Origin of the sequence: Paracoccus sp. SSJ, assembly GCF_030234105.1 — a bacterium.
GTDB lineage: Bacteria > Pseudomonadota > Alphaproteobacteria > Rhodobacterales > Rhodobacteraceae > Paracoccus > Paracoccus denitrificans.
This window is the reverse complement of sequence record NZ_JASSPE010000017.1, coordinates 1-50,753: the sequence shown is the minus strand read 5'-3', so window position 1 is coordinate 50,753 and position 50,753 is coordinate 1. Positions and strand designations below refer to the sequence as shown.

Here is a 50,753-nt window from a genome sequence, read left to right as displayed (position 1 = left end):
GGTCCAGGCTTCCTCAATCGGATAGCTGGCTGCGGTCGACCCGAGCGCCGCATAATCGCGTTTCGACGCCTCTGCTAGGCTGACCAGACCAACGGAGGTAGCAATCAGGAGATCGCCACCCGCGCGGACGAAGCCTTTTGCCCCCATCGGTTCACCGATGCGATACTGCCCGGCCTTGTTCCAGTCAGCGGCCGCACCCGGATCGATGCCCTGATACGCCAGAACTTCGCCTTCGGTCGAAACGAACACGCATTGATCAGACAGGCCGCCAGAGCCGCCGCTGGTCAGGGACCATGACTGGCCCCAGACCAAGGAACCCCCACGGGTGAACACGCCACCCAGAGGCATTTCCTCCAACTCTCCGACAACCACGTCAACCGGCAGATACCACGCCGAAAGGCTGTCCTTCTGAACGAACCAGAGGCGGCTGGCATAGAGCCAGACATAGGACAGGTCGGAAGCCGAAAGCGTTACGCCGCTGGGGAACGTGATTCCCGATCCAAAATCGGAAGCGGACATGAAGTCGGTGCCGTCATAGATCCACGGCTCGTCAACCCCGTTCACCCCGATCAGGAATGTCCCGCCGCTGGTCGTGATCTGCTGCACATGCCAGTTTCCGTTGGTGCCGTCCGAATATACGGATGCCGGAGAGGACGTGGAGACGTTGAAAATCTCGCCGCCAACAGATGCAAACAGTTCCGACTGAGCCCCGGAGACATAGCGGAACATCGACAGGACCGGACCCGAGCCGATGCTGTATCGCTTTTCAGCGCCGCGACGCAGGATAACCCCGGTCGACGTGGGAAAGAAGTTGTCCAGAACAGCAGCGCCGGGCGGCAGTTTCGGGTCGCGGCCAATGGCAAGGGAGCGGTTAGCGATCCATCCGCCCACCGGAGCCGGAAAATTGGCCGTTTCCACCTTCTGCGGCTTGCGCCGTGCAGTCGGAGTCCTCATGGGAAAGCGCGGCCCGTATAAGCGAGCCCTGCCCCGCGATAATTGACGGGACGATTCGAGCGGAGGACATGGGCGCCACGGTCACGGGTCTGCGCTTGAGCAAGCGCCAGTTCATAGGTTGCCATGTCCTCGGCGTATTCGAGCCCCTTCTGCGCTTTCCAGCGCCAGATGAGCCCCAGCGTCATCAATCGCTCCGGCAGGACGAACTCGTCATCATCGGCCGTGAATCTGGCCTTGGGCGCCCCCGCTTCCGACCGCGCCCACCGGTTCGAGATATACGGAAACTGCGCCTGATCACGGGCGGCGGGGTAAAAGTGCATCTCGCCGCCAAGGATGATCCATCCGCCCGGCGACTGGATGGGGTATGTCCCGCTCTTGTAGCGCATCCAGTCGTTGACGCTCTCGAACGGTTGATAGCCCCAGAACCAACTGGCGCCGTCGTCAACCTCGGAAGCCAGCACCATGCGATCGTAGTCGGCGGGCAAGGGATAGGATTCCGACCCGCCCGCCAGACTGTGTATCTTGGTCAGAGCGCGCCAATCATGGCTCGCCGCGATATCCGACGCCACCTCGTTAGCCAGATCCGCCATTTCGATGGCGACCTGATTGCTCGAGGAAAAAGCCTCCTGAATGGTCGCGCCTTCGGCACGGAGAACGGCGGCTTTGATGGCGTCGAAAATCATGATCACGCCTCCAGGTCAGCCAGCATGCTGCGGAGGGTTTCAACCGAGGGATTGCCGCGCGGGCGCGCCCCGGTCTTGTCCGCGATCTGGGCCTTGAGCGCCTCACGCTCGTCCTGGTCCGGCTCGGGCGCCTTCTGCGCCGTAACCTCGGCCAGCTTGGCTTTCAGTCCTTCAACCTCGGCCTTGAGGGCGATATCCTGCGCCACGCCGCGCGCACGTTCGAGATATGCCGTAGCCTGATCCTTCATCTCGCGCCCTTGGGGTCCGAGGTTGCTCAGGTTCTTGCCGTCAAGCGAAGCCAGTGCCTCGGCGGTATAGACCTTGAGCATGCGAAGCTCCTGCCGGCGCGCTTCGGTCAGGAACGGCAGTTCCGATAGCGGCGTGCCGTGGGCGACCTGTTCCTGCCCCTGCTTGAACCGGGCGTAGGCTTCCGGCCAGCGGGCGGCATAGGTCAATTCCTCGCCTTCCACGCGTTTCCACATGGAATGGGCCGGATAGACCGGAGAGAAATTCCGCTCGCCCGCAATCCGAATCTCGACCACTTCCTGATCCTTGAAGATCGGTCGGCCTTCGCGCTTGCTGGCGATAGCATCTTCGATGGCGACCGTTTTGAAAAACGGCACCACAAGGGCGTCATTCTGTTGCATGACTTGTCCTGTCTGAGAGGGTGCAAGGATGGGGCGACCGAAGCCGCCCCGATCATTGTCAGAGGGTGAATTTGCGCGCCTGGAACGCATCGCCGGACGCGACCGCCACGACCGCTTGGTGCGTGCCGCTGCCGTTCGCCGTGGCGACCCAGGTGGATTCATCGATGTTCACGCGAGCATCCGCAGCAAGGCCTGCGGCGGCGGTGACGTGGACATACTCATGACCATCGTTGCCGATGACTTTCGAGCCGAGTTGATAGCTGGGCTCGGCAACATCGGGCGCAATCGTATCCCAATAGTAGTCCGCCTCGGTCTGGGTCAGATCCGGCCCAAGCGACGGCGTGATGCGGAAAGGTTCTGCCATGTTGGCCTCCTGTGAGAGAGGGCCCGGCCCGTAGGCCGGCGCCGGTTAGGTCAGGGGATCGCTGTCGATGAAGCGCCAGGTGAACAGCGGATTGGTCAGCGTCAGTTCGCCCTCCCATCCGATGAACTGCGCAATCGCGTCCTGGTTGATGGGCATCTGCCCGTCGCCATCGAACAGCGTTGCGAAGTTGAAGCCCTCGCGATACCGCAACGCCAGCGACCGGGATTCCAGGCCGTAGGTGGTATTCGACGGCATGTTGCTGTTCAGCCCCGAGGCCAGCACGATTTCCGCGCGCTTGCCGCCGCCGACATACTCGATGGACGAGAATCCCATGGCCGCAAGGCTGTCCTCGCGCGCGATGCGCTGGATCGAGGTGGTTGCAGCGTCATACGCCCAATAATGTTCCTCCGACATGATAAGCAGGTCGGCGGCGCGATTGCCCCGCGAACGCTGCGACATGATGCGGGAAATCATCGGGCGGATGGTGGTGGCGTCGACCTGCGTGCCGATATCCGGGAAATCCGTATCGGCGTCGAAGGTCGAAGTCCGCCACATCGCAACGTTGGCGCGGTTGATACCGCCATAGATGCCGGTATTGGTGATGATCGGCACAGCGCCGCCAAGACCGATGATGGCCTTGCCGCCGTCTGCGGTGCCGTCGCCATGCAGCGCCTCGTCAAAGGCGTCAACAAGGGCGTTCTCTGCCGCTTCAAGCGTGCCGTCCACGATATCGAACACCTGATTGGCACCCTGGTTGGCGCGGATTTCCTGCCCGGTCAGAGAGACCGGGACATAGACCGCTTTCGGGGTCCATACCGCGTCGTTCCAGAGTTCAATGGGCGGGTTCTGCAGGAAATCATAGCCGCGCGCCCATTGCGCTTCCTGCTTGTTGATTTGCAGGGTTTGGCGGATTTCTGGCCCCGAGAACGAACGCATCCGACCCTTGCGGCGGATCACGTTGAACAGGGGGTTGGAGTCAGACACCAAGTCCTCAATCCCCGAGGATCGCTCCGCGAGGGCCGTGGAAAGGATCTGACGGTATTGACGATCAGTTACGACTGCCATCTGTCATGTCCTATAAAGCGCCGTGCGCGCGCATCGCTTGCTTGATGGCTTCGCTACGGCTGCGTTTCTGTTTGGGTGAGGACGCCTCGTCGCGCGCAGCCCCGGTGATGGACTTCTGCCCAGCGGGGTTTGCGGTTCGGGGCGCTTGGGTCTGAGCCAAGGCGGGGTCGTCGCCGGTATGAGCGGCTTTCGGGTGTTTGGCTGCGGCGAATGCGAATGCATCTTCCAGCCGATCCCGGAGCGAAACGCCTTCGCTCGCAGGATATTTGCGCAGGAAATCCGCCATCTCCGCTTCCATCTCGGCGGCTTGGGGGTTTGCTGCTTGAAACTGCTGCCATTCGGTCAGCGCGGCGGCCTGCTGCTGCTGTAGCTGCGCGGCCTGTTGCTGCTGGACCAACTGCTGCTGTAGCTGCGCATTCTGACGCTGCATGTCGGCCATCTGCATCCGAACGGCGTGGTCATTGACCTGCTGGGGCGTCTGGCCGGCGATCTGGGCGGCGACCGCCCGAACATCGATCCCAAGCGCCTGCCCTACCCGCATGAACCCTTCGACGGGGTTGCGTGCAAAGGCCGCCTCGATTTCTACCATCTTCTGGACGGCGCCGACCAAGGTGTTTCCGCTGGCTTTCGCCATCTCATCGAACTGCCGCAGGGGCTCGTAGGACTCCGCAGCGGCGCGGTATTTCTCGATTCCCTGTTCGTTTTCCTTGATCGTGCGATGCACGGCGCCGCGAACGCTTTCCGGCACAGTTTCCCATTCGGCCTTTGCCGCATCGTCAAACCGCTGCGGAGCGTCCTTGTAAGCCGTGACCTTGGGCTTGGCCGGCTCGTCCAAGTCATCACCGCCCTCGACCTTGCGAGCCGTGAACTTGCCGTCCGGGGCGCGTTCTGCCGCAGGCTCTTTCGGCTCGGGCTTTTCCTCTGCCTTGGGCTCAGGATCAGGTTCCTTCGTCGCCTTGTCGATGGCCTTCTTGACCGCATCGGCTCGCGCCTCGGTGGGGTTCTTGGCCTTCGGCTCGGGCTTCGGCTCCTCTGCCTGCGGCTTTACCTCCTGCGCTCGCGGCGCATCGGGCTGTTCAACAAGCGTGTCGGATTGCACCGCTTCCGGGGCGGCGTCGTTCAGAACTTCATCTGCCATGGGATTTCCGTATGAGGGAGTTCGTGTTACAGGCCGGCTTTGGCAATTGCCTTCTGCACGGCCTCCTTGCGCGCCATCGCGTCGGGTTTCGGCTTCTGGATCGGCCGCAGCCGTGCCGGGTCGTTACCGACCTCGATGCAACCATGAGCCTTGGTCACTTCGCGGAACTTCGACTTGCTGTCGTAAAATTTCCCGTCGACGTGTTCGGTCGGGTCCATCGTATCGCTTACGATCCGAGGGCAAGGAAAAGCCCCGCGTTTCGGCGGGGCTGTCGGCGTCGACCAGCGCTTGATGAGATTGCCGCGCTCGTTGCGAAACCACCCGTCAGTCATCACGCTGCCGGGATAGCGTCCGCAAGGGCTTGCAACGCTTCGGTCAGCGTGCCGCCCGCGAAGGTGAAGTTGTCCGCAGTGATGGCGGGCACCGTGATTTCATCCGACGAACCAGCGCCTTCCGAGCCGATCTGTTTCGCCAGTTCCCGCGCGAGCGGGGAAGCCGTGCCAAGCGCGGCCAGTCGTCTTGCATCAGCCATTTCGGCCTCCTGTGGTTGGTTTCGGCGGTTGCCGCTCTGCAAATTCCTGTTGCCTGTCGGCCCGATCCTCGCCGCGAGCGCGGAACTCGGCGTCCGTCTGTCGATCCTGCGCGGCCATGGCTTGATCGGTCTGGCGCGCCTGAACGTCCGCGACCAGCTTCACATCCTCACGGTCCTGCTGGCGGGTCTGGTTGTCGGCGTCGACGCCAAGCTTCTGGATTTCGGCATAGATCTTCTCGACGCGCGCGGCGGTTTCTCCGATGGTGCCGCGAGTCTTTTCCAGTTCGAGGGCGAATTTCTGCTGGTCCTGTTCGGTCTTGGCCTGCGCCTCGGCAGCCTTGAGTTGCAGTTCCTGCATCTTGAGTTGAGCATTCGCCTGATTGGCCTCGGTCTGGCTCTGCACCTTCGCCATTTCGGCCTTGGCAAGCTCCATCTGGGCAGCCGCCAAGCCTTCATCCTCGCCTTCGCCCTCTTGTGCAGCCATGCGTTCAGCGATCTGCGGCCCCTGATCAACGAAATCGTCAATCAGCCCCTCAAGCTCACGGCCGACGCGATACGGCGCCAATGCAAACTTAAACACCGCGCCCGCCACCGCGATAGCCTCTGGACCCATGGCAAACATCGGCTGCAGGGCTGCCATCGATCCGCTGAACGCCTGCATAAACTCCGCGCGGCTGGATTTCTCAGCTTGCTCGTCAGGATAGACGGTCGAATCCGTCTCGATATCCAGAACATAGGGGCGAAGCTTTTCGTCTTTCAGGAACTCCGTCACTTGGTCGATGGTGACTTGCTCCTGCGCCTTGGCAATTTCGGCCTCGAAAGCCTGTAATTGCTGCTGCGCCTGCTGTTCGATCTGCTGCGGATCGGCCTGACCGGATAGCGCGGCCTGCTGGGCCTGTGCCACGACAGCCTTGGCCTGATCCTCGATCTGCTTGATCTGCTTTTTCACGTCCGAATCGGTGGGCAGGTCCATCTGCGCCATGTCGACCAGCGTGGACTTGTCGAATTCCTCGGCCATGATTTCGGCCGCGATCCGAACGGCATCGCGCGCCCAGCGGATCAACTCGTTCTGCTTGTCGCGAACCCGGTAACTTCCGTTCTGCTGCTTGAGGCGCTGAGCGCCCAGCGTCTCATCCGCTTCGGTCGCACCGCGCATGATGTCGGACAGGCCGATGATCTGGTAAACGTCGTCAATCACCTGCCGGCGCAGTTCGATCAGCCCGGTAATGGTGCTTGCCAGCATATCAAGCGGCATCCAGATGATAGGATCGCTGCCGCCCGTCGACAGGGACGCCAGATTCGGAACCGGGATCAAAACCTGTTCGTCGTCATGCATCTTCATCGCGCGCGTGATGGCATCGCCCACATCGCCGCCGCCAGAGTAAAACCCGCGCATCTTGATGGCCTCGGCCAGCGTGTGAATGCGCCGGGTGAGGCTGTTGATTTCCTCCAACTGGTCCTTGTATTGCAGCATATCCGGGATCGGGATCAGCGTCCGACGCTGGATCGTGGCATAGACCGGCTTCGGACACGGCCAGAAGCAATCCAGCTTCAAATGCGGTTCCTGTTCGTCCAGGACCTTCTCTGAGCCATCCGTTACCCAGACGACCTTTTCCGCTGACTTGCACCAGATTTCCCAGACGCCGCAGCGATCAACGGTATCCTTCTTGGCGTAACGGCCACGATCATCGCGCAGGGGTCCGGTATAGTCGACCTCATCAGCAGCGGGGCCGAACCGCTTGCGCATTTCCTCCTTGGTCAGCCACGCGCGACGAGCGACCCAATCCACGTCAGCCCATTTTCGCGCCGGATCGTGCAGAAAATCCTTGCGGTCCAGATGCTCGATGCAGATCCGATCCGCATCATCGTCGCTCTCGAACCGCAACCACCCCGCACCACGACCGACAATCGCCAGATCGTCGCGCAAGCTGATCATCGCATCATCAATATCGGCCAGATCGAACGCCACGACGCAGGCCCGTTCCAGGAACTCAGACGCCGTGCGATACAACGGACGACGATCCTTGAATTTCGGCGTGACCACGGGCACGGGCGGGCGGGCGTAGATGCTCGGCCCCATGACCTGGATATTCGACCAGAACAGTGCAAATTCACGGTCACGCGCCATGCTGCGCAGCCGGGACAACTCGCCATACTGCTTGTCGATATTGTCTGCCGCGCTCTGCCATTCCTTTAGCGCCGCCTCGGCCTTGGCGATGCGGTCCAGCCATGGCTGCGCAAGCCCACGATCTGCGGGCACGTCGTCAATCATGTCATCCATGCTAGACCTTTATTCTGCCGGTCGGCGTCTGTCGGATCGGCGGCACCTGCCAGCCTTGGACTTCTCGGGGCTTCACCGGTTCAGGCCGGATCGTCTGCCACGACAGGGACAGATACCGGAACGCCGCAGCCGGATGACTGGCCCAATCATGCACGTCCGTCGCCTTGAACGTCTTTTTCTCGTCATCCCATTCGCGCCGGTATTGTTCCAGCGCAGCAATGCCCAGATCCTCGCAGCGCGGATGAAACACGCATCTGGGCAGTGTCTTGCGGGCGGCGTTGATGCCGTCCATGAAGGTCGCCATCGGCACCACCTGCGGGTTTAGCCCCAGCGATTGCATCGTCTCGACCCTAGTGCGGCCCGTGCCCCATTCCCTGACCTTGGCGTCGTGCGGGACAAAATCTATCCCGTTCAGCCAGCCATGCTCCTGCGCGCGTTGCTCGATCACCTCGGCGTAGTGGTCGACGCCCGCACCTGACTGGCTGTAGCAGTCCAGGATGAACACCTGACCGCCAACGACCTGGAACCACCAGATGCTTGTATCGTCCCGGACACCCAGATCCCATGCGCGATGAACGGGGGCTTCGGCAGGCTCAAGCGTGGGGTCTATACGGCCTTCGCGACGAACCGCGCGCATCTCATGCGCGAAATATGCCCCCATGATGGCGATATCAAAGCTGCACAGGTATTCCTGTTCGAACAGCGCCCGGCCAAGATCCTCGCCGTGGGTGCTGATATACTCCCCAAGCGCCTCGTCCAACTGATCGGGCGATAGCGCGCCTGTATCCTCAATGCTCAGAATCTCGGTAAACCATTTCGGGTCATGCCGGAAATCGTCCACCATCTTCTTGGCGTGGTTTCGTCCGCGCGGCGTTGTAATGAACGCAGCATAACCGTTGGTTTCCCGAACCATCGGCGAGTGATAGGCCCAAGCGGCGGGGTTGCAGAGCGCCCATTCCGAGTAGGCGATACCCACCGCGCCCGCGCCGACATGGCTGTCGTATCGGTCAGATCCGAGTAGTTGCCACGTCGACCCGTTCACGAACTCGATGAACATGTCGTCGTCGTTCATGCGTCGAATTATCTGCTGCGGGAACGACTCGAATATCCTGCGCTTGCCTGTGTGGGCATTGATCCCGTTCCAGATCGCCTTGCGGGCCTGCTTATACTCGGGGAAGCAATGCCAGTAGGTTCCGGGTCGCTTGAACAGGTTCTCGCGCGTGGCGTTCAGGACAACCTCATCCTTGCCCGCCCGCCTGTGCCATATCGCGATGGCGCGCTTGATTTCCCCCTCAGTCAGAGCCCGGTAGAACGGTTGCTGATACCACCGGACGCGAAATTGATGGATCATTCCGGCTTCGGTTCGAATACCGTCTGAAACGTAATGGCCGAGCCGTCAGGATTTGCGTGCGTCAGGTCAAGCTTGTCGCCGTATACCTTGGGCCGCAGCTTGCCAGCGCGCCACTTGCGGGCATCGATCCTGAGTCGCGCAACCGCCACATCCTCCGGGGTAGCTGTGTCAGCAATCGACCGGATTTCGTCAAACTCATTGTCGGCCTGCGCCTCTCTCGCGTGCGCGTATTGTGCAGCAAAATCGGGGTCGTTCGCCAATCGCTTGCGGAACGTCTCCCACGAAGGAAGCCACTCGTCGCGGTCGGTTGAGCATATTTGCCGGATCGCCTCGCCATTTGCGATGCGCTTGAAGATTTCGTCCTCAATCTCCGGCGTCCATGGGAATGGTTGCGCCATTGTGGGCACTCCGGTCTGAGCGGATGCGTTAGCCTGCGGTGTTGCTCGCTACCTCCGGTCCACCCACAGTCCCGCCGCCTGCATGGCGATGAGGGAAGCGGCGAGGATGAGGGCGAGAAGGATGAGCATGGGGGCCTCGTAAATGGGAAACCCCGCGCCGATCTCTCGGGCGGGGCGGTGAACGTGCTCGCCTACGAGCGTAGCGGATTAGCAGTCGTCGCCGGTCCAGTTCTCCCAGATCTTGTCGCCCAAGACCTTGCAGAGGCGCTGGAAGGCCCAGAAGTCCACCTCTCCATTCTCGTCCACCGGTATCGAGATAGGATAACCTGTGCCGTCAGACCAGAACTCGGCGGTGTTGATCTGCCCCAGCCCTTCGTGAGGCTTCAAGCCCAAGGCCCGCAGCTTCTTTTCCCATTGGTCGCGGCGAAGGGTCTTGGGAATCATCTAGTGGATGTGGGCCAAAAACTCTTTCGTCCCCGGCGATGCGCGGTCCTTCTCGGCGTCGGCCTCTGCCGAAAGAATGTCTTTCAGTTCAAGCAACGGCGCTACGGTGATCTGCTTACCCAGCGTATGCGACAGGCAAGCGGACAAAACCGCCGGGACGTCATCAAGCAGGCCGTCAATATTCGCGCTGGACAGGATCAAGCCCGGAACGTCATCGCTGTAAACGCGCAAGCCGCCGTCCTCGCGCTGCTCGAAGATCACAGAGACCTTGAACTCAGTGCCAGTCATCCTGTCTGCCCTTTAATGCTTTCCTGCCATATTGGCTGAAACAGGATTCGAGTCAACGCCGGGCGGGGCTGTCTGCGAACCGTGGTGCGCAGGTGGATGGCAGGGGGATGGAGCGGACAACGGGGATCGAACCCATGCAGCAAGGCTTGGAAGGCCTGCGGTGCGCCACGCACATGCCCGCAAACTGGTGCCGATCCGAGGGCTCGAACCCCGCGCCTTGCCCTTACAAGGGGCCTGCTCTTCCTGATGAGCTAGATCGGCAGGATATCTGACGGTGGAGGCCATCCCACCGGCCACGCCGGTTGACGCGGACTTGAGACCGGATGCTTGCGGCGATCAACCCGCGCAGAGCCGGAGACATAGTAACCCGCCGGGGTGCGCAGTGCGAAACCGAGGCTACCGCCCGAGGCGTGGCAGGTCTTGTTAATGTGAACGCGGCTGACGCATAACCCTGCGCCCGATTTAATCCGGCCGGAACCGCGCTCAGGAGGCGTTCCGAGAAGTGCCGGGGAGCAAGCAAGTCCAGAGGAGAGCAAAGCAAGCCCAGCCTGATGTCAGAACGCCACCAAAGAGCGGAATCGAAAAGGGCGACCAGTGGCTTAGCCATCAGTCGCCCGCGAGAATGAATTTATCCGGGATTCTCGCGCTTGACAAGCCCAATCCTGCGTCGTGAGGCAAACGAATCGGCCAGACCGTCCAGAGCGTTACGCAGGTGTTCAAACCCCTCCCGCACCCTGAGCGCGCCATAGACGGATGATGGGTGCCGACCGTCCAGAACGCATGCCGTTACGATCTCCCGGTCTCCCGGATGAACATGCCGCATGAGCGCCTGAAACCTGCTGATGCGGTCGATCTGGATGCCCACGGCATGGTCAGGCTTAGGGCTGGACTGCACGCGGTCATTGTCTGGCAGCGCCGCCTTGCCGCGCATCGTCGCCTCGAACGCATTGCGCAACGCCTCTGCCGCGTTGAAACCCTCGGTCGAGATAGTCCCGCGCCGATGCCAAAACTCCAGCAGATCCACCCGCCGAACGCCAGTCACGCCGTTGGGGTTCTGCATCTTGCCTGTCTTTGGGTCGATCTCTCCGCGCTGCTCAACCACCAGACCGATGCGGTTTGCCTGACCCTCTGCGCCGTGATCCCAATTCGATGCCGGCATGGTCACGGGCACGTTGCGCTTGCGACCGGCCCGGCGCTTGGATGCTTTACTCGCCATCCTGCCGTCTCCCCTCATTGATCTGCCTCGCCATCATCCGCTCTTGCTCGTGGTTGTGTCGGCGCTCCGCCTGCCTCGCCTTGCGGGCCGTCTCGCGCTGTGCGGCCTTCTGGCGGCCCGTGAGAGGCTTCCTGCGCTCCGGGCTGTCGTGGGTCGGAAAATCAGCCATTGCCGCTCCTGACCCCCGCACATCCCATCTGCGGGGCATCCTCGGGGAAATAATCCGCCACCTTGCCCATGAGCGCGGTGAACAGCGCCAGACGCTCGGCATCCGTGCGGCACCGGGCGCTCATACGCAGAGCATCGCGAGCGGTTGCCTCGATCTCCTTCCGCCGCTGGCCGACCGTGGAGCGGTGGCGATCAAGATGGACGGTCATTGCTCACCTCCCGGACGCTTGCGGTATCTGCGCTCGATGCGGCGGGGCTGATCCCACCAGCGCCAGCCGTGGGCGCGCATCTTCTCGCGGATGACCTCGCTGTTGATGCCGAGGGCGGCGGCGATCTTGGGCGTGGTCCAGCCTTCAGCCGAGCGGGCCAGCGCCCATGCGATGCGCTCGTCGCGGATCTCCTGCGGGGTGTAGCGCGTCATCCTGCCGCGCAGGTGGGACGGGGCGGTCAGCATCCCTGCACCTCTATGCGGATGGGGGCGGAGACGTGACGGCTGCGCGCCCATTTGTTGTCCAGCGCCGACGTGTCCGCTGGAGCCGTGACCTGCGCAACCATACGTGCCATGTCGTCGGCGGTGACGGTCAGCAACGCCAGGGCGCAGACCTCGCGTCCGTCGGCGCTGGCGAAATATCGGCGCATGTCGGCCAGGACGGCATCACGGCGGGTTCCGGCGCGAAGCCATTCCTTGCGGTAGTCGCACAGCACGGTGCGCAGGACGTTGCGCCAGAGCGTGAACATGTGGTGATAGTCTGGGGTCATGGCTGGCCCTTCCGAACGGCATGGATAACGCTGGTGTGGTCACGGCCCATGACGCGGCCAATCTCGGCAAACGACACGCCGGCATCGTGGGCGACGCGCATCGCCAGATGGCGGGCTGCGACGATGCGGGGGCGGCGGTCATGGCCCATGATGGCACCGACCGGGACGCCGGATTGCGCAGACACGTCGCGGATGGCGCGAAGGACTGCAGCACGGCCCGGCTGGGCGGCGATGGCACGGGCTTCTTCGATCTGCGCCGGGGTCATTCCGCAGCCCTCGGACGATAGGCGGCGAAGTTTTCGGCAGCGCGGATTGCGTCCTCGTCCAGCTTTACACGTTCGGCTTCGGCCTTTGCCTTCATCTCAGCAATCATGTCGCCCAGAACCGTGGCGCGGCGCTTGCGTCTCGCCTCGGATTCTTCGTGGGTGAGCGTAACCGTTCCCTCGGTGGGCAACGCCCGGGCGCGCAGTTCACGTTCAGCTTGCGCGGCGGCGGCACGGTCCAGTGCGTCCTTGATTTGACGGCGCCCCGCAACGAGGCGGTCGCAGACCTCCTGCAACTCGGCCCATGCCGGAAAGAACTTCCAGCCCCGAACCAGCAGCGCCTCCCGCACCACGTCAGCCGGATACCCGGCGAGGCGCTGGCTGTAGGCCTGCATACGAAGCTCTTCGATCTCCGGCGCATCCTCGCGTCGGGCGGTGATAACCGAAAGCTCCGCGATCCACAGGCCAATCTGGCGGCCCTCCGGGGGCGTCATCGAAGCCGCAACCTTGCGCTGCGCTTCCTCGATCTGCTCGGCGGACAGGGCTGACGCTTTCCAGCCGCGACGAACCACCTGAGCCGGGACAATGCTTCCGTCCGCCCGTTCGTAGCTGCCGCGCCAGTCAATGTCCTCTTGCAGCTTCACTCCGCACGAAAGCACCGACGAGGCCACCGAGCGGTTTACCTCCGCCGTGCTGCGAGCCGCGAGCCATTGGGCGATTTGCTGTGGAGAAGATGGAAGATTGCTCATTGCAGATTTCCTTGAAATACCACTCGGCTTTGATGGACTGCCAACCCTTCTCTTCGGCTAGGCCTAGAGCGTCGTCTGGGCTTCCGCCTTGGCTGGCGATTTGGTTCAGGATTTTTGCGAGGCGCTCTGCCGCAATCTCGGAAACCGGCTTTCGGATCTTTCGCCGATACCCGAGGAAGCTTTTGACAGCCCGAGGCGATGCGACATCGCAGAGGATGGATGCCGGATCGCGCGCAGGAATATACTCTGACGGTTCAATGGTGGTTCTATTGGTGGTTTGTGTCCCGCTCCGGGACGGGTAGGGGTCCCGCTCCGGGACGGGTGGGGTCCCGCTCCGGGACGGGTCCCGCTCCGGGACGGGTTGTTCTTCAGTCGTGTTCGCATCAGATTTGACGGACGGAAGCGCGGCGATAGCCCGCAGGTTCATCGCGTATTCGACTGTCTCGCCGTTTTTGTGCTTCCGGGTTCCGACCACAGAGAGAATGCCTTCCGACACGAAATCATTGATGGTGCGGATGACCGTCGAGCGGCCACATTCAATCGCGTCCGCAATGGTGGATTTTGCCGCCCAAACTCCCTCGCCGTTGTCACTTGCGCGCTCCGCAAAATAGACAAGAACAGCCTTGCGGACCGGGGACCCAATCTTGCGGCTGTAAACGAGTACGGAGACCTTGTTGCTCACTTCGCACCCTTCCTTAGATTGCACTTATCGCAAAGCGCTTGAAGGTTGCTTTCATGGTTGGTGCCGCCATTAGCGCGGGCCACAACATGATCGACATGCAGGGGCCTATCTTCTGCCCCGCAGGCTTGGCATTTGAAGCCGTCACGGCGAAGTATGAACCACTTCACCTTGGCAGGAACCTTCACGGGCCCGGCGGGACGGTCACCGCCGGGCCACGTTAGCGGCTCACCGGCATGGGCCAGCCAATACAGGTTGGCTACCGTCTCTGCGCACTGACTGCACAACCCGAACTCTGGGCCATAGCCCTTTTCGAAGCACAGGGCTTCGCCGCAATGAACGCACGGCGTCAGTTCATGCGGCTCCATGACTTTTATGCTCATGCCTCGGCCTCCTTGCCGACGATGCGGTCGCGCTGGTCGCGGTAATCATTCGGCGCCCAGGCTCCGGCGCGCTCGGCCATCACCTCACGGGCGATGAAGCAGAAGCCGGCGATGGTGCATTCGGCCCAGACGTCCACCGGCCAAGCCTCGCAAAAGGCCCGCATCGGGACGCTGACGCGCGCTTGCTGACGGTCGAAGCGGAACACGACTGCGGGGATTTTCCCGGCTGCCAGCGCGGCCTGTGCGGCCTGCTTTTGCCACGCCTGATCGCAACCGATACCGGCCTTGCGGCGCTTGCACTCGATTACGAACGGAAATGCCGGATCGTCGGGGATCAGGTCCCCACGCTGGCCCTGCCGGTATTGCTCAAGGTCGCGCTCGAACCGGATGCCGAGTTCGTCAAAGAGGACGCCGGCTATCTCTCGCTCAAATGCGGCTCCCTTGGTTCTAGACGCCGCGCCCATGGTCAACCCATTCCGAGCGCGGACTTGTAGATCTCCAGCACCGCCTCTTGCTCGGCCAGTTCGTCCTTGTCCTTGCGGCGCAAGGCGACGATCTGACGCAATGCGGTGGCGTCGTAGCCCCTGCCCTTTGCCTCGGCGTAGACTTCCTTGATCTGGTCCGCGATATCGCGCCTCTCGGCTTCCAGATGCTCGATGCGCTCAACGATCTGGCGCAGTTCGTTTTCCGTGACGCTGACGGTCATTTCCCGTTCTCCGGTTCAGATGAGGGTTTGTTGGCGAGGATCTGATGCACGCGCAGATAGCGTTCGATCAGCGCCGGATCGCGATTGCAGACCCGGACGGCTCTTGCGGTCAGGTCCGGCGTGGAACTTGCTTTCCCAACGAGCCCTGGCCCATTCCTCGTGCTCTGGGCAGGACATGAGGGGGCGCGGGGGTTTTTCATGCCCGTAGGGGGCGTCCCAGCAACGGGTTTTCCACGTATTGCAGCCGGGATAATCGCAGCGATACGCGATAGGCGTGTGGGCCATGTCATGCTGCCCTCGCCTGCCGGATGATGGTTGCGAGGACGCCGTTGCGGCGCATGGCCTCGACGTGACGGCGGACCATGCTGACGTCCAAGCCATGCTGCTTGGCGATATCCTCGACGCCTAAGCCCGCGATCAGGCCGGAAACCGTGAGCTTGTAGCTTTGGGGTGCGCGCATCATGCCGCACCAGCCTTTCGCTTCGGCTGGCGGGGTTGACGGGATGGGGTGGAATCCCCACGTGCAATTGCATGCACCGAACTGTTTTGCTTCATGTATTCTCGGATGCGGTCAGCGACCTTCATCGTCGGGCTGGCCTCGCCATCCTTCCACTTCTGCCACTGGCCCCATTGAGCATTGATGGCATCCCGGAGAAGCTTCTGGGGGCTAACCCCCTCGCGCGCGCAGTAGGCTTCAATGTCTGAGATGAGTTGTTCCATGCCGCACATTATGGGGTATAATTACCCCATAAGGCAAGCGCATATTTACGCCATGGGACAAGCCATCCGAGAGGGGTATATTTGCCCCATGGATATGACCTTTAGAGATGCGCTTAAGCACGCCATGGCCGTGAATGGCATCAAGTCGTTGCGTTCGGTCGCGACGGCTACTGGCGTCTCCTACCACATCTTGAAGAATATGAATCAGGGGAAGTCCGAGCGCCCAAACGCTGAGGCTGCAACGAAGATAGCGGACTACTTCGAGGCATCGCTGACCGACTTCTATGCCGGCAGAGTAGCGCCCAGATCGGGCAAAGACATGTCCGTGACGGATGATGTGGCTAAGATCAAAAGCGTCATGCAGGATCTTCGGCCGGAAAGTCGTGCTCGCGTTCAGGCGTTTGCAGAAGCTCTGCGCCAGACTGACGAAGGCTTTCAGCAAAACGAATGACCTCTGCCCTATCCTCCGGGCTCAGATGCGAAAACACCCCCTCTAGCCAGTCGTCCATCGCTACCTCCCTCTACTCATTAGAACAAACCGTAAACTTGATGTTAGGCAAGAATCCGCCAGCGGGTCAATTGTCCGAAAAGACGGGTTACGCGGGGAAGGCGATTAACCTTTGTCAACAAGGGGATAGACATGCCCACCGACCGCGACCAGGAGGATGCCGAGCAAGCCCTGCGCGCCGCGCTGCTGGAGACGCTGGTGAACATGGGAACGGTGCTGCTGACGACGCCGGAAGGGCGGGCCGAGGCGGCGCGGTCGATGCTGGACCAGGCCGAGCGGGCGCATCCCGCCGTGGCCGAGGTGTTCAGGGAGGCGGCGGAGAGGGTGAGGGGATAGCAAGGTGATCACCGTTTCATTGCCGTTCGGCCTGAAGGTTCGGCCCGTGATTGACGCCCTCCACCTATCTGGGGTCAATATTCAGTCCCCCGGGCCGGAAATTTGCTTTGATTTCAGTCAAGTTAGCTTTGCAGATCCAACTGGCATTGTTTTGCTGCATAATTTGACGCGATACCTAAGCAGCCGAGGCGTTCGAGTATTCTATAGTCAACTTGCCGGCTTAAGCTCGGCTCTTCGTTTCATGGATGATATCGGATTCTTTGAGGATCACCTAGGCAGGAGACTGCACGCAGGATCGCGTCTGCGCCCGACGACTTTAAGGCTGAGGGAGGTCCACCAAAGCGACGTTCCGACTTGGATCAACACCATGTTCGTCCCGTGGGTCTCTGTATGTTCCAACCACCCTGAACGCTCGCTTGGGATGCTTGGGGTGTGCGTCTCGGAAATATTCAACAATATCAGGGACCACGCCGGAACCGATGTCGGTAGCATATTCGGACAGTGGTTCCCCAACATCCAGCGATTGCGTATAGCGATCAGTGATATGGGCGCAGGAATTCCCGCAACGGTAGCAGCGACACGACCGGACATTGCTCCTGAAATGGCTATATTGACCGCCTTTCAACTCGGCTTCTCGACGCAAAGCCAGCCCCGGAACCGAGGCGCTGGCCTGGACTATCTCGTGTCAAAGGTGTGTAGGGAACTTGGGGGAACGATCACGACTTACTCTGGCGGTAGGGTGGTTCACGCAGATGAAAGTGGACGCTTGAGCCCCTTTAGTGCACTGTTAACAGACGTAGGTTACGCTGGGACGCTGTTCGACATTGTGATGCCAACAGGCACCTTGGTTCATGATCCGCAGGATGTGGAGGTCGATGTATGGTAATTATCGTGAAAAAACTTATATCTAGCTGCGACACGAACGAACAGGGCGACGTGCTTTATGCCGAAATCCGCAGGGTTCTGGACCGCGGCGAGGGCGCAACTGTGGACTTCTCGGGGATTCTCTACGCGACAAGCTCATTCGTCAATTCCGCTTTGGTGCCTCTGCTCGACGCCATGACGCTGGATGCGGTCAAATCGCGGGTCAGGTTTCGAGGGACGCTACCCGCCGTCGCTGACATGATCCGAAGCAGGCTCACATTCGAGGCATCGCGGAGCCACGCCGCCTAACCCCAGCCCCGCTCCGGCGGGGCTTCTTCATGCCGAAAACGAAAACGGCGAGGTTTCCCCCGCCGCCGACTTGCCCATGAACGCTCCGCTAGTCGGCCAAGGCTTCGTATCCCTTGTTCCAGGCATCGACCTTTGCGTCGTGAGCCGCTTGCGCCGCCTTTTCCTTGTCGCGCCTGACTTCAGTGGCATTACCGGGACCGCCCTCGTTGTCCATGGCATCCACCGCAGTTTGCAGCATCTGGGCCTCGGTTTGCGGGGCTTTGCTTTCTCGGACCATGACAGGTCCTCCATCACACCACGGCGAGAATTCCGCCGGGATGATACATTGTAACACAGGTCGGGGTTGATAGCACGGACTCATATGCCCGCCCGAATCGGCGGGCTTTTTGCTGCGCCGCAGCCCGGCGCCGGCTACCGAACGAAAGACCGGGCGACTGCCCGAGCCAGATCCAAGTTTCCCGCCTCCATAGGCACAGAGACTTGACGCAGGAAAGCGGCGTATGTCCTCATCACCTCCGCCGGCTTCTGCCCTTCATGGCCTCGTGATGGGGTTGGGATGCCAAGAGCGGAAATCTTTCCGAACATGGCAATGGCTCGCACGTAATCTGTCGGGTCAGGCGCCGGGGTCCCCCACATGGGGGACAGGCTGTTTTCAATCTCGATCCCAAGCAACGATGCTTCAACGGCCATAGCCTTCGCTTTGCCGGCCTTGGTGATCGGGTGTCGGCCATCGAAAACGGCGGATATCTTGTCGAGCCACAAACCCACCAGAAGCCCTGTCGCCCCAGCCACGACCCAAGGGAACGCCGCCGCCTCATACATGGCGGTCATCCACTTCAAGACCGCCATGCCCGGCGGCAACCATGGCTTTACGACTTCCACCGCCAAGGTGGCGAGGAACGGGGCAAGAACAAGGCTCGCAACCGCGGTGATGATGGCTCTCATGGCAGAAGATCAGCATGTCTCCCGGTGATTCGCCTAGCATGTGATTTCGCCCTCAAATCGCCGTCTCCCGGCACGGTAGGTATAGCATGGGCGAATCGGGGGTGGGAGTATTTTTACTCTTTTCTTGTTGACAGAGGGGTAAACTTACCCCATTCTTCATCTCACAGCCGGCGACACACGAGCCCGGCCCCACCCCGAGATGGAGAAGCATCCTGCCATGCAAGCCCCGCTATCCCCCGTTCCCGCCGGCCTGATCGCAGGCTTGTGCCTCGACAACCCGGACGTGGTCGACGCGATCCGCCATCACTTCATCAGCATGGGCAGCGTCACGCTTTTTGCGCCGCTTCCTGAGCGTCCGGTGTGTGAGGTGGTGCAATGAAACGCGCCCTGATCATCCTCGCCCTGTCGGCGGCTCCTGCATCGGCGAACACCGCTCTTGAGACTGTTTGCCGCGACGTTGCCGCAGTCGTCTATCGCGGCGTCGAAGATGGGCGCTCGCTGTCCAGCTTCGAAACCGGCGCCGAATGGGCGGTCGACTACGTCCCGACCAAGCCGCAATCCGACGAGCGCAAGATGCTGCTGGCTGCCTACATGGCCGGCTATTCGCAGGGCCTGATCGGCGGCGACTCCTTTGCCACTGCGGCGGACTTCTTCAACACCTGCATTTCGGAGGCTCTGTGATGGACCGCATCAACTGGCCCTTCGCCGTGACGTTCGGCTTCATGATCTGCCTGACGCTGGTCGTCTGGTATCTCGCGATCAGCAAGATCATCGACATTGCCTCCGAGCGTCCCGCCGACTGCTTCGCCCTCACGAGCCACGAATGTGCCGCTCTGATGGAGACGCGCTGATGGACACCATAGAAATCATGCCGCGCGAATTCGCCTGCGGCGTCACCAGCATCATGGCCGATTACCTGCGCGCTGTTGATCTGTGCCAGCGCGTGCTGGCCGAGGTTCCGGCCATCGGCAACTCTCAACTGGCGAGCGAGATTCGCGAGTTGCAGGGCGTGGGAGGGCGGTGAGATGGACTATCACGCCGGCACCCTGATCATGGACGCCGCCGAGGGCTACATTGAAGCCGAGGCGCTGTTTGAAATCGACGCCTTCTGGTCCCGCCACCGCGACCGTTACGGCATGCGGTCCGTCCAGTGGGTCAACAACATCTCTCTGGATAGCTGGACCTTCGACGGACGCAAGCAGACCCGCGAAACTGCGGTTGCGCTGCTGGGCGAAGATGAAGTCGCCCGGCAAGAGGATCTTGCGCTGATCGAATGGCGCCAGACCGCAGAGCAAGACGATGCCGACGAATACGCCGATCAGATGCGCGACCTGCGCCACGATCTGGCAGCGGAATAGGAGATCAGCAGATGAATGATATGAATCCTCGCGCCACTATCGGCGGCAACTGCCCTCCCGACCCCATCGACGCCATCTGCGCGCAGTTCGAAGGCGAGCGCATGGAGGCCGAGAACTGGCTGGACGGAACGCCGGTCGAGAACGAAGGCCAGATGAAGGCCGTCGATGCTCTGCGCAAGGCGATGCGGGAGTTCCGTCTGGGCCTTGAGGCAGGTCACAAGTCGGCAACCGCCCCGCTCTACGACGCCTATAAGGCCGAGAGCGCGCGCTGGAAGCCGAGCATTGACGACGCCAAACGTATCGAAAGCGGCCTTGTCTCTCTGGTTGATGGCTTCAAGAAGAAACTGGCCGCCGAGAAGGAAGCGGCTGAGCGCGCGGCAAAGGCCGAGGCGGCACGCAAGATGCGTGAGGCCGAAGAAGCCGCCCGCGCCGCGAACTCAGCGGACATAGAAGCTCAGCGCGCCGCCGCCGAGGCCCAGCGTGAAGCCGAAGAAGCACAGCGCCGCGCCGCTGCGGCCAGCAAAGACACGGTGAGGGGATTGCGCACTGTTACGCGCTACGAGATCACCGACATTCGTGATGCGCTGCACTGGATTGCGAAGAACGACAAGGACGCGATGACCGTCTTTGTTGAGGACTATGTTCGCCGCAATCACAAGGGCGCCCAAATCGCTGGCGTTCGAGTCTGGCAGGACAAAGAGGCGTATTGATGAACCGCGCCGCCATCCTCGCCCGTGAGACGCTGGCCGAGGCCGCGCAATACCTGCCCGGCAGCCCGGATCACGAATACCGCCTGTGCGCCGCCTGGAAGCAGGCGCAGATCGCCGCCGGCATCGCCGCGTGCGACTGGACCGAACCGCCGGCCGATTTCGGGCCGGACTATTTCAACGACAACCGGAGGGCCGCATAATGGCTATCAGGGTCACGACCGCCAATGACGTGATCGAGGTCAAGAGCCTCTGCTTTACGATATACAGCCAGCCCGGCTTGGGCAAAACCAGCCTCGCATTCACCGCCTCAAAGCCCCTGCTGCTGGACTTCGACAAGGGCGCCTATCGCGCCGTGGACCGCAAGGACGTGGTGCAGGTCGAAAGCTGGCAGGACGTGGCAAGCATCACCGCCGCCGATGTGGCGTCCTATGACACGATCATCATCGATACGGTCGGCAAGGCGCTGGACGCTCTGGCGCAGGACATTATCCGCACCAACTCCCGCCTGTCCCATGGCGGCGCCCTTAGCCAGCAGGGTTGGGGGCAACTCGGGGTGCGCTTCTCGGCCTTCCTCAAACTGCTGCGCGGCTTCGGCAAGGACGTGATCCTGATCGCCCACATGGACGAGCAAAAGGATGGCGACGCGATCAAGGAGCGGCTGAAAATCTCTGGCGGCTCCAAGGATCTGGTGCTGACCGACAGCGACGTGATCGCACGCATCTCGGTCCTGAACCGTTCCCGCCACCTGCTGTTTTCGCCCACGGATACCGCGTTCGGAAAAGACCCTGCGGGTATCGGTGAAATGCCTGTGCCGGATGCGTCCAGCCCGGAATATGCCGACTGCCTCGCGAACATCATCGCTCGCATCAAGGAGGGCCTGAACGCCCTGTCGGAAGCGCAGATCGCGCGGAAATCCGAGGTGGAGTGGTTCAGGGAGCATCTGCCCAAATTCACAGGCGCTGAACATGTCAATGGCGTTCTGGCCCGCGCCCGCGCCGCCGGACGGGACGTGGTTGTCATGCTCCACGAGCGCGCCAAGGCCCTCGGCCTGACCCACGACAAGGCCACCGATCAATATATATCCCAACAGAAGGACGCCGCCTGATGGCTGACCTGAACCGCGTTTCCCTTCTCGGCCGTCTCGGTGCCGATCCTGAAATCCGCCAGACCCAGAGCGGGGAGAAGGTCGCAACCTTCCGCATCGCCACGGGCGAACAGTGGAAGGACAAGAACACTGGCGAGAAGAAAGAGCGCACCGAATGGCATACGGTTGTCGCTTGGGGTGCGCTCGCCCAGATCGCAGAGAAGTATCTGGCGAAGGGCAAGCGCGTCTATGCGGAAGGTCCCCAGCGCACCCGCAAATGGCAGGACCAGAGCGGCAACGACCGCTATTCGACCGAGGTTGTTCTGTCTGGCTTTGGCGCGCGCCTTGACGTGATCGACTGGCCGGAAGGCGGCGGTGCTGCGCGAGGTCAGGAGGAAAGCTACGGCGGCGACAACCTGCCCCCGAGCCGTCCTGATTTCGATGACGAGATTCCATTTTGATGGGGGCAACCATGACCGACCGCGCCACCACCATCCGTGATCAGGCTATCGTAGACGATATCCATGCCATCATGACGCTGTATCCGAGTAAGGCCGCAGACGATCAGTGGATTATCACCGAGGTTTGCGACCTATCCGGCCATGACCGCGAGGACGTGCAGCGCGTCTGGAATGCCCGCTTCCGCATCGTGGGGGTGGCGTGATGCCGGTGATCTACCTGCTTGGTGACAGTCAGCGCGCCTATGCCGCCGAAGCGATCCGGCAGGCACCGCAGTTTTCGACTGTCTCGATCCTTGCTCCGACCCGGACGCCGCCGCAGAACAAGAAGATGTGGGCCATGCTGCGCGATGTGGCGCAGGCCAAGCCAGAGGGGCGGCTTTGGGTGCCTGACACATGGAAAGCCGCGTTCATGCACTCGTCCGGGCATCAGTGCCAGTTTGCCGAGGGGCTGGACGGAAGCGGCCCGTTCCCGGTCGGCTATCGATCCTCGCACCTGAACGTGCCGCAAATGCGCGATCTGATTGAGGTCATCTACGAATACGGCTCGCGCCACGCTGTGCAGTGGGCCGAGACGGAAAGGAGCGGTTTCGCATGATCTCCGCATCCCGCCTTGTCGAAGAAGCCAACCCGGCCTGTGCGCAATGCCATGGCAAAGAGCGGTTCGATACGCCGCAACTGGCATGGGCGGTCTGGCAGAAGATGCCGCGCCGTTCGATCCGGCAGGTGTATCGCTGCGAGCAATGTCACGGCTGGCATATCGGTGAGGTGCGGTCATGACGTTCCTCGCTCGCCTCAAGGGTCCGATGGGTCAGAAGGTCGGCAACGGCAAGACCCGCCGCGACCCCAAGACCGCCGAGGAAAAGCGCCACATGCGCGCGGTTGCTCACCTGCCCTGCTTGGTCTGCGGCTGCTGGCCGGTCGAGGTCCACCACGAAGGCCGTCCGCGCAGCAACATGCGCGTTCTGCCACTCTGCCCGAAGCACCATCGCCGCGAGTTCGGGCCGACCGCCTATCACTACTCTCCGCGCGCTTTCTACGCCGCACACGGCACCAGCGATGAATTGCTGGCCCGCGTGGATCGGATGATTGCGAAAAACGACGACGAAATCCTGGGCGACTGGTTCTGACCGGCCCGGCAATGGAGGCTTGACCCCATGACCACCATTTTTGACGGCACCCCGAAATACCCCGGCCTGCAAGGCGACCTGGCGCGGGTCACGTCCATAGAGGGCCGGGTGCTGATCCGCGCCGTGGATACGATGGCCGAGGAAGGCGTGACCATCGCCATGACCCCGGAACAGGCCCGCAGGCTGGCAGAGGCGATCAAGGATGCCGCCGCCGAAGCGGAAGGCGGTGAGGCATGACCCCCATCGACACGGCAGAGCTTGAGCGGCACGCTGATACCGAGCGGAACCGCATCATAAATTGGTGCAGTGCGGATCTGGAAAGCATCGTGAACGGACACGATCCAGAAATCCACAACCTGAATGTCCGGGTCTGGGATCGACTGGACAGGATGGCAGTCGAGATCGAGCAACATTTCGCCCGCCGCAAGGCAGAGGCTGACTTGGTGTCCGCCCTGCGCCAAACGGCAGCGATCCTATTGGCTGAAAAGAACCGCTCTGGTGGTCAACCATTTAGCGGGATCTGGTCAATGCCGGCATTCGGCATCCGTGCGACTGTGGACGAGACGCTGGACAAGGCAAACGAATTGCTCGGCCGCTACCTCCCCACCACCCCCGAAGCCGATGGAGGCAGCGATGCCGAGTGATCGCTACACGAAAAAGCCCGTGACCGTCGAGGCCATCCAATATACCGGCGCCAATCTGCGTGAGGTTCTGGACTTTACCGGGAAGCATCCGCGCTGGGGAGAGTGGTTCAAGTCGTTCGAGGATTATGAGGCTCACGTCTGTTCTGACAGGGGTGTGTTCAAGATCCTAACCTTGGAAGGGACGATGGAAGCCCTACCAGGAGACTGGATCATTCGCGGCGTGAAAGGCGAGCATTATCCATGCAAGCCCGACATATTCGCCGCCACCTACGCCCGCTCCGACCTCTGCGCCTCGGGCCAGCAGGTGCGGGCGCTGATGGAGCGTTGGCTAGACGGTGAGTTTGAAGGCACGGCTGACGAGGCGGCCCAAATCGCCATCGAAGAACAGGGCGCTGACCTGGACGCCACCCCGGTAATCGAGGCATGGCTGATCGCCCTCGCCGCCCTGACGCCGCCCCCGCAGCCTGATACCTGTTGGAGGTGCGGCGGAACAGGACTGGCCCTGAACTACGCAGGGGAACCCGGCCTATGTTCGACATGCAAAGGCGATACTGTGACAGTCCCGCAGCCCTCTGCCGCAACCCCGCCCCAGCCAAGCGTGTCGGTCGCGGAGGCGCTGCGCGAAATCCGCGCGGCGATCCAGGATGGCAACCTCTCGCAAGGTATCCGCCTCGACATCATCGACAAGATCGCCCTGCGCGCCCTGAAAGGCGGTGAGTGATGCAGGTCACACATGACAACGACTGCGAACATCGAATCGGTCACGATTGCACCTGTGGCGCGTCCAACTATCTGTATGACCTCGCAGCGGCCCGCGCCGAGATCGGGCGGCTGACCAAGGGGCGGGACCAGTGGCGCAATGCCTGTCTCGACGCCAACCAATCGGAGCTCATGCTGCGCAAGCGCGTAGAGTTAGCCGAAGCCGAGCGTGACGAGGCTTGGGCGCAGGTGGCGGCTGCGTATGCCTACGGATGGCAGCACGGCAATCACCCAGACGCCAGCGCAATGCCGACCGTCTATGAAGCCGCCCTTGAAGCCTATGGCCGCGAGAAGGTGCGAGAGGGGATGCGGCAGGCCGTCGATCTATATCCGCAAGGCATCGCTGCCATCCTCGCCGCCATGGAGAAGGAGGGCGGTGAATGACCCATCACGACAAAGCGCGGGAACTGGTGGAACATGGTCTCGCTGTTCTCGGGCCGCATGACGACATGCCGGAATGCGTTCAGCGCAATCTGATGGTCTATGTCAACATGTGGCAATTCCGAGAGACGCTGAACGCCATCATCGCGCAGGCCGAGGAAAACCGGAGGCTGCGGGAGAAAATTGAGGCGCTGCCTAGGTCAACGTATTCGTGCGGCACTCAATGGGTCCGGCTTGAGCAGGTCCTAGCCGCCCTGTCCAGCACGGGGGAGAAGGGGTGATGGCAGGGATAGGCTACTTCCTCGCCTGCATGGGCTTTATCGAGGGCGGCTGGTCGTTCTGGCGGTCGCTGTGGTGGCCCTACTATCTCGCCAAGGCCGCCGCCCGCCGCACCGGACAGGGAGGCGGGGATGAGTGAGCTGGATAAGCTGATCGGGGCTGTTGAACGAGGGGAACCCAATCGCAATGACGGAACTCTATTTCGTCTGTTCGGCGATGATTGGGTCCACGCCTGGGATGTGATTGATAGAGGCTCCCTCGACGCCGCCATGGCGCTGCATGAGGCGCTGCTGCCGGGGGTCAACTATACAATCCAGAACGCGGGTGCTTGTTACGTCCATTCGCATGCGGGCGAATTTCCAGGTTGGGCTCCCACCCCCGCCCGCGCTTGGCTCATCGCGATCCTGAAAGCGTATCGCACCGCACAGAGGGAGGCGTAGATGGGGAGGCATGAGCCGATGCAGCAGCCTTACACGCCGGAAACGCTTGCCGAGCGCTGGGGCGTGACGGCAAATGCAGTCAGGAAGAAGTGCGCGGCCGGTGAACTGGCGCATTTCCGGTTCGGGAAGCTCTATCGAATCCCGGCCCACGTTGTTCAGGAGTTCGAGAATTGCCAGACATCAGCATCGGTAGACTGCGCGGCGGATACTGCGTCTATTGGACCAACGAAGGCAAGCGAGTTCGGCATCAGCTTAAGGCACGCACCCGAGCGGAAGCGGAAGCAGAAGCAATAGACGTATTCCGAACCAAGCAATTCGCGCGGTCTCAGCAAGGCGCGACTGTGGCGCAGATCTGGGAGGAATACCGCCGCGACCTCGGCGACAAGCCTACCGGGAAAACGATGGGCTATACCGGCAAGGCGGTGCTGGCGCACTTCGGCCACTACCGGCCCGACCAGATCACAACCGATCTTTGCCGCAGCTACGCCAAGCAGCGCATGGATTCCGGCATTTCCCAAGGCGCGGTGCATACCGAATTGGGCCATCTGCGCAGCGCTATGACCTTTGCGGAACGCAATCGGATGATCACCGCAGCGCCGCACATCGAGCGCCCAGCCAAACCGACGCCGAAAGAGCGGTTCTTGACCAAGGATGAGGTGCTGCGCCTTATCGACAATGCTGATGCCCCGCACATCGGCTTGGCGATCCACCTGCTATTCGCTACCGCCGGCCGGGTCGGCGCTGTGCTGGACCTGACTTGGGACCGGGTGGACATGGATCGGGGCACCATCAACTTGCGCCTTGATGACGCGAGGACGCGGAAGGGCCGCGCTATCGTGCCCATCAACAAAGGGCTGATGGCAGCCCTGCAACACGCCCGGGACGCCGCGCTATCCGATCATGTCATTGAGTGGGGCGGCAAGCGGGTTGCGAGCATTCGAAAAGGATTTGAAGGCGCCGTTCGCAGGGCCGGGCTGCGCGACGTGACGCTGCACACCATCCGGCACAGTGCAGCCGTGGCGATGGTTTCCAGCGGCATCCCAATCACCCAGGTTGCCCAGTATCTCGGGCACAGCAATACCGCCATCACATTTTCGACCTACGGTCGGTTCGCGCCCGGGCACCTGACGGAAGCGGCCGAGGTTCTGGATTTCGTGAAACTAAGGGCCGTGAAATGACCGATAACGAAGTGCTCCTTGGTTCTCGGAACCGGACAAAAGATAAACAGGTTGCGCATGTCACGTTTCTGGTTCAAGAAAAAGCGTGCATTTCACGAACATACCGTAGGTTAGGCATGGCGGCCTTCGTTCACATCGAAGATGTCAGCGGTTCAAATCCGTTATCGCCCACCATGATTCCAAAGGCGCTAAGGCAGGTTCAACAACCCCTTAGCGCCTTTTTCATGCCTCTCCCGACATCTTGTCACCCTTTCCGAAGATGCCAGCGGTCACCATGCGGTCACCGGAATCTTGGCAGCAGTGTCATCGGATGGCCGTCTCGACAGGCGTCGGGCCGGTGTCGCTGCGCTTGAACAACGACCTGCGCCCTGACACTTCACGTTTCCCTGTCATCGCAACCGCACCTCGACTGGCAGAACCCGACGAACCCGGCCGAGGATGCCGCCGTGCTGCAAGCCGTGCTGCAAGCCGCGCTGCGCCCGACGGGCAACAAGCCGCTTGACGGCATCGTCGCGCAGCGCGCCGCCGAAATTACCGCGGGCGCCACGACGGATGTGGACAAGGTGCGCGCGATCTATGCCTGGATCGTCGCGCATTGCTGTCGCAACCTCGACACGCCGGGCTGCGGGCCGGGCGATACGGTGGCCACGCTGACCAGCGCCGGGCTGGGCGGCAAATGCGCCGACCTGAACGGGCTTTTCGTGGCGCTGGCCCGCGCCTCGGGTGTGCCGGCCCGCGACATCTACGGCATCCGCGTCGCCCCGTCGGAATTCGGCTTCAAGCAGCTTGGCGCAAACAGCGCCGCCATCTCTGGCGCCCAGCATTGCCGGGCCGAAGTCTGGCTGTCCGCCTATGGCTGGGTCGCGATGGACCCCGCCGATGTGCTGAAGGTCATGCGCGCCGAAACCGAGACCTGGATCAAGGACCCGACCGATCCGGTCGTGACGCAGGTCAACGACGCCTTGTTCGGCAATTGGGAAGGCAACTGGGTCGGATACAACACGGCCGAGGACGTGACGCTTCAGGGCACCGATCACGCCCTGCCCTTCCTGATGTATCCGCAGGGCGAAATCGCCGGGCAAAGACTGGACGAACTGGACGCCGGCGCCTTCGTCTACGAGATCACGACCGCCTGACCCCTTTCCCGGCTGAGCGCCCCGCGGCCATGATCGGCGGCGCGTTCGGTCGAGGCAAGGCCCAAACGATCGTTCCGGGCGTTGCCCGCATCCGCACCGGAAAAACGGCGAATGCGGCACTGCTGGGCTCCCTTCGTCGGCGGGCGCCGTGATTGCGCCCGCCACCGGGAAGGGTTCGGTATCGATCAGGTCTTTGCCGCGCTCTCCGCAATTCGGGCCGGGCTCTGGATCCTGGCCGCAATCGCAAAGCCCGCAACGCCGCCCGCCAGCTTCGCGGCCACCTATTCGCTGATGCGCAATCGCGGCGGCACCTGCTTCGACGAGGCCGAGGCGGCGCGCTTGCAGGAGCTGCTGCCCGTCATTGCAGCCAGCCTGCGCCTGCACTGGAACGTCTCGCAAAACGGGGAACAGGCGGGCGGTCCCGCGCCGGACAGCGAAGAGGTTCTGCGCGCCGCCTTCAGCGCGCTGACGCCCGCCCAGCAGGCGGTGACCAAGCTGATCCTGCGCGGGCACAGCAACATCTCGATTGCCGAGAACCTCGGGATAACCGAGGGCACGGTGAAGCTGCATCGCTACAACATCTACAAGCGGCTTGAAATCTCCAGCCAGGCCGAGCTGTTCCAGCGCTTCATCGATTTCCTCGGCAAATAGCCCGGGCCACGGGACGCGGCTTACGGCGGCAAACCGGCCGCCTGTCGCCTGAACGGAACATTTCCGCCGATGACCGCCGATAGCCGGTGATCGCCCTCAATATCCCTTCCCCGATGAGGTAGCATCGGCGGCATTTGACGCTCATGGAGATTTTCCGATGACACGTTCCACGCTGCTTCTTGCCTCATTCGTCCTGCTTGGCCCGTCCATTCCCGCTGCGGCGCAGGATGCCGATTTCAGCCTGACCTACCACATCGAGCGCACGCCCGCCGCGCAATTGAGCATCGAGACCTGCGGCAGCACCGTCGCCGATGCCGCGGCACAGGCGGGGTTGCGGGCAGTCAGCCAAAGCTTTCCCGGCCAGCTCGTGACCGTCAGCGGCGGAGCAGAGGGCCGCGGCGCATTCGTCGTCCAGTGCATCGCGGTCGATGACAAGACGGTCAGCGTCGTGCAGGGGATCGACTACCAGCAGGCGAAGGGCGCGATCGGCGACTTTGCCGATCAGGCATTCGCTGCCGTGCAGGCGACGGTTCGCTAGCGGGCCTTTGTCGGCCGGCCAGCGCAGCGCATCTCCGCACTCGTCCCGAGCCGCGGGATAATGCCCAAGATAGCCAGCCCCCTGGGCGGCGGTTATTCGGCCGTCCAGCCGCCATCCAGGACCATGGCGCTGCCGGTCATCAGGGCCGACGCATCGGATGCCAGGTAAAGCGCCGCACCGACGATATCGCCCACCTGCCCCACGCGGCCCAGCTTGATCATGCGCAGGCAATGCTCGCGGAAGGCAGGATCATCGAAATAGGGCCTGGTAAGCGGCGTCTCGATGAAGGTGGGGCAGATCGTGTTCACGCGGATGCGGAAAGGCGAAAGCTCGATGGCGCTGGCCTTGGTCAGCCCCTCGATCCCCCATTTCGTCGCGCAATAGACCGAGCGATCCGCCGCGCCGATATGCCCCATCTGCGAGGACATGTTGATGATCGACCCACCCCGCCCCAGGTCGCGCATCCGCCGTGCCGCGCTTTGCAGCGCGAAGAAGGCGGCACGCAGGTTCAGCCCGGCGATGGCGTCGAAATCCTCTTCGGTGACATCGACCAGCGGGCGCGGGCGATTGGTGCCGGCGTTGTTGACGAAGATGTCCAGGCGTTCCAACCCATCGGCCAGCGCGCGGAAATCCGCGACATCGGTCACGTCGCAGGGGATGGCGCGAGCCTTGAAGCCTTGCTCGACCAGCGCCTGGGCGACTTCCGCGATCTCGGTCCGGCTGCGGGCACAAAGGACGACCTCGGCCCCCGCCTGTGCATAGACCTCGGCGATGGCGCGCCCGATGCCGCGACCGGCGCCGGTGACCAGCGCGACCCTGCCCTTCAACGAGAAATCGGGAAGCGGGGTCATTGGGCGGCCTCGCCATAGGGAATGTTGTCGCCACCATAGCGGCGCACGCGGATATTGGCCTGTTCGGCATGGCCGACAAAGCCCTCGATCATGCACAGGCGCGAGCAATAGCGGCCGATATCGGCGGCGGCGTCATCCGTCAGGACGCGCTGATAGGTGTGGGTCTTGATGAATTTCCCGACCCAGAGCCCGCCGGTATAGCGTCCGGCGCGGCGCGTCGGCAAAGTGTGATTGGTGCCGATCACCTTGTCGCCGTTGGCGACATGGGTGCGCGGGCCAAGGAACAGCGCCCCGTAATCGACCATGCTGTCCAGATACCAGTCGTCGCGGTCGGTCATCACCTGCACATGTTCCGATGCGATCTCGTTGGCGACCTGCAACATCTCTTCATGCGTGTCGCACAGGATCACCTCGCCGTAGTCGCGCCACGACGCGGCGGCAGTGACGGCGGTCGGCAAGATCGCCAGCAGCCGGTCGATCTCGGCCAACGTGCCTTCGGCCAGCGCCCGCGAATTCGTCACCAGCACGGCGGGCGAGTTATAGCCGTGTTCGGCCTGGCCCAGCAGATCGGTCGCGCAAAGCTCGGCGTCCACGGTGTCGTCGGCGATCACCATCGTCTCGGTCGGACCGGCGAAAAGATCGATGCCGACGCGCCCGAACAGTTGCCGCTTGGCCTCGGCCACGAAGGCGTTGCCGGGGCCGACCAGCATATCGACGGGGGCGATGGTTTCGGTGCCAAGCGCCATCGCACCGATGGCCTGGATACCGCCGAGGACATAGATCTCATGCGCGCCGGCGAAATGCATGGCGGCGATCACGGCGGCATTGGGCTTGCCCTGGAAGGGCGGGGTCGCGGCGATGATGCGCGGCACGCCCGCGACCGAGGCGGTCAGGATCGACATATGCGCCGAGGCCACCATCGGGAACTTGCCGCCCGGCACATAGCAGCCCACCGCCTGAACGGGGATGTGCTTGTGACCAAGGACCACGCCCGGCAGGGTCTCGACCTCGACATCCTTCATGGAATCGCGCTGGATCTGGGCAAAGCGGCGCACCTGCGCCTGCGCAAAGCGGATATCCTCGATCTCGCGCGGGGTCAGCGTCGCGATCAGCGCGTCGATCTGATCCTGCGACAGGCGGAAGCTGTCCGGGGCGTAGCCGTCGAATTTCGCCGCCATTTCGCGCACGGCAATGTCGCCGCGCGCGGAAATGTCGGCCAGCGCGGCCTCGACCGTCTCGCGGGTGCGGCGGTCGTCCTCGGCACGGGCCGAGTCGCTGCGGCCGGATTTCAGATAGGTGATGGCCATGATTTTTCCCTTAGAAGTTGACCTGATCGCCACCCTTTAGCGCCAGCAGCTCGCGCGCCTCGGCTGGGGTCGCGACCTCAAGGCCCAGCCCCTCGACGATCTGGCGCGCGGCGCGGACCTGCTGGGCGTTGGTTTCCGCCAGACGGCCCTTGCCCGCCCAGAGGTTGTCCTCCAGCCCGACGCGAACATGCCCGCCCATCGCCGCCGACATGGCCGCGATATTGAGCTGGTTGCGCCCGGCGCCCAGCACCGACCAGCGGTAATCCTGGCCGAACAGCCGGTCGGCGGTGCGCTTCATGTGCAGCACGTCGTCGGGATGCGCGCCGATCCCGCCCATCAGGCCAAAGACCGTCTGAATGAACAGCGGCCCCTTGACCAGCCCGCGGTCGTAGAAATGCTTGAGGTTATAAAGGTGCGAGGTGTCGTAGCATTCGAACTCGAACCGCGTGCCCCCCGCGCCAAGCGTGGTCATGACATGTTCCACGTCGCCGAAGGTATTGCGGAAGATGATGTCCTTGTTGCCCAGATAATCCCGCTCCCACTGGTGCTTGAGCTGGGATTCGTAGCGGTTGAGCATGGGAAACAGGCCGAAATTCATCGTCCCCATGTTCAGCGAGGCAAGCTCGGGTTGGTAATGCTGCGCGGGCTGGATGCGTTCGGCGATGCTCATGGTCGGCGCGCCGCCGGTGGTGATGTTCAGCACGGCGTCGCTCGCCTGCTTGATCACGCCGAGGATGGGGTTGAACGCCTCGACGCTTTGGTCGGGGCTGCCATCGCCTTCATGGCGGGCGTGCAGGTGGATGACGGCCGCCCCCGCCTCTGCCGCACCGATGGCCGCATCCGTGATTTCCGAGGCCGAGACCGGCAGATAGGGCGACATGGACGGCGTGTGGATCGCACCTGTCACGGCGCAGGTGATGATGACTTTTCCGTTGAGGCTCATGCGTTTGCTCCTGAAAATCTAATGTTGCGGCTGGTCGGCCAGATGGCGGGCCAGCGCGGCAAGGCGCCCGTCGCGCCAGTCCTGACGGGCGCGGATGGCCTGCGGGGTCGCGGTATCGGGAAAGGCCGAGCCGACGATGGCGGCGGCCTGCGCCGTAAAGGCCTCGTCGCGCGCCGAGGTCTTTGCCAGACCGGCCATCATCCGGCCATAGCGGGCGAGGTAATCCCCCGCACCGCCGGGCGCGTTGAGGTTGATCGTCTCCATCGGGCCCATGAAGGCCCAGCGGCGGCCAAGCCCATGCCGGATAGTGTCGTCAAGCCCCTGCGGATCGACATAGCCCTGCTCGATCAGGCGCAGGCTTTCGGCCAGGACCACCGCTTGCAGGCGGTTGAGGATAAAGCCGTCGATCTCGCGTTTCAGCATCACCGGCACCTGACCGGCGCGGGCATAGATGTCGCGGGCGCGGGCGGTGATCACCGGATCGGTAAAGGGCGCGGGGGCGATCTCGACCACCGGCACCAGATGCGGGGGGTTGACCGGATGGCCGACAAGGCAGCGCGACGCCCCCGGCAGGCCCTCGGCGAAGGCCGAGGCCATCAGCGCCGATGAGCTGGAGGCAAGGATCACCCCCGCCGCCGCCAGCCCGTCCAGCCGGGCGAAAAGCTCGCGCTTGATCGCCAGCACCTCGGGGCCGCTTTCCTGCACCAGCTCGGCGCCGTCCAGCGCCCCGGCCAGGTCCGGCACGGCGCGGATGCGCGCGGCGGTGGCGTCGGGATCCGCGCCCGCCTGCCCGAAGGGCGCGGTCTGCGCGACCATCGCGGCGATGTCGCCGCCCAGCCGTTCCAGCACCTGCGGGTCGTGGTCCCAGACCCGCACGTCGAACCCGGCGCGCGCAAAGACGAAGGCCCATGCGCGGCCGATCAGGCCCGCTCCGACAATGGCGATATGAGACATGCGCCCCCCTACATCCACAGCATTTCGCGCCGCAGCTCGATATCTTCGGCGATGCGGCGGGATTCGATTTCATGCAGCACGCGACCGCGCTCCAGCACGATGGTGCGGTCCGAAAGCGCCAGTGCCAGGTCGAGGTTGTGGTCCACGATCACGATCGACAGCCGGTCGCGCAGCTTGTCGAAGGTGCGGAACAGCTGCTCGACCACCGCCGGGGCCAACCCCTCGAAGGGCTCGTCCAGCAGCAGGACACGGATATCGCCCGACAGCGCGCGGGCGACCGCGGCCATCTGCTGCTCTCCCCCCGACATGCTGTCGGCAGGCGTATCCAGTCGCTCGCGCAGCCGGGGGAAGTATTCGAGGATCTCTTCCAGCGACCAATGCGTGCCCTCGCCCGTCTGGCGGCGGATGCGGCCCAGCTCCAGGTTCTCGCGCACGGTCATGCCGGCGAAAAGCCCCCGGCCCTGCGGCACATAGCCGATGCCCAGCCGCGCGATCCGGGCGCTGGACAGGCCGGCAAGCTCATGCTCCATCAGCCGGACCGAGCCCGAGGACGGCGGCACGATCCCCGTCACCGCCTTCAGCACCGAGGATTTTCCCGCGCCGTTGCGACCCAGCAGCGCCAGGATCTCGCCCTTGTGCAGGTCGAAGCTGACGTCCTGCAGGATGTGGCTCTTGCCGTAATGCAGGTTCACCTTGTCCAGTTGCAGGATCTTTTCCGCCGAGAACTGCCCCTGCCGCGCCGAGGCCGCGACCTCGCTGGTGCCCGAGCCGATATAGATGTCGCGCACCTCGCGCGAGTTGCGGGCGTCGTCCACCGTGCCGTCGACCAGCACCTTGCCGTCCGCCATGACGGTGACATGGTCGGCAAGCTCGAACACGCGGTCGATGTCATGCTCGACCAGCAGCACCGGCAGGCTTTTCGAGACGTCCTTGATCAGCAACCCGACCCGCTCGCGTTCCGCGACCGACAGGCCGGCAAGGGGTTCGTCCGCCAGCAGGATGCGCGGCTCGGTCGCCAGCGCCAGGCCGAGGTCCAGAAGCCGCTGCCCGCCATAGGACAGCGAGCCCGCGCGGGCGTTCTCCATCCCGGCAAGGCCGACCCAGTTGATCATCTCCTCGACCTTTTCATGGACCTGGGCGATGCTGGCGGTCGAACGCAACATGTCGCTGCGGCTGGGATCGCGGGCCTGGACGGCAAGGCGGATATTCTCGCGCACGGTCAGCTCGGGGAAAAGATTGGTGATCTGGAACGACCGCCCCAGCCCCAGATTCGAGATATGGTCGGCCGACTTGCCGGAAATATCCTGCCCCATGAACGAGACGCTGCCCGCGCTGGTCGGGATGATCCCCGACATCAGGTTGAAGGCCGTGGTCTTGCCCGCCCCGTTGGGCCCCAGAAGCGCGTGAAGCGTGCGATCCCTGACCCGCAGCGAGACATCGTCCACCGCCTTGATCGCATTGAAATGCTTCGAGATCCCTTCCGCCACCAGCACGTCGCCACCGCCACCGTCGCGTTCCGCGATGGCGCGGGGCAAGGGATAGTCGCCGGTCCTGCGTTCCGCCATGGCGGCGCCGGTCTCGGGCTCGGGAAAGAAGCGGCGGCGAAGCTGCGCCCCGATGCCGATCATGCCTTGGCGCGCAAAGATCACGAAGCCGACGAAGATCAGCCCGAACCAGAGCAGCCAGTTCTCGCTATACATCGACAGGTATTCGCGGAAGAGGATGTAGAACAGCGCCCCCAGCGCCGGTCCCAGATAACCGCGCATCCCGCCGATGACGACCATCGCCAGCAACTCGCCCGAGAAGATGATCGACATCGGCTCGGCCGAGGTCATGCGGTTCTTGTAAAGCAGCAGTCCCCCCGCAAGCCCGGTGATCGCGGCCGATAGGACAAAGGCTTTCAGCTTGTAGCGGCGCACGTCATAGCCAAGCGCCTGCGCGCGGCCGTCGTTCTCGCGGATGGCTTCGAGGACCGAGCCGAAGGGCGATTGCAGCACCCGCTGAAGCAGCGCGATCACGGCAAAGCCCAGCAGCGCAACGAAGATGTAGAAGCTGAGATTGGCGTCCAGCATCGCGGGACGCTCGATCCCGCCAAGGCCGTTCTCGCCGCCGGTCACGTCGGTCCAGCGGAAGGCGAGCTGGAAGCCCATCGCCGACAACGCCAGCGTCATCAGCGAGAAATAGACCCCGCGCCGCCGCAGCACCAGAAAGCCGACAAGCGCCGCGATCAGCGCGGTGGCGACCACTCCGACGGTCAGCGACACGGCCATGCAGGCATTGCCCATCGACCGCGCGGTCAGCCCAGCGATATAGGCCGCCGTCCCGAACCAGACGCCATGCCCGAACGAGACGAGGCCGGTATAACCCACCAGCACGTTCAGCCCCGTCGCGGCCAGGGCATAGATCACCACCTCGACGGCGGAATTCGCGCCCAACCCGATCCGGCCCAGCAAGACCGGCAGCAGCACCAGCCCTGCCGCCACGATCAGCAGATTCCTCATCGCCGCACGTTTTTGGGTATTCATCTGAAACCTATTCAAAGCGGGTGATGCGTTCGCCGAACAGCCCGCGCGGCCGCAGGAACAACACCACGAACATCAGCAGATAGATGGCCAGCATCGAATATTGCGTATAGCCGATGCCGATCATCAGCCCCTTGACCAGCCCGACCAGCAGCGCGGCGACGACCACGCCCCAGAACGAGCCCAGCCCTCCGATCACCACGACGACGAAGGCCGCCGTCCCGACCTCGACCCCCATCATCGGGTGGACGGGCTGCAAGGGGGCCATCAGCACGCCCGCAAGGGCCGCGATGGCGATGGCGATGGCGACGACCGCCGACAGGTAGGGCCGCAGGGAAATCCCCAGCGTGCCGAGGATGTCGGGATTCTGGATGCCCGCCCGCACGATCCGCCCGAAGGCGGTCCTGTTCAGCAGCACCCAGACCGCCGCCACCGTCGCGACGGCGATGCCGATCAGGAAGAAGCGATAGCGCGAATAGACGAAATCCCTCATGAAGACCTGCCCGCGCAGTTCGTTCGGCATGGAATAGGCGCGGGGAGAGGCGCCGAAATACCAGCGCAGGCTCTGCTCGATGATCATGGCAAGGCCAAAGGTCAGCAGCAGCGAATAAAGCGGATCCTCGCGATAGAAGCGCGTGAACAGCGTGCGCTCGACCACCATCGCGACGCCCGCCGCGATCAGCGGGCCGACGATCAGCGCCCCGAAAAAGCCGATATGCGGCGTCAGCACCAGCGCCAGATAGGCGCCAAGCGTGAAGAACGCCCCATGCGCAAGGTTGACGATCCCCCCGAGCGAGAAGATCAGCGACAGCCCCAGCGCGATCAGCATGTAATAGAAGCCGTCGAGCAACCCGTTCAGAAGCTGCGAAAGAAAGACCAATGTCATGAGGCATCCCCAATGGCATGAGAGATGATCGGGCGCGTCGCCGGGACGCGCCCTGCCCTTGCGGGTTCTTCGGGATCAGAACGTGCAGTCGCCGCCGACCGCGCCCTTGATCAACTCGTCCAGCGGCACCTCCGCTCCGGGCAGCGGCCCCGAGGTGGTGAAGATGTCCCATTCGTTCTGCACCTCGGACGGATCGAGGGCGGTGACGGCATAGACCTCTTGCAAAAGCTGGTGCGTGGCGGCGTCGAACCGGCCCTTGCGGTCCTTGAGGATGTCGAACTCGGTCGCGGGGTCTTCGAGGAACTCGATCAGCGCGGCCGTATCGGTGCCGCCGGTCTTCCCGATGGCCTCGGCCGCAATGCGCACGGCGATATAGTCGGAGTAAGCCTGGTTTTCTGCGGGCTTGCCGTATTTCGCCTGGAACGCCTGCGCGAAAGCCTGCGAGGCGTCGGTCTGCACCTGATGGGTCCAGATGCAGGGCCATGTGCCCTTGAAGTCCTGCGGACCCGTCGCCCATGCGATGGAGCTGTTGTAGTCGAAGCCGCCCAGAGGGATATCCAGGCCGAACTCGCCATATTGCTTCATGAAGCTGGCGCCCGAGGTGCCCGCGAGGTTTACCACGATCAGGTCGGGCTGAAGGTTGCGGATGTTCAGCAGATGCGACGAGAAATCCGTCGCGTCGGTCGGGATCAGCTCATCGCCGACCGCCTGCCCGCCATGCCGTTCAAGGAAGCCAAGCGCACCGTGGCGCAGATCGTGCCCGAAGGCGTAATCCGAGCTGAGAATGAACCACCTCTTGTCCTTCACCATGTCGTTCTGAAGGAAATACTGGCCCTCGGCGTTCACATACATGACGTTCTGCGCCTCGGTGTGGAACATGGTGCGCTTGCAGTCGCTGCCGCGCAACGTGTCCGAGTTCGCGCCGGTGTTGATGAACAGCTTGTTCGCCCGCGCGGTGACCTGCGCGATGGACAAGGCCGAAGCCGAGGAAATCTCGCCGATGATCATCGCCAGGTCGCGGCGCTCGACCAGCCGCTCCGCCTTGGTGGTGGCGGTCTGCGGGTTGACGGAATCCTCTTTCACCACGGTCAGCATGCGGCCGTTGATGCCGCCGTTGGCGTTGATTTCCTCGACGGCGAGGTCGACGGCCATCACCGCATATTCGCCCATCGGACCCAGAAAGCCCGTGCGCGGCGTCAGGTGGCCCAGCACCACCGCATCGCCCTGCGCGCGCAAAAGGCTTGGCGCGGCCAGCGTCATCAGCCCCGCCGCCGTTCCGGTTTTCAGCAGTTGTCGGCGGCCCATCGTCTTGATCATGACAGTCTTTTCCTCCCTGAGACCTGCGGAGCCGTCGCCTCCTCCGGCTTGACTTCCGGCTCCATCAGTGTGATCATAGATCATACTGGAATCGAAATGGGCCCTTTGTCAATGACCGAGCTGAGCAACCCGCGCCCACCCATGAAAACGGCGTCCCTGACCGGACAGGTCTATGACGCGATTGCGGAGATGCTGCTGGATGGGACCCTCAAGCCCGACAGCCGCACCTCGATCCGCGAACTGAGCGAATATCTGGGCGTCTCGGCCATGCCGGTGCGCGAAGCCATCGGCAGGCTGGTCGCCCAGGGCGCGCTGGCGATCCAGCGCAACAAGGCGGTGGTCGTGCCCCCGATGACGCCCGAGGATCTGCGCGATCTGGTCCGCACGCGCGTGCTGCTGGAATGCGAGGCGGCGCGGCTGGCGGTCGACCGCATCCCGGATTCGGCCATCCTCCGCATCCGTGAATTGCACGAACAGTTCAGCCGCGAACTCAGCGCCAACAACCGGGCCGCAGCCCTGACGCTGAACCGCCGGCTGCATTTCACCCTTTACGATGCCGCCGAATCGCCCAGCCTGCGCAACCTGATCGCCATGTCGTGGCTGCGCGCGGGCCCGATGATCTCGCTGGATCTTGGGCCGCACAACGCCATCGAGCGTGCCAGCCATTCGGTCGATGCCCACGCCCATCTGGTCGCAGCGCTGCAATCGCGCGACCGCGAGGCCGCCGCCAAGGCGATCGAACTGGATATCACCACGGCGGCCGGCATCATCCTGGAACACCTGGCACATGCAAGAGAAAGCCGAACATGACCTACCAACTCGAGGGCCAGCGCGCCATCGTCACTGCCGGCGCCTCGGGCATCGGCCGCGCCATCGTCGATGCGATGCTGGATTGCGGGATGCGCGTCGCGGTCTGCGACATCGATGCGACAGCGCTGGACAGCCTGCCGTCCGCGGTGTTCGCCCGCAAGATCGACGTGTCCGACGAGGCCGCCCTGACCGGCTTTGTCGGTGAGGCGATGGATCACCTTGGCGGGCTGGACTGCCTGGTCAACAACGCCGGCATCGCCGGGCCGACAGCGCGGATCGAGAACATCGATTCCGCCGATTGGCGGCGGACGCTGGACATCGTGCTGACCAGCCAGTTCCTGACCGTTTCCACCGCCGTCGCGGCACTGCGGAAAAGCGAGAATCCCTCGATCATCAACATATCCTCGGTCGCGGGCCGGGTGGGCTTTGCGCTGCGAACGCCCTATGCCGCTGCGAAATGGGGCGTGATCGGGCTGACGAAATCGCTGGCGATCGAGCTTGGCGGGGACGGGATCCGCGTCAATGCCATCCTGCCCGGCCTGGTGGCAGGCGACCGTCAGCGCCGGGTGCTGGAATCCAAGGCGCAGCAACGCAATATCAGCTTCCCGGAAGTCGAGGCCGAGGCATTCCGCTATACCTCCATCAAGGAATACGTGCCGCCGCAAGCCATCGCCTCGCAGGTGCTTTACCTCGCCTCGCCGCTGGGGCGTTACGTCTCGGGCCAGGCGATCTCGATTTGCGGCGACACGCAGATGCTGGCCTGAAACCGCCAATCGGCGATTTTCCTCGCGAGCGCCTTCGCACATCGTCGCGGAGAAACGCGCTGGCAGGGCGCCCCACGAATGTATCCGCAGCGCCCGGACCTGGGAGCGGGCGGATCGACCGCGAACCCGATCCGCGACATACCGGGTCCTGGCCCCTAGCACTGGCCGAGCATCCAGCGCCGCGAGGTGGGCGGCGCCTTCTTCTTGCACAGGTTGCAGCCGCAACTGGGCAGGTGGCCGCGCTTGACCACGCGAGGCTCGGCCGAAGTCGCCTCGGCGCGACGCTCGGCCCGGCGCAACGCGCTTGAAAGCGTGCTGACCAGCGGCAGGGCCGGCAGCACGGCACCGGGCGCGCCGCAATGCGGACAGGGGGCGCCGGCAAGGCTGGCCTCATAGCTCATCCGCTCGGTGAAGATGCCATGTTCGGCACAGGCGAAATCATAGATCGGCATGGCAAAACCTCACATCAGGCCGTCGAGCAGCAGGAAACCGGGCAGCCAGCCGGTCACGATTCCGGCCAGCAACGTCACCCAGGCGGTCGGGCGCAGGATAGGCCGTCCCAGCGCCAGCAGCAGGAAATACATGAACCACAGCACGCCCCAGATCAGCCAGTTTCCTGCCAGCCAGATCTCGGCCGGCGAGCCGGCGGCGCTGATCGCGCGCAGAAAGACCGGAACGGTGCTGATCGCCACGAACAGGCTGAACCAGCCCAGGCCCCGGCCATCGACCGCAGCGACGCGGTTATAGGCCACCCAGAAATAGGTGGTGCTGAACATCAGCGTCAGCGCCGCCGCCCGGACCGTCTGCATATCCGCCCCCGAACCGAAGGCGCCCTGCACCACCACGCCCGCGGCGACCAATCCCGAGACCACGTTGATCACCACGATCTCGCGATCCTCGATCTTGCCCATCAGCCACAGCCCGTTGAGAAACAGCACCGCGCCCACATAGAACAATAGAAAACCAAGCAGCATGGACCTCTCCTCCTGTGGAGCCGCGCGCCCCGAAGGCCGGGACGCGGGCGCGTGGAACCGTCAGCTGGTTCTGGCGACCGAAACCTCGGGGACCGAGCGTTTCGGCCCGTCGCCGTTGGGTCGGATGTCGAAGTCGAAGATGCCGGTCGGGATCGCCAGCGTCGCGCAGACATTGGGGATGTCCACGATGCCGGCGATGCGGCCCTCGACCGGGGCGGTGCCGAGGATCATATAGGCCTGCTCGCCCGAATAGCCGAATTTCTTCAGGTATTCGATGGCGTTGAGGCAGGCCCGGCGATAGGCGACATGGGCGTCCAGGTAATATTGCTCGCCCGTGTGCTCGTCGACCGAGATGCCCTCGAAGATCAGGTAGTCGTCGAAATGCGGGTCGATGGGCGAAGGCCGGAAGATCGGGTTGATGACGCCGTATTTCGCCATGCCGCCCTTGATGATCTCGACCTTGATCTCGATCCAGCCGGCCATCTCGATGGCGCCGCAAAAGGTGATCTCGCCGTCGCCCTGGCTGAAATGAATGTCGCCCATCGAAAGACCGCCGCCCTTCACATAGACCGGGAAATAGACCTTGGAGCCGCGCGACAGGTTCTTGATGTCGCAATTGCCGCCATGCTCGCGCGGCGGCACGGTGCGCCATGCCTCCTCGGCGGCGCTTTGCGCGGCGGCGCCCTTCATCTGCCCCATCAGCGCGGTCGCGGCATGGGGCGGCGCCGCCAGCGGCGGGACGCGGTTCGGGTCGGTGGCGATCAGCGCCGCCTCGCGCCGGTTCGCCTCGGCCAGCAGCTTGTGGTCGGGCAGGCAGCCGATCAGGCCGGGATGGATCAGGCCGGGATAGCGCACGCCGGGGATATGGCGCGAGGTGGTGTAGATGCCCTCGAAATCCCAGATCGACTTGGTGGCCTGCGGGTAATGCTCGGTCAGGAAGCCGCCGCCGTTCTCCTTGGCGAAAAGCCCGTTGAAGCCCCAGCGCGAATCCTCGAGCGCACCGATATCGAGGATGTCCACCACCAGCAGGTCGCCCGGCTCGGCCCCCTCGAAGCCGAAGGGACCGGACAGGTAATGCACCCGCGTCAGGTCGACGTCGCGGATATCGTTGGCGCTGTCGTTGTTGCCGATCTGGCCGCCGGTCCAGTCGTAGCATTCGATGCGCAGCACCTCGCCGGGCTTGAAGGTCTCGACCATCGGGATGTCGGGATGCCAGCGGTTGTGCGGCTTTTGCGCGGCGTCCTCGGGGGCCGTGTTGAGATCGACCTTGAATACGGTTTTCGACATGTTCTCCTCCCTCCTTGCGGACCGGCGGGCAGGCCGGTTCCCCGACCAGCCTGGGCCGGGCATGTAATCGCAATGCATGCCGAAAGCCGCGGAAATGTAATTCTTTGTAACCGCCGCTTGCGCGGCTCGCGGTTTCGCGGCGCCATGAAATGCAAGGGGAATTCCCAGCCCGGGCAAAGCCCGCTAGGCTGGCTGCGGCGGCCGCAGGGGGGCAGCCGGGGGGAGCGATGAACAGGCATAGCGCCATCGAGGGGGCCGACCTGCCGCCGCGGGACGAAACCGGCTTTCCCGGTCTCGAACCCACGCCGCGCAGCTATCAGTCCTGGGTCGCGGACGAGACCATCGAGGATTACGCACTGCGCTACGCCCCCGCCAGCCATCGGCGATGGAGCCCCGCCACGATCACCCATACCGCGCTGGGGGGCATCTCGTTCCTGGCGCTCGAGGCGATCGGGGCGGCGCTGACCATCTCCTGGGGGGTGCATGTGACGGTGGTGGCGGTGCTGATCGCCTCGGTCTTCATCTTCGTCACCAGCCTGCCGATCGCCTATCATGTGGCGCGCGCCAATGTGGACATGGACCTGCTGACGCGGGGCGCGGGCTTCGGCTATATCGGCTCGGCCATCACCTCGCTGATCTATGCCACATATACCATCATCTTCTTCGCGCTCGAGGGGGTGATCATCGGCCAGGCGCTGCTGGTCTGTTTCGGCCTGCCGCTGCCGTTGGGCTATCTGCTGTCGGCCCTGGCGATCCTGCCGGTGGCCTCGCGCGGCATGACCGCGATCTCGCGCTTCCAGGTGGCGACGCAGCTGCCCTGGATCGTGCTGGCCCTGCTGCCCTTTGCCGCCATCGCCTGGGCCGAGCCGGATGCGGCAGCCCGCTGGCTGGCCGCGCCCGGTCCCGCCTTCGGCCTGCTGTCGCTGGGCGGCGCCATCGGCGTGCTTTGCGCATTGACGCTGCAGATCGGCGAACAGGTGGACTATCTGCGCTTCCTGCCGCCGCGCGAGGCGACAACGCGGCTGCGCTGGTGGGGCGCGCTGATCCTGGCCGGGCCGGGCTGGATCCTGATCGGCGGCACCAAGATCCTGATGGGCAGTTTCCTGGTCTGGCTGGCCATCGGCGACGGCATGGCGCCGGAATTCGCGGTCGAGCCGATCGGCATGTTCTGGCACGCCTACGAATACCTGTTCGGCCCGCGCACGGCGCTGCTGGTCGCGACGGTCTATATCCTGGTCGCGCAGGTCAAGATCAACGTGACCAACGCCTATGCCGGCTCGCTGGCGCAGTCGAACTTCTTCCTGCGCGTGGCGCGCTATCATCCGGGGCGGCTGATCTGGCTGCTGATCCATGTCGCGATCAGCTGCGCGCTGATGCTGATGGGCGTCTTTGCGACGCTTGAGGCAGTGCTGGCGATCTATGCCAACCTGGCGCTGGCCTGGCTGGGGGCGATCTTTGCCGATCTGGCGGTGCTGAAGCCGCTGCGGCTCAGCCCGGCACGGATCGAGTTCAGGCGGGCCTACCTGCCCGACTTCAACCTGGTCGGCTGCGGCGGCATGGCGCTGGGGGCGCTGGCGGGGCTGGCGCTTTACGCCGGGCTGGGCGGTCCGATCGCGCAGGCGTGGTCGGCGCCCATCGCCTTTGCCCTGTCGCTGATCGCCGCGACCGGCCTTGGCCTCATGCGGCACGGGCGCGGGTTCATCGCCCGCGAGCCGCATGTCTTCCGGCGCCGCAGCCGCTGCGACTGCGCCATCTGCAGCCATGGCTACGAGACGCGCGACATGGCCTATTGCACCTTCTACGAGCGGCCGATCTGCTCGCTTTGTTGCAGCCTGGAGCCGCATTGCCGCGATTTCTGCAAGCGCAGCCGCGCGCCCGGCGCGGTCGATCCCGCGGGCGCCCCTGCCCTTCGGCTGCATCGCATGCCGCCGCGGCTGGGGCGGCGGGCATGGCAGGTCGCGGCCATGTTCGCGGTGCTGATGGCGGGGCTCGGCATGCTCTACCTGATCGCGCGGCATCTGTCGGCCAGCCTGCGCGACATGCAGGTCGTCGCGCATGTCTTCCTGGGCTCGGCGCCGCCCCTGGCCCTGCTGGCCTTCTGGGCGGTGATGGCGAACGAGCGCCGCCGCCTGACCGAAGAGGACCTGATCGACGCCCTGCGCCGGCTGGGCTCGACCCAGCGCGAGCTTGCCATCCGCCAGCGCCTTGCCGCCGTGGGCGAGGTCGCGGCCACGATCAGCCACGAGCTGCGCAACCCCTTGGGCACCATCACCAGCTCGGTCGAGGTGCTGTCGCGCAGCCCCGGCCTTGACCCCGACGCGGAAGAGGACGTCCAGCGCATCCGCCGCAACATCGCCCGCTGCAGCCGCATCATCGACATCCTGCTGGATTTCGCCCGGCAGGGCGCGCATGAGACGGTGCCGGTCGATCTGCGCGACTGGCTTTCGGGCCTTGTGGCCGAACACCCGGCCGGCGCCCATGTCGTGCTGGAGGTGCCGGCCGGAATGCGGTTGCGCTGCGATCCGGCACGGCTGCAATTCGCCATCCGCAACCTGATCGAGAACGGCTGGCAGGCCGCCGAATCCGTGCCCGGCCGAGAGCCGCGGGTGATCCTGCGCGCCTTTCGCGACGGGCACCGCAGCATCATCGAGATCGAGGACAACGGCCCCGGCCTGCCGCCCGAAATCCGCGCCCGCGCCTTCGACCCGCTGGTGACGACCAAGGCATCGGGCGTGGGGCTGGGCCTGTCGCTGGTGCGCCGCGTCGCCGAGTTGCATGGCGGCGACGCCTGGATCGAGCGCACCGGCCCCGAAGGCACGGTCATGCGCCTGAGCGTCGCCGCGCCGCCATGACCCGGCGGCTGCTCATCCTCGACGACGATGCCGATTTCGCCATCTCGACCTCGCGCGCGCTGGCGCTCGAGGGCGTGGAATGCCGCATCGCGCCGGACGGGGCCTCGGCCCTTGCCCTGCTGGAGGTCGAGCCGGTCGAGGTGGTGCTGATCGACATCAGGCTGCGGCACGAGGACGGGACCGAGCTTGCCGCGCGCCTGCACGCGCGCCATCCCGGCCTGGTCATGGTGATCATGACCGCCTATGCCTCGGTGGACAGCGCCGTCGCAGCGCTGAAGGCGGGCGCCTACGACTATCTGCGCAAGCCCTTCTTCCTGGACGAGCTGATGCGCGCGCTGGAGCGCTGCTTCCAACTGGTCGAGCTGCGGGCGGCCAAGGCGCGGGCGGAACGCGAGCTGGCCCTGATGCGCCAGATCGAGGCGACCTCGCAACTGGCCGCCGGCCTGTCGCATGACTTCAAGAACATGCTGGCCGTCATCCGGGCCAATCTGGCGGTGATCGAGGAACGGCTTCCCGCGCAGGACGGGCTGAAACCCTATGCCGGCGACGCGCTGGACGCCGCCCTGACGGCGGGCGAACTCGTCACCCGGCTGATGGGGTTCGCCCGCCAGCCCGTCCTGTCCCCCGAACCCCGGGACCTGCGCCTGCCGGTCAGGACCACCGCCTCCATGCTGGCGCGCACGCTTTGCGCCGGGATGAGGGTCGAATGCGACCTGCCCGGCCATCCGCTGCTGGCGCCCGTCGATCCGGGGCAGATCGGGACCGCCCTGGTCAACCTGCTCATCAACGCGCGCGATGCGACCGATGGCCGGGGCCGGGCGCGGGTCGCGCTGCGCCATGTCTGGCGCGGCGGCGATTATGCGAGGCTCACCGTCGAGGATGACGGCCCGGGCTTCGACGCCGGCGGGCTGGACCATGCGCTGGAGCCGCTGTTCACCACCAAGCCCGAGGGGACCGGGCTGGGGCTGTCGATGATCCAGCAACTGGCGCTGGTCAGCGGCGGCGACTTTCGCATCGGCAATGCCGAGGGCGGCGGCGCGCGCGCGGTGCTGGACCTGCCCTGCCTGAAGCCGTGCACCGGGCCGGATCAGGGCTCGGGCGAGAACATGTAGCCGGTGCCGCGGATGGTGCGGATGCGGCGCGGCTCCGGCCCGTTGTCGCCGATCTTGCGGCGGATCTTGCCGATCATCACATCGACCGAGCGGTCGTAGGGCGACCAGTGGCGGCTGACGGTAAGGTCCAGAAGCTGGTCCCGGCTCAGCACCCGTCCGGGCCGCTGCGCCAGCACGCTGAGCAGGTTGAACTCCTGCGTGGTCAGGTTCTGCACCCCGCCCTGCGCATCCCGCAACACGCGGGCATCGAGATCCAGCAACCAGCCGTCGAAGCCGATCCGGCGCCCTTCGCCCCGCGGCCGGGCCGTGCCGGCGGGCAGGCGACGCAGGATGGCGCGGATACGGGCCAGAAGCTCGCGCGGCTCGAAGGGCTTGACCAGGAAATCGTCGGCGCCGATCTCAAGCCCGACGATGCGGTCCAGCGCATCCTGCCGGGCCGAGAGGAACAGGATGCCGATGTCGCGCTCTTTCTTCAGTTCGCGCGCCAGCACATAGCCGTCCTCTCGGCCCGGCAGGCCCACGTCCAGCACCACGAGGTCGAACCCCCTGGCGGCGAGCGCCCGGCGCATCGCGGCCCCGTCATGCGCGGCCTCGACCAGATAGCCCTGTTCGGTGAAGTAGCGGCAGAGAAAAGCGCTGAGCTTGCGGTCATCCTCGACGAAAAGGATGCGCTGAGGGGGTTCCGTCTCATGCGTCAGGGCCGGAGTGCCGGCCGGCTGGGAAATCATGGCGGGGCGTTCCATCAGGCTTGGATGCGGCCGGTTCAGGCGTCGGGAAACCTGGAGCTTTCTCAACATAGCCGAGCGAAATCGGCCTTCATAGCCCCCTCGCAAGCTCCGGGGCGCCTCCGACCGCGACGCCTTGGAGAAAGCGCAGGACGATCGGCAGAGAGGGCGCGGCCAAGGCCCCGGCGCTCAATCCCGCCAGAACGGCATGCGCACGCGGCAAAAGCTTCCCACGGCCATCCCGGCCGACAGGGAGCCGTCCTGCGGTCCCGAACCGAACTCGGACAACCCGGCCCCTTCGGCCTTTTGCGCGGGATCGAGAGTGAAGACGATGCCTTGCCCCGCCTTGCGTGGCTTGGGCGTGGCGCGCCAGATCCGCGTCTGGCTGGGCTGTCCCAGGACCCGCCGCGCAAAGTCGCCCGCAGCGCACCAATAATCGGTGTCGTCTCGTCTTGCCTCATGGGCGACCGCGATCTCGGTCGGGCCGATCTGCGTTACCGTCATGCCGTTCTGGGCCGTAAAGGCCGCCGCCGGCATCGGCAGCAACAGCGGGACAAGAAACATCAGTCGCATCGCACATTCCCCTGGGACATCCAGAGTATACTGCTTCATGGGCAGGGACAGAGCCAATATTCGCCGGGTGCAAAGATTTCCGGAAACCCTGGGCGTACCCGGCAAGACGCTCAAGGCCCGACGAAGGTCCAGTCGACCAGCACGGTTTCCGGACGGCAGTAATGCCGCTGGATCTCGGTTTCGCCCGCGTCGCTCTGGAACGCTTCCTGGCTGTCGAAGACATGCAGCTGCGCGGCGCGGATCGGACTGCCGAAGATGCCCGTGATATAGAAGGCATAGAAATACCCCTTGTTCTCCAGGGCCATGCCGAGGGTCTCCGACGCATTGCCGTTGCGACCCCGGAAGTATTTCGTCGAGATCCAGGGGGCGTCCGCGGTGAAATACAACTCGGATACCGCCGCCCCATCGGCAAGGTTGTAGGTGTAATAGTCTGGCGAGCTGCCTTCGGTGACCGGCCCCTGGCAGAACTCCACCCGCTTTTGCCCGTCGCGCAGGGTGCAGGCGAAATAGGTCGAGGCAGGCGGCACGCAATTGGCAAGCCCCATCCCAGCCCAGAGGGCGCCGGCAAGGGCCGCGAAGGCAAGACGCTTCAGCATCCGATTCACCTCCTCAGCCCGGGCCGAAATTGTCATTGTCGACCTCGATGGTGCTCGGGTCGCAGACGCGGCGGGCGATGGGCTTGCCGCTTGCATCATCCTGCAAATCCTTCAGGCTGGCATAAACCTCCAGCACCGCAGGAGTGGGGGACGGCGCGATCTGATCGGTGGTTTGCGGAAAGAACATCAGGTTCTTGTCGATCAGAAAGCCGTAATATGTGCCCTTGTTCGACGCGGCGGTGCCGTAGCCTGGGCCGATGATCCCCTGCACCGGCTCGCGAACGAAGCCGATCCAGTCGTCCGTGGCGAATTCCAGCTCGGCCGTGCCATCCGCCCAATAGGTATAGCGCAGGCCCGGCATGTCCGAGGGCCCGGTATGACGGCACAGCTGAACCGCCGCATTGCGCTCGGGGAATTCGCAATAGAACAACGGCAGGTAATCCTCGCCGCAATCCGCGGCGGCACTGGCGGCCCGCATGGCAAGGCAGGCCGGCAGGATGAACGAGGAAAGGCGCATAACGGCATTCCTTTGGCGGGAAGGCCCGCAACTCTCTACCGGCCCTTGGTGGCAAAATACGCTGCGGCTGTAAAGGCTTGGCGCAGGGAAGCAGCCCCGAGTGCTCGGACCGTGATGACATTTCCTCCGGCAGCCGAGCAATGTTCCGCAGAGCTGGCGCTTGCAGCTCCAACCATTGCGGGACAGGCCGTCGAACAGGAGGAGTGCCGGTCGAGAGCGCTGCGCAGCCTCATCCGGTGGCCTGAACAGGACCCGATTCCACAAGGCAGCGACGGCGGAAAGGGCCGCAGCATCCGCAAGCCCCGGCCTCCAAAGGACACGGTCGCGAACCGGCCGGGCCGGTTCAAGCGACCTGGGCTCTTTCCGGCGCGGCCATCTGGAATGCCGCCAAATCCGAGCAGGACGATGCAACGGCGGCGATGCGCGGCAGGTGTCGGAACTCCACCCCCCAGCGGCTGGCGTTGTAGATCTGCGGGATCAGCACGCAATCGGCCATGCCCGGCCTGTCGCCATGGCAGAACCGCCCGGCAAAGCCCGGATGGTCCAGCATCCGCTCGACGGCCTCAAGGCCGCGGGCGATGTTCTCGCGGTTCCAGGCGGCGCGCGCCTCGGGTCCGGCCAATGCCTCCACCCGCGCCAGCACCCCCAGATTCGAGAGCGGATGGATCTCGCAGGCCACCGCCAGCGCCAACGCCCGGGCATGCGCCCGCGCCGCCGCACCTTCGGGCAGCAGCGCCGGCTGCGGCCGGGTTTCCTCGAGGTATTCCAGGATCGCCAGCGACTGCGTCAGCCGCAGCCCGTCGATCTCCAGCACCGGCACCAGCCCCTGCGGGTTCAGCGCCAGATGATCCGCGCGCCGCTGCGCACCGGCCACCAGATCCACCGCCACCCGGTCGTAGGCAATACCCTTCAGCGCCAGCGCGATCCGCACCCGGTAGGATGCGGAGGATCGCCAGTAGTCGTGCAGCACGACCGTCATGGCAGCGCAGGCAGAATGCGGCCTAGGCAGGGACCGAAGCCGATGCGATAACCCTCGCCCCGCGCCTGGGCGAACAGCCCGATCTCGTCGCCGTCCTCGATGAAGGTGCGGGGCGCGCCATTGACCGTGACCGGCACCTTGCCGCCCCCGGTCATCTCCAGCAGCGCCCCGGTCTGCTCGCGCTCCGGCCCCGAGATCGTGCCCGAGCCCAGCAGGTCGCCGACCCGCATCGGGCAGCCGGAACTGGTGTGATGCGCCAGTTGCTGGGCGCTGGAGTAATACATGACGCCGTAATTCGTCCGCCCCATGACCTGGCCGTTCATGGTCCAGCCGATCTCCAGGTCGTAAAGCCCCGGCCGCCGCTCGTGCAGATAGGGCAGCAGCGGGTTCGCCCGCTCGGCACCCGCGCAGCGAAACGGCTCCAGCGCCGCCTGGGTCACGATCCATGCGCCGATGGTGGTGCCAAGCGCCTTGGACTGGAACGGGCCCAGCGGCTGGTATTCCCAGGCTTGCACGTCGCGCGCCGACCAGTCGTTCAGCAGCACATAGCCGAAGATCGCCTGCTCTGCGTCCTCGACGCTCAGGCGCTGGCCCATCACGCTGTCCGCGCCGACGATGGCGCCCAGCTCAAGCTCCAGGTCCAGCCTGCGGCAGGGCGCCCATTCCGGCCCGGCCTCGCCCTTCAACTGACCCATCGGACGGCGGATCGGCGTGCCCGAGACCACGACCGAGGACGCCCGCCCGTTATAGCCGATGGGCATATGCGTCCATTGCGGCGGCAGGGCGTTCTCGGGGCCGCGAAACAGCACGCCGACGTTGAAGGCATGGTTCTTCGAGGCGTAGAAATCGGTGAACTCCGTGACCCGGATCGGCAGGTGCAGCTGTGCCTCGGCCATGGCGACCAGCGGCAGGCTGCGGTCGCCCTCCTCGGCCAGAAGCGCGGTCAGCCGGGCGCGGATCTCGTCCCATTTCGCCCGCCCCAGCGCAATGAAATCGTTGAGCCGCGGCTGCGCGAACGTGCCGCCCGCATCGACCAGCCCGCGCGCCTCGCATTCGGCCAGGTCGAGGATCATGTCGCCGATGGCCACCCCGCAGCGCGGCGCATCGCCCGACACGGAGAACACCCCATAGGGCAGGTTGTTCAGGGGAAACGGGCAATCCGCCTGATTGGCGCTTTCGAGCCAGGACCGCAATAGAGCCACATCCGGCCTCCTTCTTTCTTGTGCAAATATCCCCGGCTCTCGGCTCTCGGCCCTCGGCCTTCGACCTTGGGGCCTCACTTGACGCC

Annotated in this window: 77 protein-coding genes and 2 tRNA genes (1 of these 79 running past the window's edge); 33 read left to right on the top strand and 46 right to left on the bottom strand. The window is 64.0% G+C overall.

Going from position 1 to position 50,753, the window contains the following annotated elements; translation table 11 throughout:
• The 28 genes from QPR87_RS17405 to QPR87_RS17270 form a co-directional block, all read right to left on the bottom strand.
• Positions 1 to 918, bottom strand: partial view of a hypothetical protein gene (locus QPR87_RS17405; RefSeq protein WP_285050605.1) — the 5' portion only. 642 nt of this gene lie to the left of the window's left edge; 918 of the gene's 1,560 nt are visible here — the first part of the coding sequence; it begins with the start codon at positions 916 to 918; its stop codon lies beyond the left edge, outside the window.
• 32 nt (positions 919 to 950) lie between these two features.
• Entirely contained in the window at positions 951 to 1,637 is a 687-nt protein-coding gene (locus QPR87_RS17400; RefSeq protein WP_285050604.1) for a phage adaptor protein, read from the bottom strand.
• A gap of 2 nt (positions 1,638 to 1,639) precedes the next feature.
• Entirely contained in the window at positions 1,640 to 2,284 is a 645-nt protein-coding gene (locus tag QPR87_RS17395) for a hypothetical protein (RefSeq protein ID WP_285050603.1), read from the bottom strand.
• 58 nt (positions 2,285 to 2,342) lie between these two features.
• The gene (locus QPR87_RS17390) at positions 2,343 to 2,648 is read right to left on the bottom strand and encodes a hypothetical protein (RefSeq protein WP_285050602.1); all 306 of its coding nucleotides are present in this window, start codon (positions 2,646 to 2,648) and stop codon (positions 2,343 to 2,345) included.
• 45 nt (positions 2,649 to 2,693) lie between these two features.
• Positions 2,694 to 3,713, bottom strand: a complete 1,020-nt coding sequence (locus QPR87_RS17385; protein WP_285050601.1) for a phage major capsid protein — start codon at positions 3,711 to 3,713, stop codon at positions 2,694 to 2,696.
• Positions 3,714 to 3,723: 10 nt separating this feature from the next.
• Positions 3,724 to 4,851: a hypothetical protein gene (locus tag QPR87_RS17380; RefSeq protein ID WP_285050600.1), complete on the bottom strand. Its 1,128-nt coding sequence runs from the start codon at positions 4,849 to 4,851 to the stop codon at positions 3,724 to 3,726.
• Between the two features lie 26 nt (positions 4,852 to 4,877).
• Positions 4,878 to 5,183 carry a hypothetical protein gene (locus QPR87_RS17375; protein WP_285050599.1) on the bottom strand — a complete coding sequence of 102 codons (306 nt, stop codon included), beginning with the start codon at positions 5,181 to 5,183 and terminating at the stop codon, positions 4,878 to 4,880.
• Entirely contained in the window at positions 5,183 to 5,383 is a 201-nt protein-coding gene (locus QPR87_RS17370) for a hypothetical protein (protein WP_285050598.1), read from the bottom strand. The genes QPR87_RS17375 and QPR87_RS17370 overlap by 1 nt, the downstream gene beginning before the upstream one ends.
• Positions 5,376 to 7,655, bottom strand: a complete 2,280-nt coding sequence (locus tag QPR87_RS17365; RefSeq protein ID WP_285050597.1) for a hypothetical protein — start codon at positions 7,653 to 7,655, stop codon at positions 5,376 to 5,378. Before QPR87_RS17365 ends, QPR87_RS17370 begins: the two co-directional genes overlap by 8 nt.
• Positions 7,656 to 7,665: 10 nt before the next feature.
• The gene (locus QPR87_RS17360; protein WP_285050596.1) at positions 7,666 to 9,015 is read right to left on the bottom strand and encodes a hypothetical protein; all 1,350 of its coding nucleotides are present in this window, start codon (positions 9,013 to 9,015) and stop codon (positions 7,666 to 7,668) included.
• Entirely contained in the window at positions 9,012 to 9,413 is a 402-nt protein-coding gene (locus QPR87_RS17355; RefSeq protein WP_285050595.1) for a terminase small subunit-like protein, read from the bottom strand. Before QPR87_RS17355 ends, QPR87_RS17360 begins: the two co-directional genes overlap by 4 nt.
• Positions 9,414 to 9,620: 207 nt before the next feature.
• The gene (locus QPR87_RS17350) at positions 9,621 to 9,857 is read right to left on the bottom strand and encodes a hypothetical protein (protein WP_285050594.1); all 237 of its coding nucleotides are present in this window, start codon (positions 9,855 to 9,857) and stop codon (positions 9,621 to 9,623) included.
• The gene (locus tag QPR87_RS17345; RefSeq protein WP_285050593.1) at positions 9,858 to 10,145 is read right to left on the bottom strand and encodes a hypothetical protein; all 288 of its coding nucleotides are present in this window, start codon (positions 10,143 to 10,145) and stop codon (positions 9,858 to 9,860) included. It abuts the gene before it with no gap.
• Positions 10,146 to 10,253: 108 nt separating this feature from the next.
• Positions 10,254 to 10,326: transfer RNA gene (locus tag QPR87_RS17340), tRNA-Gly, on the bottom strand.
• A 4-nt stretch (positions 10,327 to 10,330) separates the two neighbouring features.
• Positions 10,331 to 10,406: transfer RNA gene (locus QPR87_RS17335), tRNA-Thr, on the bottom strand.
• 367 nt (positions 10,407 to 10,773) lie between these two features.
• Positions 10,774 to 11,361, bottom strand: coding sequence for a hypothetical protein (locus tag QPR87_RS17330; RefSeq protein ID WP_028711056.1), 588 nt, complete (start codon positions 11,359 to 11,361; stop codon positions 10,774 to 10,776).
• Positions 11,351 to 11,530, bottom strand: a complete 180-nt coding sequence (locus QPR87_RS17325; RefSeq protein ID WP_285050592.1) for a hypothetical protein — start codon at positions 11,528 to 11,530, stop codon at positions 11,351 to 11,353. The genes QPR87_RS17330 and QPR87_RS17325 overlap by 11 nt, the downstream gene beginning before the upstream one ends.
• Entirely contained in the window at positions 11,523 to 11,738 is a 216-nt protein-coding gene (locus tag QPR87_RS17320) for a hypothetical protein (protein ID WP_285050591.1), read from the bottom strand. The genes QPR87_RS17325 and QPR87_RS17320 overlap by 8 nt, the downstream gene beginning before the upstream one ends.
• Positions 11,735 to 11,983, bottom strand: a complete 249-nt coding sequence (locus tag QPR87_RS17315; RefSeq protein WP_285050590.1) for a hypothetical protein — start codon at positions 11,981 to 11,983, stop codon at positions 11,735 to 11,737. Before QPR87_RS17315 ends, QPR87_RS17320 begins: the two co-directional genes overlap by 4 nt.
• Positions 11,977 to 12,288, bottom strand: coding sequence for a hypothetical protein (locus tag QPR87_RS17310; RefSeq protein ID WP_285050589.1), 312 nt, complete (start codon positions 12,286 to 12,288; stop codon positions 11,977 to 11,979). Before QPR87_RS17310 ends, QPR87_RS17315 begins: the two co-directional genes overlap by 7 nt.
• Positions 12,285 to 12,554: a helix-turn-helix domain-containing protein gene (locus QPR87_RS17305; protein WP_285050588.1), complete on the bottom strand. Its 270-nt coding sequence runs from the start codon at positions 12,552 to 12,554 to the stop codon at positions 12,285 to 12,287. Before QPR87_RS17305 ends, QPR87_RS17310 begins: the two co-directional genes overlap by 4 nt.
• Positions 12,551 to 13,195, bottom strand: coding sequence for a hypothetical protein (locus tag QPR87_RS17300; protein ID WP_155987338.1), 645 nt, complete (start codon positions 13,193 to 13,195; stop codon positions 12,551 to 12,553). The genes QPR87_RS17305 and QPR87_RS17300 overlap by 4 nt, the downstream gene beginning before the upstream one ends.
• A complete protein-coding gene (locus QPR87_RS17295) occupies positions 13,173 to 13,982 on the bottom strand; it encodes a phage replication initiator YdaU family protein (protein WP_285050587.1) in 810 nt (269 codons plus the stop codon). The genes QPR87_RS17300 and QPR87_RS17295 overlap by 23 nt, the downstream gene beginning before the upstream one ends.
• Positions 13,979 to 14,362 (bottom strand): HNH endonuclease, encoded by a 384-nt coding sequence (locus QPR87_RS17290; RefSeq protein ID WP_285050586.1) that lies wholly within the window; start codon positions 14,360 to 14,362, stop codon positions 13,979 to 13,981. The genes QPR87_RS17295 and QPR87_RS17290 overlap by 4 nt, the downstream gene beginning before the upstream one ends.
• On the bottom strand, positions 14,359 to 14,826 hold the full coding sequence (locus QPR87_RS17285; protein ID WP_285050585.1) for a putative PDDEXK endonuclease: 468 nt from the start codon (positions 14,824 to 14,826) through the stop codon (positions 14,359 to 14,361). Before QPR87_RS17285 ends, QPR87_RS17290 begins: the two co-directional genes overlap by 4 nt.
• 2 nt (positions 14,827 to 14,828) lie before the next feature.
• Positions 14,829 to 15,068, bottom strand: coding sequence for a DUF2312 domain-containing protein (locus QPR87_RS17280; protein ID WP_285050584.1), 240 nt, complete (start codon positions 15,066 to 15,068; stop codon positions 14,829 to 14,831).
• Between the two features lie 286 nt (positions 15,069 to 15,354).
• Positions 15,355 to 15,531 (bottom strand): hypothetical protein, encoded by a 177-nt coding sequence (locus QPR87_RS17275; RefSeq protein ID WP_285050583.1) that lies wholly within the window; start codon positions 15,529 to 15,531, stop codon positions 15,355 to 15,357.
• On the bottom strand, positions 15,528 to 15,788 hold the full coding sequence (locus tag QPR87_RS17270) for a hypothetical protein (protein ID WP_285050582.1): 261 nt from the start codon (positions 15,786 to 15,788) through the stop codon (positions 15,528 to 15,530). Before QPR87_RS17270 ends, QPR87_RS17275 begins: the two co-directional genes overlap by 4 nt.
• Before the next feature lie 88 nt (positions 15,789 to 15,876).
• Here QPR87_RS17270 and QPR87_RS17265 point away from each other — a divergent pair, with 88 nt between their 5' ends.
• From QPR87_RS17265 to QPR87_RS17250, 4 genes are all read left to right on the top strand, one after another.
• Positions 15,877 to 16,239 (top strand): helix-turn-helix domain-containing protein, encoded by a 363-nt coding sequence (locus tag QPR87_RS17265; protein ID WP_285050581.1) that lies wholly within the window; start codon positions 15,877 to 15,879, stop codon positions 16,237 to 16,239.
• Between the two features lie 189 nt (positions 16,240 to 16,428).
• Positions 16,429 to 16,632, top strand: a complete 204-nt coding sequence (locus QPR87_RS17260) for a hypothetical protein (protein WP_285050580.1) — start codon at positions 16,429 to 16,431, stop codon at positions 16,630 to 16,632.
• A 4-nt stretch (positions 16,633 to 16,636) separates the two neighbouring features.
• Positions 16,637 to 17,518, top strand: a complete 882-nt coding sequence (locus tag QPR87_RS17255) for an ATP-binding protein (RefSeq protein ID WP_285050579.1) — start codon at positions 16,637 to 16,639, stop codon at positions 17,516 to 17,518.
• Positions 17,512 to 17,805, top strand: coding sequence for an STAS-like domain-containing protein (locus tag QPR87_RS17250; RefSeq protein ID WP_285050578.1), 294 nt, complete (start codon positions 17,512 to 17,514; stop codon positions 17,803 to 17,805). The genes QPR87_RS17255 and QPR87_RS17250 overlap by 7 nt, the downstream gene beginning before the upstream one ends.
• A gap of 88 nt (positions 17,806 to 17,893) precedes the next feature.
• Here the strand turns inward: QPR87_RS17250 and QPR87_RS17245 are convergent, their stop codons facing one another.
• Together QPR87_RS17245 and QPR87_RS17240 are read right to left on the bottom strand one after the other, a co-directional pair.
• Positions 17,894 to 18,082: a hypothetical protein gene (locus QPR87_RS17245; RefSeq protein WP_285050577.1), complete on the bottom strand. Its 189-nt coding sequence runs from the start codon at positions 18,080 to 18,082 to the stop codon at positions 17,894 to 17,896.
• 134 nt (positions 18,083 to 18,216) lie between these two features.
• Positions 18,217 to 18,750 (bottom strand): hypothetical protein, encoded by a 534-nt coding sequence (locus QPR87_RS17240; RefSeq protein ID WP_285050576.1) that lies wholly within the window; start codon positions 18,748 to 18,750, stop codon positions 18,217 to 18,219.
• Positions 18,751 to 18,967: 217 nt separating this feature from the next.
• Here QPR87_RS17240 and QPR87_RS17235 point away from each other — a divergent pair, with 217 nt between their 5' ends.
• From QPR87_RS17235 to QPR87_RS17120, 25 genes are all read left to right on the top strand, one after another.
• Positions 18,968 to 19,129 (top strand): hypothetical protein, encoded by a 162-nt coding sequence (locus QPR87_RS17235; RefSeq protein WP_285050575.1) that lies wholly within the window; start codon positions 18,968 to 18,970, stop codon positions 19,127 to 19,129.
• Positions 19,126 to 19,431: a hypothetical protein gene (locus tag QPR87_RS17230; RefSeq protein ID WP_285050574.1), complete on the top strand. Its 306-nt coding sequence runs from the start codon at positions 19,126 to 19,128 to the stop codon at positions 19,429 to 19,431. The genes QPR87_RS17235 and QPR87_RS17230 overlap by 4 nt, the downstream gene beginning before the upstream one ends.
• A complete protein-coding gene (locus QPR87_RS17225) occupies positions 19,431 to 19,601 on the top strand; it encodes a hypothetical protein (protein WP_285050573.1) in 171 nt (56 codons plus the stop codon). The genes QPR87_RS17230 and QPR87_RS17225 overlap by 1 nt, the downstream gene beginning before the upstream one ends.
• The gene (locus tag QPR87_RS17220) at positions 19,601 to 19,774 is read left to right on the top strand and encodes a hypothetical protein (protein ID WP_285050572.1); all 174 of its coding nucleotides are present in this window, start codon (positions 19,601 to 19,603) and stop codon (positions 19,772 to 19,774) included. Before QPR87_RS17225 ends, QPR87_RS17220 begins: the two co-directional genes overlap by 1 nt.
• A 1-nt stretch (position 19,775) precedes the next feature.
• On the top strand, positions 19,776 to 20,108 hold the full coding sequence (locus QPR87_RS17215) for a hypothetical protein (protein ID WP_285050571.1): 333 nt from the start codon (positions 19,776 to 19,778) through the stop codon (positions 20,106 to 20,108).
• A gap of 11 nt (positions 20,109 to 20,119) precedes the next feature.
• A complete protein-coding gene (locus QPR87_RS17210) occupies positions 20,120 to 20,818 on the top strand; it encodes a hypothetical protein (RefSeq protein WP_285050570.1) in 699 nt (232 codons plus the stop codon).
• Entirely contained in the window at positions 20,818 to 21,018 is a 201-nt protein-coding gene (locus QPR87_RS17205; RefSeq protein WP_285050569.1) for a hypothetical protein, read from the top strand. The genes QPR87_RS17210 and QPR87_RS17205 overlap by 1 nt, the downstream gene beginning before the upstream one ends.
• A gap of 29 nt (positions 21,019 to 21,047) precedes the next feature.
• Entirely contained in the window at positions 21,048 to 21,923 is an 876-nt protein-coding gene (locus QPR87_RS17200) for an ATP-binding protein (protein WP_285050568.1), read from the top strand.
• The gene (gene ssb, locus QPR87_RS17195) at positions 21,923 to 22,363 is read left to right on the top strand and encodes a single-stranded DNA-binding protein (RefSeq protein WP_230998951.1); all 441 of its coding nucleotides are present in this window, start codon (positions 21,923 to 21,925) and stop codon (positions 22,361 to 22,363) included. The genes QPR87_RS17200 and ssb overlap by 1 nt, the downstream gene beginning before the upstream one ends.
• 11 nt (positions 22,364 to 22,374) lie before the next feature.
• Positions 22,375 to 22,566 (top strand): hypothetical protein, encoded by a 192-nt coding sequence (locus QPR87_RS17190; RefSeq protein ID WP_285050567.1) that lies wholly within the window; start codon positions 22,375 to 22,377, stop codon positions 22,564 to 22,566.
• Complete coding sequence (locus QPR87_RS17185) at positions 22,566 to 22,958, top strand: recombination protein NinB (RefSeq protein WP_285050566.1); 393 nt, start codon at positions 22,566 to 22,568, stop codon at positions 22,956 to 22,958. The genes QPR87_RS17190 and QPR87_RS17185 overlap by 1 nt, the downstream gene beginning before the upstream one ends.
• Positions 22,955 to 23,140: a hypothetical protein gene (locus tag QPR87_RS17180; protein WP_285050565.1), complete on the top strand. Its 186-nt coding sequence runs from the start codon at positions 22,955 to 22,957 to the stop codon at positions 23,138 to 23,140. The genes QPR87_RS17185 and QPR87_RS17180 overlap by 4 nt, the downstream gene beginning before the upstream one ends.
• Positions 23,137 to 23,490, top strand: a complete 354-nt coding sequence (locus QPR87_RS17175; RefSeq protein WP_285050564.1) for a DUF968 domain-containing protein — start codon at positions 23,137 to 23,139, stop codon at positions 23,488 to 23,490. The genes QPR87_RS17180 and QPR87_RS17175 overlap by 4 nt, the downstream gene beginning before the upstream one ends.
• A gap of 27 nt (positions 23,491 to 23,517) precedes the next feature.
• Positions 23,518 to 23,727, top strand: coding sequence for a hypothetical protein (locus tag QPR87_RS17170; RefSeq protein WP_285050563.1), 210 nt, complete (start codon positions 23,518 to 23,520; stop codon positions 23,725 to 23,727).
• Complete coding sequence (locus QPR87_RS17165) at positions 23,724 to 24,134, top strand: hypothetical protein (protein ID WP_285050562.1); 411 nt, start codon at positions 23,724 to 23,726, stop codon at positions 24,132 to 24,134. Before QPR87_RS17170 ends, QPR87_RS17165 begins: the two co-directional genes overlap by 4 nt.
• Positions 24,124 to 24,855 (top strand): hypothetical protein, encoded by a 732-nt coding sequence (locus QPR87_RS17160; RefSeq protein ID WP_285050561.1) that lies wholly within the window; start codon positions 24,124 to 24,126, stop codon positions 24,853 to 24,855. The genes QPR87_RS17165 and QPR87_RS17160 overlap by 11 nt, the downstream gene beginning before the upstream one ends.
• Entirely contained in the window at positions 24,855 to 25,277 is a 423-nt protein-coding gene (locus QPR87_RS17155) for a hypothetical protein (protein WP_285050560.1), read from the top strand. Before QPR87_RS17160 ends, QPR87_RS17155 begins: the two co-directional genes overlap by 1 nt.
• Positions 25,274 to 25,555, top strand: a complete 282-nt coding sequence (locus QPR87_RS17150) for a hypothetical protein (RefSeq protein ID WP_285050559.1) — start codon at positions 25,274 to 25,276, stop codon at positions 25,553 to 25,555. The genes QPR87_RS17155 and QPR87_RS17150 overlap by 4 nt, the downstream gene beginning before the upstream one ends.
• A complete protein-coding gene (locus QPR87_RS17145) occupies positions 25,555 to 25,692 on the top strand; it encodes a hypothetical protein (protein ID WP_285050558.1) in 138 nt (45 codons plus the stop codon). Before QPR87_RS17150 ends, QPR87_RS17145 begins: the two co-directional genes overlap by 1 nt.
• Positions 25,685 to 25,993: a hypothetical protein gene (locus tag QPR87_RS17140; RefSeq protein WP_285050557.1), complete on the top strand. Its 309-nt coding sequence runs from the start codon at positions 25,685 to 25,687 to the stop codon at positions 25,991 to 25,993. Before QPR87_RS17145 ends, QPR87_RS17140 begins: the two co-directional genes overlap by 8 nt.
• Positions 25,994 to 26,287, top strand: coding sequence for a helix-turn-helix domain-containing protein (locus tag QPR87_RS23665; protein ID WP_350310460.1), 294 nt, complete (start codon positions 25,994 to 25,996; stop codon positions 26,285 to 26,287). It begins immediately after the preceding gene.
• 107 nt (positions 26,288 to 26,394) lie between these two features.
• Positions 26,395 to 27,171, top strand: a complete 777-nt coding sequence (locus QPR87_RS17135) for a tyrosine-type recombinase/integrase (protein ID WP_350310462.1) — start codon at positions 26,395 to 26,397, stop codon at positions 27,169 to 27,171.
• Positions 27,172 to 27,617: 446 nt separating this feature from the next.
• On the top strand, positions 27,618 to 28,307 hold the full coding sequence (locus QPR87_RS17130) for a transglutaminase-like domain-containing protein (RefSeq protein ID WP_285050555.1): 690 nt from the start codon (positions 27,618 to 27,620) through the stop codon (positions 28,305 to 28,307).
• 111 nt (positions 28,308 to 28,418) lie between these two features.
• Complete coding sequence (locus QPR87_RS17125; RefSeq protein ID WP_285050554.1) at positions 28,419 to 28,958, top strand: helix-turn-helix transcriptional regulator; 540 nt, start codon at positions 28,419 to 28,421, stop codon at positions 28,956 to 28,958.
• Between the two features lie 157 nt (positions 28,959 to 29,115).
• Positions 29,116 to 29,496, top strand: coding sequence for a DUF6180 family protein (locus QPR87_RS17120; RefSeq protein WP_285050553.1), 381 nt, complete (start codon positions 29,116 to 29,118; stop codon positions 29,494 to 29,496).
• A gap of 92 nt (positions 29,497 to 29,588) precedes the next feature.
• Here QPR87_RS17120 and QPR87_RS17115 read toward each other — a convergent pair whose 3' ends face one another.
• The 7 genes from QPR87_RS17115 to QPR87_RS17085 all read right to left on the bottom strand — a co-directional run bounded on the left by QPR87_RS17115 (position 29,589) and on the right by QPR87_RS17085 (position 38,276).
• Positions 29,589 to 30,347, bottom strand: a complete 759-nt coding sequence (locus QPR87_RS17115) for an SDR family NAD(P)-dependent oxidoreductase (RefSeq protein WP_285050552.1) — start codon at positions 30,345 to 30,347, stop codon at positions 29,589 to 29,591.
• Positions 30,344 to 31,654 (bottom strand): histidinol dehydrogenase, encoded by a 1,311-nt coding sequence (gene hisD, locus QPR87_RS17110; RefSeq protein ID WP_285050551.1) that lies wholly within the window; start codon positions 31,652 to 31,654, stop codon positions 30,344 to 30,346. Before hisD ends, QPR87_RS17115 begins: the two co-directional genes overlap by 4 nt.
• Positions 31,655 to 31,664: 10 nt before the next feature.
• Complete coding sequence (kce, locus tag QPR87_RS17105) at positions 31,665 to 32,597, bottom strand: 3,5-dioxohexanoate:acetyl-CoA acetone transferase (protein ID WP_285050550.1); 933 nt, start codon at positions 32,595 to 32,597, stop codon at positions 31,665 to 31,667.
• Between the two features lie 18 nt (positions 32,598 to 32,615).
• Entirely contained in the window at positions 32,616 to 33,551 is a 936-nt protein-coding gene (locus QPR87_RS17100; RefSeq protein WP_104494210.1) for a 3-hydroxyacyl-CoA dehydrogenase, read from the bottom strand.
• Positions 33,552 to 33,559: 8 nt separating this feature from the next.
• A complete protein-coding gene (locus tag QPR87_RS17095) occupies positions 33,560 to 36,052 on the bottom strand; it encodes a branched-chain amino acid ABC transporter ATP-binding protein/permease (RefSeq protein WP_285050549.1) in 2,493 nt (830 codons plus the stop codon).
• A 31-nt stretch (positions 36,053 to 36,083) separates the two neighbouring features.
• Positions 36,084 to 36,959 carry a branched-chain amino acid ABC transporter permease gene (locus QPR87_RS17090; protein WP_285050548.1) on the bottom strand — a complete coding sequence of 292 codons (876 nt, stop codon included), beginning with the start codon at positions 36,957 to 36,959 and terminating at the stop codon, positions 36,084 to 36,086.
• A gap of 75 nt (positions 36,960 to 37,034) precedes the next feature.
• On the bottom strand, positions 37,035 to 38,276 hold the full coding sequence (locus QPR87_RS17085) for an ABC transporter substrate-binding protein (protein WP_285050547.1): 1,242 nt from the start codon (positions 38,274 to 38,276) through the stop codon (positions 37,035 to 37,037).
• 141 nt (positions 38,277 to 38,417) lie between these two features.
• Between QPR87_RS17085 and QPR87_RS17080 the strand changes: the two genes are divergently transcribed.
• Positions 38,418 to 39,086 carry a GntR family transcriptional regulator gene (locus QPR87_RS17080; RefSeq protein ID WP_231000475.1) on the top strand — a complete coding sequence of 223 codons (669 nt, stop codon included), beginning with the start codon at positions 38,418 to 38,420 and terminating at the stop codon, positions 39,084 to 39,086.
• Positions 39,083 to 39,850: an SDR family oxidoreductase gene (locus QPR87_RS17075; RefSeq protein ID WP_285050546.1), complete on the top strand. Its 768-nt coding sequence runs from the start codon at positions 39,083 to 39,085 to the stop codon at positions 39,848 to 39,850. The genes QPR87_RS17080 and QPR87_RS17075 overlap by 4 nt, the downstream gene beginning before the upstream one ends.
• Before the next feature lie 155 nt (positions 39,851 to 40,005).
• On the opposite strand, the gene QPR87_RS17070 is transcribed toward QPR87_RS17075, so the two are convergent.
• From QPR87_RS17070 to fmdA, 3 genes are read right to left on the bottom strand one after another with little or no spacing between them, the layout of a single operon-like run.
• Positions 40,006 to 40,302, bottom strand: a complete 297-nt coding sequence (locus QPR87_RS17070; protein WP_011749808.1) for a zinc ribbon domain-containing protein — start codon at positions 40,300 to 40,302, stop codon at positions 40,006 to 40,008.
• Between the two features lie 9 nt (positions 40,303 to 40,311).
• On the bottom strand, positions 40,312 to 40,824 hold the full coding sequence (locus tag QPR87_RS17065) for an AmiS/UreI family transporter (protein WP_011749807.1): 513 nt from the start codon (positions 40,822 to 40,824) through the stop codon (positions 40,312 to 40,314).
• A gap of 60 nt (positions 40,825 to 40,884) precedes the next feature.
• Positions 40,885 to 42,111 carry a formamidase gene (fmdA, locus tag QPR87_RS17060; RefSeq protein ID WP_285050545.1) on the bottom strand — a complete coding sequence of 409 codons (1,227 nt, stop codon included), beginning with the start codon at positions 42,109 to 42,111 and terminating at the stop codon, positions 40,885 to 40,887.
• 227 nt (positions 42,112 to 42,338) lie between these two features.
• Here fmdA and QPR87_RS17055 point away from each other — a divergent pair, with 227 nt between their 5' ends.
• Complete coding sequence (locus QPR87_RS17055; protein ID WP_285050544.1) at positions 42,339 to 44,963, top strand: ATP-binding protein; 2,625 nt, start codon at positions 42,339 to 42,341, stop codon at positions 44,961 to 44,963.
• Positions 44,960 to 46,075 carry a sensor histidine kinase gene (locus tag QPR87_RS17050; protein ID WP_285050543.1) on the top strand — a complete coding sequence of 372 codons (1,116 nt, stop codon included), beginning with the start codon at positions 44,960 to 44,962 and terminating at the stop codon, positions 46,073 to 46,075. Before QPR87_RS17055 ends, QPR87_RS17050 begins: the two co-directional genes overlap by 4 nt.
• Here QPR87_RS17050 and QPR87_RS17045 read toward each other — a convergent pair.
• From QPR87_RS17045 to fahA, 6 genes are all read right to left on the bottom strand, one after another.
• Positions 46,051 to 46,803 (bottom strand): winged helix-turn-helix domain-containing protein, encoded by a 753-nt coding sequence (locus tag QPR87_RS17045; protein ID WP_285050542.1) that lies wholly within the window; start codon positions 46,801 to 46,803, stop codon positions 46,051 to 46,053. The two genes, QPR87_RS17050 and QPR87_RS17045, sit on opposite strands and share 25 nt — an antisense overlap.
• 186 nt (positions 46,804 to 46,989) lie before the next feature.
• A complete protein-coding gene (locus tag QPR87_RS17040) occupies positions 46,990 to 47,373 on the bottom strand; it encodes a hypothetical protein (RefSeq protein ID WP_011749802.1) in 384 nt (127 codons plus the stop codon).
• Positions 47,374 to 47,483: 110 nt separating this feature from the next.
• Positions 47,484 to 47,969, bottom strand: a complete 486-nt coding sequence (locus QPR87_RS17035) for a hypothetical protein (protein WP_285050541.1) — start codon at positions 47,967 to 47,969, stop codon at positions 47,484 to 47,486.
• A 13-nt stretch (positions 47,970 to 47,982) separates the two neighbouring features.
• A complete protein-coding gene (locus QPR87_RS17030; protein WP_285050540.1) occupies positions 47,983 to 48,486 on the bottom strand; it encodes a hypothetical protein in 504 nt (167 codons plus the stop codon).
• A 343-nt stretch (positions 48,487 to 48,829) separates the two neighbouring features.
• Positions 48,830 to 49,465, bottom strand: coding sequence for a maleylacetoacetate isomerase (maiA, locus tag QPR87_RS17025; protein WP_285050539.1), 636 nt, complete (start codon positions 49,463 to 49,465; stop codon positions 48,830 to 48,832).
• Positions 49,462 to 50,667 carry a fumarylacetoacetase gene (gene fahA / locus QPR87_RS17020; protein ID WP_285050538.1) on the bottom strand — a complete coding sequence of 402 codons (1,206 nt, stop codon included), beginning with the start codon at positions 50,665 to 50,667 and terminating at the stop codon, positions 49,462 to 49,464. Before fahA ends, maiA begins: the two co-directional genes overlap by 4 nt.
• Between the last annotated feature and the right edge of the window lie 86 nt (positions 50,668 to 50,753).

Bases quoted from the DNA above. Each gene is read 5' to 3' on its own strand.
- QPR87_RS17400 (WP_285050604.1), bottom strand. From the start codon at position 1,637: ATGATTTTCGACGCCATCAAAGCCGCCGTTCTCCGTGCCGAAGGCGCG.
- QPR87_RS17170 (WP_285050563.1), top strand. From the start codon at position 23,518: ATGACCACCATTTTTGACGGCACCCCGAAATACCCCGGCCTGCAAGGC.
- QPR87_RS17270 (WP_285050582.1), bottom strand. From the start codon at position 15,788: ATGGAACAACTCATCTCAGACATTGAAGCCTACTGCGCGCGCGAGGGG.
- QPR87_RS17250 (WP_285050578.1), top strand. From the start codon at position 17,512: ATGGTAATTATCGTGAAAAAACTTATATCTAGCTGCGACACGAACGAA.
- QPR87_RS17235 (WP_285050575.1), top strand. From the start codon at position 18,968: ATGCAAGCCCCGCTATCCCCCGTTCCCGCCGGCCTGATCGCAGGCTTG.
- QPR87_RS17360 (WP_285050596.1), bottom strand. From the start codon at position 9,015: ATGATCCATCAATTTCGCGTCCGGTGGTATCAGCAACCGTTCTACCGG.
- QPR87_RS17305 (WP_285050588.1), bottom strand. From the start codon at position 12,554: ATGACCCCGGCGCAGATCGAAGAAGCCCGTGCCATCGCCGCCCAGCCG.
- QPR87_RS17390 (WP_285050602.1), bottom strand. From the start codon at position 2,648: ATGGCAGAACCTTTCCGCATCACGCCGTCGCTTGGGCCGGATCTGACC.
- QPR87_RS17150 (WP_285050559.1), top strand. From the start codon at position 25,274: ATGACCCATCACGACAAAGCGCGGGAACTGGTGGAACATGGTCTCGCT.
- QPR87_RS17090 (WP_285050548.1), bottom strand. From the start codon at position 36,959: ATGACATTGGTCTTTCTTTCGCAGCTTCTGAACGGGTTGCTCGACGGC.
- QPR87_RS17220 (WP_285050572.1), top strand. From the start codon at position 19,601: ATGGACACCATAGAAATCATGCCGCGCGAATTCGCCTGCGGCGTCACC.
- QPR87_RS17140 (WP_285050557.1), top strand. From the start codon at position 25,685: ATGAGTGAGCTGGATAAGCTGATCGGGGCTGTTGAACGAGGGGAACCC.
- QPR87_RS17265 (WP_285050581.1), top strand. From the start codon at position 15,877: ATGGATATGACCTTTAGAGATGCGCTTAAGCACGCCATGGCCGTGAAT.
- QPR87_RS17065 (WP_011749807.1), bottom strand. From the start codon at position 40,824: ATGCTGCTTGGTTTTCTATTGTTCTATGTGGGCGCGGTGCTGTTTCTC.
- QPR87_RS17120 (WP_285050553.1), top strand. From the start codon at position 29,116: ATGACACGTTCCACGCTGCTTCTTGCCTCATTCGTCCTGCTTGGCCCG.
- QPR87_RS17080 (WP_231000475.1), top strand. From the start codon at position 38,418: ATGAAAACGGCGTCCCTGACCGGACAGGTCTATGACGCGATTGCGGAG.
- QPR87_RS17175 (WP_285050564.1), top strand. From the start codon at position 23,137: ATGACGTTCCTCGCTCGCCTCAAGGGTCCGATGGGTCAGAAGGTCGGC.
- QPR87_RS17225 (WP_285050573.1), top strand. From the start codon at position 19,431: ATGGACCGCATCAACTGGCCCTTCGCCGTGACGTTCGGCTTCATGATC.
- QPR87_RS17070 (WP_011749808.1), bottom strand. From the start codon at position 40,302: ATGCCGATCTATGATTTCGCCTGTGCCGAACATGGCATCTTCACCGAG.
- QPR87_RS17145 (WP_285050558.1), top strand. From the start codon at position 25,555: ATGGCAGGGATAGGCTACTTCCTCGCCTGCATGGGCTTTATCGAGGGC.
- QPR87_RS17230 (WP_285050574.1), top strand. From the start codon at position 19,126: ATGAAACGCGCCCTGATCATCCTCGCCCTGTCGGCGGCTCCTGCATCG.
- hisD (WP_285050551.1), bottom strand. From the start codon at position 31,654: ATGGCCATCACCTATCTGAAATCCGGCCGCAGCGACTCGGCCCGTGCC.
- QPR87_RS17165 (WP_285050562.1), top strand. From the start codon at position 23,724: ATGACCCCCATCGACACGGCAGAGCTTGAGCGGCACGCTGATACCGAG.
- QPR87_RS17350 (WP_285050594.1), bottom strand. From the start codon at position 9,857: ATGATTCCCAAGACCCTTCGCCGCGACCAATGGGAAAAGAAGCTGCGG.
- QPR87_RS17210 (WP_285050570.1), top strand. From the start codon at position 20,120: ATGAATGATATGAATCCTCGCGCCACTATCGGCGGCAACTGCCCTCCC.
- QPR87_RS17315 (WP_285050590.1), bottom strand. From the start codon at position 11,983: ATGCTGACCGCCCCGTCCCACCTGCGCGGCAGGATGACGCGCTACACC.
- QPR87_RS17040 (WP_011749802.1), bottom strand. From the start codon at position 47,373: ATGCGACTGATGTTTCTTGTCCCGCTGTTGCTGCCGATGCCGGCGGCG.
- QPR87_RS17395 (WP_285050603.1), bottom strand. From the start codon at position 2,284: ATGCAACAGAATGACGCCCTTGTGGTGCCGTTTTTCAAAACGGTCGCC.
- QPR87_RS17325 (WP_285050592.1), bottom strand. From the start codon at position 11,530: ATGGCTGATTTTCCGACCCACGACAGCCCGGAGCGCAGGAAGCCTCTC.
- QPR87_RS17055 (WP_285050544.1), top strand. From the start codon at position 42,339: ATGAACAGGCATAGCGCCATCGAGGGGGCCGACCTGCCGCCGCGGGAC.
- QPR87_RS17115 (WP_285050552.1), bottom strand. From the start codon at position 30,347: ATGACCCCGCTTCCCGATTTCTCGTTGAAGGGCAGGGTCGCGCTGGTC.
- QPR87_RS17185 (WP_285050566.1), top strand. From the start codon at position 22,566: ATGCCGGTGATCTACCTGCTTGGTGACAGTCAGCGCGCCTATGCCGCC.
- QPR87_RS17330 (WP_028711056.1), bottom strand. From the start codon at position 11,361: ATGGCGAGTAAAGCATCCAAGCGCCGGGCCGGTCGCAAGCGCAACGTG.
- QPR87_RS17100 (WP_104494210.1), bottom strand. From the start codon at position 33,551: ATGTCTCATATCGCCATTGTCGGAGCGGGCCTGATCGGCCGCGCATGG.
- QPR87_RS17155 (WP_285050560.1), top strand. From the start codon at position 24,855: ATGCAGGTCACACATGACAACGACTGCGAACATCGAATCGGTCACGAT.
- QPR87_RS17355 (WP_285050595.1), bottom strand. From the start codon at position 9,413: ATGGCGCAACCATTCCCATGGACGCCGGAGATTGAGGACGAAATCTTC.
- QPR87_RS17320 (WP_285050591.1), bottom strand. From the start codon at position 11,738: ATGACCGTCCATCTTGATCGCCACCGCTCCACGGTCGGCCAGCGGCGG.
- QPR87_RS17240 (WP_285050576.1), bottom strand. From the start codon at position 18,750: ATGAGAGCCATCATCACCGCGGTTGCGAGCCTTGTTCTTGCCCCGTTC.
- maiA (WP_285050539.1), bottom strand. From the start codon at position 49,465: ATGACGGTCGTGCTGCACGACTACTGGCGATCCTCCGCATCCTACCGG.
- QPR87_RS17030 (WP_285050540.1), bottom strand. From the start codon at position 48,486: ATGCGCCTTTCCTCGTTCATCCTGCCGGCCTGCCTTGCCATGCGGGCC.
- QPR87_RS17385 (WP_285050601.1), bottom strand. From the start codon at position 3,713: ATGGCAGTCGTAACTGATCGTCAATACCGTCAGATCCTTTCCACGGCC.
- QPR87_RS17205 (WP_285050569.1), top strand. From the start codon at position 20,818: ATGAACCGCGCCGCCATCCTCGCCCGTGAGACGCTGGCCGAGGCCGCG.
- QPR87_RS17125 (WP_285050554.1), top strand. From the start codon at position 28,419: ATGCGGCACTGCTGGGCTCCCTTCGTCGGCGGGCGCCGTGATTGCGCC.
- QPR87_RS17085 (WP_285050547.1), bottom strand. From the start codon at position 38,276: ATGATCAAGACGATGGGCCGCCGACAACTGCTGAAAACCGGAACGGCG.
- QPR87_RS17370 (WP_285050598.1), bottom strand. From the start codon at position 5,383: ATGGCTGATGCAAGACGACTGGCCGCGCTTGGCACGGCTTCCCCGCTC.
- QPR87_RS17075 (WP_285050546.1), top strand. From the start codon at position 39,083: ATGACCTACCAACTCGAGGGCCAGCGCGCCATCGTCACTGCCGGCGCC.
- QPR87_RS17310 (WP_285050589.1), bottom strand. From the start codon at position 12,288: ATGACCCCAGACTATCACCACATGTTCACGCTCTGGCGCAACGTCCTG.
- QPR87_RS17365 (WP_285050597.1), bottom strand. From the start codon at position 7,655: ATGATTGACGACGTGCCCGCAGATCGTGGGCTTGCGCAGCCATGGCTG.
- QPR87_RS17345 (WP_285050593.1), bottom strand. From the start codon at position 10,145: ATGACTGGCACTGAGTTCAAGGTCTCTGTGATCTTCGAGCAGCGCGAG.
- QPR87_RS17380 (WP_285050600.1), bottom strand. From the start codon at position 4,851: ATGGCAGATGAAGTTCTGAACGACGCCGCCCCGGAAGCGGTGCAATCC.
- QPR87_RS17215 (WP_285050571.1), top strand. From the start codon at position 19,776: ATGGACTATCACGCCGGCACCCTGATCATGGACGCCGCCGAGGGCTAC.
- QPR87_RS17190 (WP_285050567.1), top strand. From the start codon at position 22,375: ATGACCGACCGCGCCACCACCATCCGTGATCAGGCTATCGTAGACGAT.
- QPR87_RS23665 (WP_350310460.1), top strand. From the start codon at position 25,994: ATGGGGAGGCATGAGCCGATGCAGCAGCCTTACACGCCGGAAACGCTT.
- fmdA (WP_285050545.1), bottom strand. From the start codon at position 42,111: ATGTCGAAAACCGTATTCAAGGTCGATCTCAACACGGCCCCCGAGGAC.
- QPR87_RS17275 (WP_285050583.1), bottom strand. From the start codon at position 15,531: ATGATGCGCGCACCCCAAAGCTACAAGCTCACGGTTTCCGGCCTGATC.
- QPR87_RS17035 (WP_285050541.1), bottom strand. From the start codon at position 47,969: ATGCTGAAGCGTCTTGCCTTCGCGGCCCTTGCCGGCGCCCTCTGGGCT.
- ssb (WP_230998951.1), top strand. From the start codon at position 21,923: ATGGCTGACCTGAACCGCGTTTCCCTTCTCGGCCGTCTCGGTGCCGAT.
- QPR87_RS17260 (WP_285050580.1), top strand. From the start codon at position 16,429: ATGCCCACCGACCGCGACCAGGAGGATGCCGAGCAAGCCCTGCGCGCC.
- QPR87_RS17160 (WP_285050561.1), top strand. From the start codon at position 24,124: ATGCCGAGTGATCGCTACACGAAAAAGCCCGTGACCGTCGAGGCCATC.
- QPR87_RS17095 (WP_285050549.1), bottom strand. From the start codon at position 36,052: ATGAGGAATCTGCTGATCGTGGCGGCAGGGCTGGTGCTGCTGCCGGTC.
- QPR87_RS17285 (WP_285050585.1), bottom strand. From the start codon at position 14,826: ATGGGCGCGGCGTCTAGAACCAAGGGAGCCGCATTTGAGCGAGAGATA.
- QPR87_RS17245 (WP_285050577.1), bottom strand. From the start codon at position 18,082: ATGGTCCGAGAAAGCAAAGCCCCGCAAACCGAGGCCCAGATGCTGCAA.
- QPR87_RS17280 (WP_285050584.1), bottom strand. From the start codon at position 15,068: ATGACCGTCAGCGTCACGGAAAACGAACTGCGCCAGATCGTTGAGCGC.
- kce (WP_285050550.1), bottom strand. From the start codon at position 32,597: ATGAGCCTCAACGGAAAAGTCATCATCACCTGCGCCGTGACAGGTGCG.
- QPR87_RS17180 (WP_285050565.1), top strand. From the start codon at position 22,955: ATGATCTCCGCATCCCGCCTTGTCGAAGAAGCCAACCCGGCCTGTGCG.
- QPR87_RS17290 (WP_285050586.1), bottom strand. From the start codon at position 14,362: ATGAGCATAAAAGTCATGGAGCCGCATGAACTGACGCCGTGCGTTCAT.
- QPR87_RS17135 (WP_350310462.1), top strand. From the start codon at position 26,395: ATGGGCTATACCGGCAAGGCGGTGCTGGCGCACTTCGGCCACTACCGG.
- QPR87_RS17375 (WP_285050599.1), bottom strand. From the start codon at position 5,183: ATGACTGACGGGTGGTTTCGCAACGAGCGCGGCAATCTCATCAAGCGC.
- QPR87_RS17050 (WP_285050543.1), top strand. From the start codon at position 44,960: ATGACCCGGCGGCTGCTCATCCTCGACGACGATGCCGATTTCGCCATC.
- QPR87_RS17045 (WP_285050542.1), bottom strand. From the start codon at position 46,803: ATGATTTCCCAGCCGGCCGGCACTCCGGCCCTGACGCATGAGACGGAA.